Source organism: uncultured Granulicatella sp. (assembly GCF_963528315.1).
Lineage (GTDB): Bacteria > Bacillota > Bacilli > Lactobacillales > Aerococcaceae > Granulicatella.
Genome location: NZ_CAURVV010000005.1, coordinates 1 through 57,671 on the forward strand (window position 1 = coordinate 1; position 57,671 = coordinate 57,671).

The window sequence follows — 57,671 nt, forward strand, 5'->3', positions numbered from 1 at the left end:
AAAATACCGACCTCCAAATGTTAGATTTTCGGTCTAACTTTTTGGGGTCGGTACAGCGAAGCTGCTGCCGTCCTTGCTACATAAGAAAAGTCTTATAAAAAAAATTATACTATTTCAACGAATCTTTCACTAATCCGAAGATAAACTGAGTTGAGTCAAATGGTTGTAAATCGTCCATTTTTTCCCCTAATCCAATAAATTTAACAGGAATATTCATTTCATGACGAATCGATAAAATTACGCCACCTTTGGCAGTCCCATCTAGTTTGGTTAAAATTAAACCTGTTACATCAATCGTTTCTTTAAATTGTTTTGCCTGAACTAAAGCGTTTTGTCCAGTTGTCGCATCTAATACTAATAAAGTTTCATCTGCACCCGTTTCAATTTCTCTAGAAATAATACGGTTCATTTTTTCTAATTCTTTCATTAAGTTCACTTTATTTTGTAGACGACCCGCTGTATCAATTAATAAATAATCGATATTTTCTGCTTTTGCTTTTTTAATGGCATCATACACTACAGAAGAAGGATCTCCACCTTCTTTACCACTAACAACAGGCACACCTACACGTTCGCCCCAAATTTCTAATTGTTGGATAGCTCCAGCACGGAATGTATCGCCCGCTGCTAATAATACAGAATGGCCTTCTTGTTTTAATCTCCAAGCAATTTTACCAATTGTAGTTGTTTTACCAACACCATTAACCCCAACAAATAGTAATACAGTTGGTCTACCTTCAGCTTTTGCTAAAGTTGCTAAATTGTCTTCCCCTTTTTCATAAATGTCTACCATTTTTTCAATAATAACTTGTTTAACATCATGAGCATTTTTAGCATTTTTCAAACGAACTTCATCTCTTAAAGCATCCGTAATTGCTAACGTCATTTCAAAGCCTACATCTGAAGAAATAAATGTTTCTTCTAAATCATCGAAGAAATCTTCATCAATCGTTCTAAAATCTGCTAAAAATTCATTTAAATGATCCGAAAAACTTTTACGAGTTTTTTGCATTCCTTGGTCATATTTATCAATAATAATTGAAGTTTCTTGTTCTTGCTGTTTAATAACAGCATCTTCACCAGTAAAGGCACGTTTAATACGATCAAATAATCCCATTATTTCACTCCTTCTCTTTCACGTTTATTTTGTTCTAAAATGTGATAAATAGCATGAGCTACCCCAGATTCTTCATTTGTCTTCGTAATGAATTTTGCTACTTCTTTTACTTCTGGAGAACCATTACCCATTGCTACTGGGAATCCAACAGTTGTTAACATTGATAAATCATTTTCTTCGTCTCCACAAGCTGCAATTTCCTCTACTGTAATTCCTAAAATTTCAGCTAAATGCGTTAACCCTGTTCCTTTAGAAACTTCTTTTGGAACTACTTCTAATAAGAAAGTACGAGACTTCATACAATTAAATTTTTCAAAGAAAGCTTGTGGTAATTGACGAATTCCTTCATCTAATAGTGATTCTTCAATACATAGCACTGCTTTATAAAATACATGGCTTGCTTCAAATTCCAATGGATTTTTTTTAATAAACTCAATTGGATGTGGTAATCCTGGATAAATAGAAGGTCTTCCTTCAGGATAAGTTGTTTCATAAGCTCTTTCTAAATCAATCATAACAAGAGGTAAGCCAACTTTATACGCTTCTTCATAACAGTATTGCATATCATCTCTTGAATGACCTTGTTTAAATAAAATTTCTTGTGATTTTGTTTTTTGAATAATTCCACCATTGTAATTGATAGAAAAATCATCATCACCTAATAATTCTAATTCTTCTAATAAATGATAAATACTCATTAAAGGACGACCTGTACAAAGAACAATTTTGACTCCTTGTTCTTTAGCAAGTTGAATAGCTTTTTTATTTTCAGGTGTTACTTTTTTATCATCTGTTAGTAATGTTCCATCTAAGTCTAGTGCAATGACTTTTATCATACAATCTCTCCTTTTTTACTCTATGGAATCTGTATCCTAGAACCATCATTCAACACTTTACTATATATGTGTTGCTTTGATTTCATTCTTGTATTATACCAAATTTTTAGGTTTGTGACTATTCCTAAAGAAAAAGCCATATCACTAGGATATAGCTTCTTTGTTTTTTATTATTCGATAAGTCCTAAGGTGATCAATTAAATTTACAAACATGCTTTGTCGAATACCCTATATAATTTTCAATAATAAGCTTATCTTCTACTTCAATGCAAAAAATTCATCTCGTAGAATTCCATATTTTATAGAATCGTAGTAAGTTCCTTTATAATAACGAACTTTTCTAATTCTAGCTTCTTGAGTCATCCCTAATTTTTCTGACAGTCTCATCATGCCAGGATTACCACTCCAAGTTGTTAGTCCCACTCGTTCAATTTCTGGGAAATCTTTAAAACAAATTCCAATCCATTCTTGTAAGGCAGACGTTCCAATACCGTGAGACCATAATGAATCATCATAAATAACAATTCCTATTTCTAACCAACGAGTTCTAATGTCTTCCCAATAGCGCGTAACAACTCCAATAATTCTTTCTTCATGAACAATTGCGAGGACATTTTCACTCAGAAAAAAAAGATGATTCTCAGACTGTAAAAATGTTTCTAAATTTAATTGTTTATATTCGTCAAAATAAGGGGCATTATAAAGTGTCCATCGAGGTTTTTCAGATGAATATATTAGCGTATGAAGTATTGGTAAGTCTGTTTCATTTAATTTTTTAAGCAAATTAACTTTCTCCTTATATAAAAATAATATGTACTTAGTATATCAAAATATAGATAATAATATCTAGATATAAAAAATAGATTCATCTTTAATATTACTGTTGAGTTTTTGCTAATTGTCAACTCAAAGATACCGAAACGGTTAAGATTTTCTTCTATCGTTTCGTAGCCAATAAAAATTTCTAAGCCTTTTTTCAAACTTGTTGCAAATTCAATTCTTTGGTGTGGTTGTAACCCCTTAAGATGTGACGATGGACTTCATGTTCTTTTATGCATTTCCTTCTTGAAGTCCTATTTTTATAGTTTTTTGTTCCTTATCATTTAATGAGCAAATATTCCCGAATATCAAGTGAATAAAAAGGACAATCATCGATTATTTTTAAATTTTAACGCTATCTTTTTAAAATGTTTACACTCAATCGTTGCATTAATAACTTCTATCAATTCCTGCTTTCTTACTAGATTGGTAAATTTTCTTAAATAAAACATAACCAATTACCAAGAACAATACTGACTGACCGGCTAATAATATGTACTCCAACAAAGTAACTATTCCTCCTTGAATCAGAGATTGCGTCATTTCAATCCCTAGAGAAATAGGAAGAAATCGACCAATCGTAACGGCCCATTCTGGCATCATCTCATGAGGTAAAATAGCTCCAGTGAAAAATAATAGTGCATAAGAAATAATCGAATCAAATGATGCTGTCTTAGTATATTTTAAGGTTAGCGCCACTAATACTAATGTAAATCCAAACACACCAACTGTGGTTAATAAGAAGATGACAATATACCACCCACTGAATGAAATTTGAATCGAAAGAATCGCACTCAATACAATGGAAACAATAGCAACTTTTATTAGATTGACAATTAACCACACTAATGTCCTTACTATAATCAGCTGTTCGAAAGGAAATGGTTTAATAATTAGTTGATCTAAAATTCCCATTTGTTTCTCCGAAGACACAGAGACCGCTGCTTCACTAATAACCGAACTCAACAAATACCAATACACAAATCCTACATAACCTTGATTCATTTGTTGATGTTGAACTAATAAAAACATATAGAACACAATCGTTGTAACCACAACACTCACAATATGATCCGGATAATAGGTACGTACTTCATGTAAATATTTCCACAATTCTGCCTTAAATAACTTCATGATGTGCTCCTCCTCTTTGACTATAGAAATAGTCTAGTGTTTCTTCAACTGTTGGACTTAATTTCTCAATCTTGATTAAATGCGACATCAAGTTATGCTTTACTAGAAGTGCCGTTAACTCATCAATAGTATTCCGTTTCATGTATGATTTTCCTTTTTCAATGCGACATTGTAGCTCTTGATGAATCACTTCTCCCTCAATAACAGCTTCAAATTCTTGAGTATGCGGAACTTGTTGCAAGAAATCTTGATAATCTCCCTTATAGACAACCTCTCCTTCATCAATCACAATAACATAGTCTGCTAGTAATTCTATAATCTCTGCTTGGTGCGAGGTAAGAATAATCGTTTTGTTCTGTTCTGTGGATAATTGTTTAATTTTTTGACATAGTTGCTTTGAACTTTGAAAATCCAATCCTAAAGTTGGCTCATCTAAAAATAACACCTTTGCATTTGTCATTAATGCAATGATTAATGAAAGTTTCTGTAACATTCCTCGAGAGTACCCACCAACGGGTTCATCCATAGCATCTCTTAGGTCAAACTCATCAATTAGCGCTTGAATATTATCATCCATATAGTTTATAGATTGTTTTGATAATCCAAGAAAGTATTCAATATTTTGTTTTCCTGTTAAAAATGGATAAACATTATCGACTGACTCTAATACGGCACTTACATTTTGGTAGTAAGAATGTCCAATATCTGAGAGATTCTCTCCCTTAAACAAAATATCTCCCTTATCTGCACTGATCATTCCTAACATCAATTTAATTAATGTTGTTTTTCCAGCACCATTTTTACCAAGAATCACCGTAATGTTATTTTCTGGAATTTCAAAAGAAATATTATGCAAAATTGTCTTATTATTGTATCGTTTTTCGATACCCTTCACTTCAAACACCATCTTCTACCTCTCCTTAAAATAGTAATCAAAACTATCTCTATAACCTTTTATACAAATTCTTTTTGTAACCTATAAAATTCTATTATTTTCCTATAAAAATAAGTTTTTTGCTTTTTCTAGCATTATACCATTTTTTAAGAATTGTAACTATTTCTAAAAGAATAATTTCACATGAGTGTACAATTTTTTTTATAAACTCAAAAAAGCACGAAACTAGAATTTCTAGTTCCATGCTTTCTATTAGTCTTTCATTCCAACAATCTCTCGCTGTCTACGATTCGCTTCTTGAGCGATGTAACTCATTACGAACTTGAATTCTTTAGCGGTAGCTTTTTCAGAGAGTTCAGCAATACTTTTATTGTATTTTTCAACAATTTGCTTTACTTTTTCTTTATCAGTCATTTAACAAATCCTCCAATTGTTGTTTGGTGTATTTCTGGGGAAGTACTAGCTGAATATTATCAGCATCAAAATGTACTTCGGATATATTATTTTGATAATCTTTAATAATAATATGTAATGTTACTTCTGGATGTCGTTCTTTTACTTTTTCAATATTTTCTCTAGCTTGGAAGAACGCATTGATAAATGTATCTTTAGGAACAACACGGCCTTCTACTAATTCACGTTCTTTCGTAAAATTCCATGCTACTTGTGGTTCTTGATAAACATAAAATAATGTCACACGATACCCATTTTTTAATGTTCGAATGATATTCTTCTCTGCACTTAAAACTGCAAATGTTGCATCCAATATAAATGAATATCCCTTATCCACTACAAATTTAAAAGACTGATCGACTAACCATGCTGAAGCCTTTTGAAATTGACTAGAATTACTACCATCATAACCTGGAAATTGAATTCGAAATGCATCTGCATCAATAAGAATATGATTATCATAATTTTCCGATAATCCAAGAGCAACTTCTGTCTTACCTGCTCCTGGACTGCCAGCCATAAATACTGCATCTAGCTCTTCACTAGGAAAACTATCGTGAATCAATTCAGAAATAAACTCTTCTAGTCTATTTTGTGCATATTCTAAATTCGAATCCATAGTATTCCTCCTTCAATTCTTTGTCTAAGTATACCATTTTTCAGGCTGTTTATCAGCTATATTGTAACATCTTTATTCAGGTATTTTTTCTCCACAATTGATTCTGAACAAAATATCCTTATTCATAAACTTCACTAACAAAATCTGTAATCTGTTTAAAATGATTAAAGTCCATCATTGGATCTCCTAAAGTATCATCTCCAGTTAATCCGATAATTTCTATCTTACTCTTCGAATGATTTTTCTCAATTAATTCTTCTGCTAATTTTTTAATACTAAGTTCTTTTCCAATCGATAATGTATAAACGCCTGAATTAAGAACATGGTTATAAAAATCATCCCAACCACGAATAAATTCTTCTTTCCTAGTTGCAAGTTTTGTAATTCTCTCATCTGTTAAAGGAAGAGGTTTATTTTCTTTCGAGAGTTTATCAAACACATGATAGACTGAACCATTACTTTCAATCACAAATGGAAATCGTAACGATTGAATGAAACATTCTTGATGTTTCTCATTTAAGTAACTTAAATATTGTTCTACTTCTAATTTTTGTTTACCAAACTGATTATGAGGTTTATATGCTTCATCACTTGAGATAAATACCACTCTTTCCTTTACAAAAGGTAATACTGACTCTAGAAATACTTTTGTTTGCAAAACATTCTTTGAATAATAATACTCAGTAAAGTCTTCACAAAAATTTGTCATCTTCAATGATGCTCCATGAATTAAAATATCTGGTCTAATTACTTCAATATATTTCAAACAATCTTGCGAAGTAAAATCCATTGGTACTGGATAAAATACTGATGAATCTATCCTTTTACTCATAATTGCTAACTGTGTTTCTTGATAATCAACACCATAAACTATTGTATCATTTTCTATAAAATAGTTTACTAATGCTTCCCCAATGGTTCCACAAACACCCGTAATTAACACTTTTTTCTTCATAATTCACTCTCCATGTAATGATTTTATCCAATTTATCGTTGGCATATTAATGACTTTATTTAATGGATTCATTGGTATATTGATATCCTCATTTTCTAGTTTTTCATTTCGAATTCTTTTAATTAATTTGGATGGAATACCGTACCGTTCTTTTAAAATTGTTTCTTCTTCCAAATCAAATGTTTGTATAGAAATCTTCAATACGCCTTTTTCTAATAATTCAATATAATTTTCTGTCTCTCTAATAATTGCGTCTAAGAAAAACTGATCAGAAAAATTAATAGTATTTATATTTTGTAAATCGGATAAGCCGGTCAAAGTAATATCCCTCATAAATTCGACAATTTCTGAACGAGTAATTTCTTTATCCAAAAATAATATATATAACTCCAATACTAGTATTCTATGCAATTTTCTAACAATATACTCTTGATTTTTATTTCCAAACACTATTCCCTCATTCATAAGAACTAAAATGACTCTCATTAAATTAATACATTTTAATCCCACTGATAGGCTAGACTCAGGAATCTTATCTCTAATGTTATTAAAAGATGTTTTGAAATAGTTCAATTCATAAATACTATTCTTTTCAAAATACTCAACTTCGATAACTTCCTTCAAAAAAGAACTATCAATAACATAGTTTTCTCTATTAAAAATTATATTTAAACTACCAACAGGAACTAATCCATTTTTATTTCTACGATAGAATTTAATATACTCTCCCTTAAATCTATTCTCACCTAAAGTAGTTGATAATTTATCACTATTAATTATGCATATATCAAAACATTCTTTTGTTTTTTCATTTATCAAAGATAACATCTTTTGCGATAAAACCATTGTAGTTTTTCCATCTAAAAAATTTAATTTCCTAAAAAAATCACTAGTAATTTTTAATGCCCTTTCGAGATTTTCTTCCTTTAGTAAAAAGAAACTCAGCATATGATTGTAAGAAGATGCTACTCCTTCAAACCCTGTAATTTCAAGAATTTTATCCGTAACTCTAAAACATCTTTGATTTGTGTAGTAACAACGATTAATCTTAAAAAACTCTTCAAATCTATCTTCAATATTCAAAACAGAAGAAAATTTAAGCGTTTTATGATACTTAATTCCAGAATCAGGTATATACTCCATTCCTTCTTTTTCCATAATCTCCCTAAAATACAAACTAACCTCATCATTCATTTTCGAAGTCCCTCCAATATCTATTTTCACACCTAATTAGGGAAAGCTTATCACATCAGTTTGTTATTTTCAACAACATTTTATTCAAATAAGTATTTTTTAAATAAAATATTCTAATTTGAATAAATTTTTATTATTTCTTAAAATCGTACAAAAAAACATTATGCAAATCCATTTTGAGATTCCCATAATGTTTTACATATATTTAAAAGTAGAATTAAAAACGGCTACTTAAATATTCTTGTATTCTTAAATACATTTTTTCATTTCCTAATAATTTATACAAAAACTTAGCTTGTTCATAATACATAAGAATATCTTCGCCTGACAGAAAATTATCTCCAATGTTCGCTAATAAACAATATAAGTCGGCTAATAAATAGATACTACTATTTTCTTTACAGATATCAATTGTTTCTAAAATCTCTTCCAAAGCTTCTTTTGTAACTTTATTTCTTACTAAAATTCGAGCATAGTTATATCTGATTTTGATTACCTTATGTAAATTATCCTGCTTTGACATATCTACTTTATAAATCTCTTCCATTAGAACTTTATAAAGCTGTTTATATTTTTCAATTTCATCACATTCAAAATAAAATAGTGCTAAAGTATTCAAAAAATCTAAATAGTATTCATCATTCTTTTTTATTTTTTTACATAAGTGTTCCATCATTTCTATTGCTTTAACAATATCTTTATGTACATTAAACGCAACAATTGCCTTTATCCATTCTAGGTAAATAAGATCCTCTTCTAATGTAATTTTTTGCTTCTTATTCAGCTCTAATGATAAACAATATTCTAATTTACTAAAATCTCTTTGAGCTAAAGCATCATCAGCTATTTTTTTAAATGATTTTAATACAGAATCTGTTCCTTCTAACTTTGTATTAAAAAAATAGTCCATACTGACATTGAGGCGAACAGATAATTTCTTTAAAATTGAAGCACTAGGATCATAATTTTGATTTTCAATTCTACTAATTTGACTTTGTTTACAAATTCCTTCTGATAATTCCTTTTGTGTTAAATTTAATTCCAATCTTCTATGCTTAAGACGTTCTCCTAACAAGTGACTTCTCCTTTCCGTAATAGACTAATCTAATACATTTTCCATATATTGTGAGTCATTATTTTTTACCTGTTGCATTCCTGTATTCATCATTGTATGAAATTCTTCTTCTGTCATTGTTTCACGGATAGGAAGTTGCTTCTGAGGGACGGTTAAAGAAAATGGAATTCCATTATTCATAATAATTTGTCGATAGAATAAATCAATCGCTACTGCTCGAGAAAGACCAATCTGTGATAAAATTTTTTCTGCTTGTTCTTTAATATTTTCTTGAATTCTAACATTTACACTAGCTGTTTTCATACATATTTCTCCTCTTATATGATTACACTCATTATACCATATGTGTTGCGTTATGCAATACATCTAGAGCAATCTCAACTTCTTTATCAAAAACCAATTGAAGTAATATCTCCTTCTAACCACTCTTCCACAAAAAGAAAAAGCCCTTAGCGAGCTTTTCCTATTATAATGTATTAATATCAATCTACAGTGACTTCAAAAAGTGTTTTTACTCCAGACCATCAAAGTCTTCGAATTTTACTGAAGCTAGTTTTGAAACTCCAGATTCTTGCATTGTTACTCCATATAATACATCTGCTTCTTCCATTGTTCCTCTTCTATGTGTAATAACAATGAACTGTGTATTTTTAGTAAATTCTTTCAAGTAACGACCATATCTTGCAACATTTGCCTCATCTAGGGCTGCTTCTACTTCGTCTAGTAAGCAGAATGGCACTGGCTTCACTTCTAAAATCGCAAATAATAATGCAATTGCTGTAAAGGCACGTTCTCCCCCAGATAATAGACTTAAGGATTGTAGTTTCTTACCAGGTGGCTGAGCAATAATCTCAATTCCTGTTTCTAATAAATTAGTAGGATCTGTTAATTCTAAAGAAGCACGTCCTCCTCCAAACAATCGTGGGAATGTTTGTTGAAATTGACTTGAAATTGCATCGAAAGTTTGTTTAAATCGACTCGTCACTTCCGTATCCATTTCTGTAATCGTGTCTTCTAGATTTTTCTTCGCATCTAGTAAGTCTTGTTGTTGAATCGTTAAAAATTCAAATCTTTCTTGAACTTTATCATATTCTTCAATCGCCATTAAGTTTACTGCACCCATTTGTTCGATTTGTTGTTTTAACATACGAACTGTTTTAGAAGCATCTTCGATGGACATTGTTAATTCTGTTTTTTCAATTGCTGCTTCAAATGTTAATTCATATTCTTCACTTAAATATTGCAGTTTTTGATCAATTGCTAATTCAAATCGATTGGCTTTTGTTTCAACTTTTGATTGTTGTTTCAAATATTCTTGTAATTGATGTTGCGCTTGATTTCGACTAACTTCTGTTTGTTTATTCAATACTTCTAATTGAATTCTTTCCTCTTTTAGTCTATCTAAATCTATTTCTAAAGCTGTAACAGTTTCTTTAATCGCTTCGTAATCTTTTACAGTTTGGTTGTAATCTGCTTCATTTTTCTCTTTTAAGTCCTTCTGTTCATCTTTTTTCGATTCCAGTAAATGAACTTGTTCTTCTAAACGTTTTAATGACAGTTTTTCTTGTTTGAATTCTTTCTTTTGATGTTGGACTTGCTCTTGAATACGAGCTTTTTGTGTCCCCACTTCTTGTAATTCTTGTTGTTTTTCTTGAAGCTGTTGAGTACGGTCTTCTTGAGATAATTGTAAATAATCCAATTCTTTTTTAACCGCTTGATTCTCTTTTGTAATCCTTCTTAACGCTTCATGAGTTTCCACATATTGCTGTTCTAATTGTTCATACTGTTGAATTGATTCATCTAATTCATATTGTTGACTTAATGTTTGACGACTAATTTTATTAAATTCATCTTTTGAGAATTGTAATTCTAATCTTACTTCTTGTAATTGTTGTTTTAAAAGGGTTTCTTCTTCTTGAATCGCTGTTCCTTTTTGAACAATTTCGTTCCATTTCGTTTCTAACTGATTCCATTTTTCTGAAACTTGCTTCTCATACTCTTTCAACTGATTCAATTGTTGTTCTAACGTTTCTAATTGACTATTCCGTTTTACAAGAGATTGTTGTTGATGGTTTTTGGAAGCTCCACCGGTCATCGAACCACCAGCATTGACAACATCTCCCTCTAAAGAAACAATACGATAACGGTATTGCAATACTTTAGCAATTTTCATCGCATCATCCAGTGTTTTAGCAACGACAGTTGTTCCTAAAATATTTCGAACAATGGATTGATACGTTTTTTCCACATGTACTAAGTCACTAGCAATTCCAACATAGCCTTGTAAAGAGAATAATTGTTGTTGAATCGTATCTGGCATTCTTTTCTCTTTAATAATCGTTAGTGGTAAGAAAGTTGCTCGTCCTAAACGGTTCATTTTTAAATAGTCAATTGCTTTTGCAGCAGCTTGTTCATGCTCTACTACAACATGTTGACTACTTGCACCTAGAGCAATATCGATGGCTAATGTAACCTCATCATCTACTCGAATTAATTCAGCTACGGAACCAATGACACCTGCGATTTGTTTCTTTTGCTTTAAGATTTCACGAACCCCTTGATAGTAACCGGCATAATCTTCTGAAACTTGTTTCAAACTATGATAATTGGCTTGTGTTTGTTGTAATTGTCGCTCAATCTTTTGTTTTTGTTCTTGTATCGTTTGACGTTCTTGACGTAAACTGTCTGCTTGTTGACGATAACTATTTAAGTCTTCTTGTTTAGCATTAGTCTGTTGAGCTAGATTTTCTTCTTTTTCCACTAATTGAGCAATCTTTTGATCTAATTGCTTTGATTGTTCTTCAAATAATTCTTGTTTTTCTAGTAATTTATCATGTTGATTTTGATTTTGTTCCATCGAACGTTCCAAGTGTTTTTCTTGGTTCGTTAATTTTGAAATTTCTTGTAATTGCTCGATATAGTCACTTTGTAATTGCTTTTGTCTCTCTTCATTACCTTGACTTAATTGTTCTAATTCTTCTACTAATTTAGACCAAACTGATTCAATTTCGTTTAGTTCTACTTCTTTGATGGCAACAGCTCGCTCTAATTCAGCCACAGTTTGTTCTGTTGATTCTAACTGACGAATGACTTCTATTAAGGCTAATTGATTTTCTTCATTGGTACGATTCGCAAACTCTTGTCTTTGTTGATAAACTTTACGTTCACCATCTAATTGTTCCATTTTTTGAATCGCATCAACGTATAACACTTGTTTTTCATCTAACTCAGTATTTTTTACAGCAAGTAATTCTTGTTGATCGAATACTTTCTGCTCTAGTTCTACTAATTTTTGTTCTGTTTTCGTCACAGTTTCTTGTAGTTGAGCTACTTCTCTTTTAGCGACTGTCCACTGAGTATTTAACGTTTCAATTTCAACGGCTAATAAGGCTGTTTCAATGCCTTGTAATTCTTCTTTCTTCGATAAATAAACAATCGCTTTTTCCTTTTGTTCTAATAAAGGTGTTAATTGGCTTTTAATTTCATGTAAAATATCTTCAACACGATTTAAATGTTCTTGTGTTTGGTCTAATTTTCTTTGCGCTTGAGTTTTACGGTCTTTATATTTTAATACCCCTGCAGCTTCTTCAATAATCATACGACGATCTTCAGGTTTATCATTGAAAATTTGTTCAACTTTCCCTTGAGAAATTAACGCAAATGAATCCTTCCCTAGACCAGAATCCATCATCAAACTAGTAATATCTTTTAATCGACAAGCTTTCTTATTAATAAAGAAGTCACTATCCCCATTTCGGTTCAATCGACGAGTTAATACAACTTGAGAATGCTCAATTGCTAATTTTCCATCTTCATTGTTAATATGCAAATTTACTTCAGCAATATTCACGGGTTTACGAGTTTGAGAACCTGCAAAAATGACATCATCCATTTTTTTACCACGTAAACTCTTAGCAGATTGTTCTCCTAAAACCCATTTAATTGCTTCTGACAAATTAGATTTTCCACTACCGTTTGGACCTACCACTGCGGTTACGCCTTTATCAAATTCGATAACGGTTTTATCTGCAAATGACTTAAATCCAGACATTTCAATTTTCTCTAACTGCATCCTTGACTCCTTTTTTAAGAAATAACGTTTAATTTTTCTAATGTTCTTTTAGCAGATAATTGTTCTGCTGCTTTCTTCGTTTTACCTTCACCGATTTCATAGCCTTTATCATTTACATGAACTTGTACGGTATAAAAACGTGCATGAGAAGGGCCTTCTTCTTTTAGTAATTCATAACGAATATTCACATTCCCATTTCTTTGGAAGTATTCTTGTAATTCTGTTTTAAAATCGCCGACTAATGTGAATCGTCCATCTTTCATTTTCGAGATAATAACTTGTGTTAGAAATTTACTAGCTTCTTCAAACCCTTGGTCTAAATAAATAGCCCCTACAAATGCTTCAAAGACGTCACAGAGAACTGCTGGATTTTCATGTCCTTTGGAAGCACGTTCTCCCTTTCCTAATAAGAGATATTTATCTAACTCACACTCTTTAGCAAGTGTCGACAAGCTTTCTTCGCAAACGATTTGCGCTCTTAACTTTGTTAACTCGCCTTCTTTTTTTGTTGGCATTTGACGGTATAACCAGTTTGAGATAAATAATTCTAAAACGGCATCGCCTAAAAACTCAATACGCTCATTATAAATTCCTTTGCACTCTTTGTGTTCGTTTGCATAGGATGAATGAGTTAATGCTTCTTTTAGATAGTTTTCATTTGTAAATTTTATTTGATATTCTTTTTTTATTTTTTCTTTAAATTGTTCGATTGAATACATGCCCTTCGGCTCCTTATCATTTCTCTATCTTCCCTATTATAAAAGGTTTGTTAAAACATTACAAACGATTTTAAAAAAATGGACGTATTCTAAGACGTAAAGCAATAAAAAAGACTTTTACATATTGTAGCAAGGTCGACAGCAGCCTCGCTATGCGAGTCTCATGTCTAAACTTTGAGCCTTGGTCTCAAAGTTTCCCTGTAATATTATCCAAAAACGGATAATATTACTACTGCTACAATAACAAGTCTTTTCTATTGCTTTACTTTTTATCTTCCAAGAATAATGAAATCGTATCTAAGCAACCGTACAAATGTATTATCCTTCAATAATAAATATAATTTAAATCATTTAAAGATATCTATCGAATCATACTCAATATCTTCTAATTCTTGCTTACGATGTGTTATCATAATAACCATTGTATTTTCTAATTTCGATAAACTATTTAAAATCATTTTCGAGCTGGCAATATCGATATTTGAAAAACTTTCATCTAATAAAATGATAGGATTTGGATTAACTAATAACCTTGCAATCGCAACTTTTTGCTTTTCTCCACCTGACAAATCGTTTATATTTTTAGTTAAATCAATATTTAATTGCTCAATAATTTCCTTAAAATTATCTGACTCTTCTTTTCCTAATAAAATATTCTCCTCGATACTTGTATCAAACATATAACCTTGTTGTCTTAAATAACTAAATAAGTTATCTGTATTGTATTGTTTAATATTATCCCCATCAATCAAAATGGTACCTTTTTTGGGTTCTAATTGCTGTAATAATAACTTGAATAGTGTGGACTTTCCTTTACCAGAAGCCCCATTCAATACATACCATTTTCCATTATCTAATTTTAAATTAACATCGCTAAATAATACATGATCTGTTGTATAACCAAATTCTAAATCCGAAACAGTTATATTTTGCCACGATAATTTAATTGGTTTTTCAATGGTTTTATCATCACTTGCTGCAAACTTATCAATTTTTTCTAACAATTGAACTGAAGAATGAATAATAGTCATATATTGATTAATCGCAGAAATTGAATCAAATAATTTCATTGCTAAATCAGTTGTAGTAAGAATTGCACCAACTAAGATTAACTGATTTATTATCAACAGCCCTGTTACAAATATGACCGATAATTGACTAATTACATTTAATAAAAAAATAATAAATGTGACTTTACTTGTTTCTTTAGCAAGTATTACTCTACTATTCTTAATTTTAAATAACTCTTGACTAAAGGAATCCTGATAAAAATTTAATGCACCAAATTCTTTTAGAACATCAATTCCTGTTATCATATTATTAATTTTATTCAAGTAACTTTTATTTGCCTCAGCAACATGATTTCCTGCATTAGATACCATTTTTTTGGTCATTACAGGGATAAAATATAATACAATTGATAATGCCAGACTGACAATGAATAATAAATAATGAACGTAAAATAAAGCAATTAAGGATAAAATAGCACGCAACATAAACTTTATCATACCAAAAATACTTCTCAGCACTTTATTTTCAATCATATTTACATCATTTTGAAGAAATGACTCAATTTCCTTTTGTTCTTGACCGTTAATATAGTTAGCTTTAATATTCCAAGAAGCATCTGACATATCACTACGCATCTTATTACATATGTTTTGAATAACAATTTCTTGATAAATTGTCTGATAATATGAAATGATTAAACTAATAATCCATAATCCCAAAATAATGAATACTTCAATCATGAATACCTTTACATTTTGTTGGATGAGATATTCCGCTACCTTTGTCATTCGTAAGGCAGCATACACTTGTAAGCCAGATACAGTAAATAAACCTGCTATATTTAACAGAAATCCTAACATCTCTCTTCTTAAATATTTAATCATTTCTATCCTCCTTAAAAAACTAAAACAACTTAAAATGTTTAACTTTCATTTCTTACGTAACAAATTTAAAGTAAAAAAACTTTTCTCCGTAGCCGAAGTAAAATTAGCTTCTCAAGCTAATTTTACAGGAAATTTTGAGACCAAGGCTCAAAATTTAGGCATGAGACCGCAGGGCTGCTGCCGGCCTGGCTACTTTTAGAAAAGTTCGTTTTACTTTAAATGCCTTAAGAGCAGTTTAAATAATATTACATTCCTTTTTTACGATAGCCTTTTACATAGTATTGGTTTTTCTCTTCATTAAAATCCAAAATTTCTACTAATGTATTTTGTTGGAGTTGTGAAAGTTTTTGTGCTTCGTAAACCTCTACCCATTCTTCATAATGGTCCATTTCTGCTTTCATTTGAGAAGCAAGAAATTCTCTTAATCGTTCAATATCGGTTGAATTTTCAGCAGATATCACTAACGAAGGATAAGCATTCGGTTGAAATTCTCCAACAATTAAATCTGATTTGTTATAAATCGTCACCATAGGAATAGTTTCCATCTCTAATTCCTCAATTAATTCATGAACTGTTTTTTCATGCATTAAGAAATTCGGAGACGAAGCATTTACTACATGCACTAATAAATCAACATCCGCACTCTCTTCTAAAGTTGACTCAAATGCGTGAATTAATGTCGTAGGTAAATCTTGAATAAATCCAACGGTATCCGTTAATGTCACATCATATTGATCGGCTAAATCAACTTTTCTTGTTAAAGGATCTAATGTTGCGAATAATTGATCCATTTGATACGTTCCTGCATCTGTTAATTGGTTTAAAATGGTTGATTTTCCAGCATTCGTATATCCAATCAATCCCATTCTAAAACCATTCGAACGATTTCTCTTCATTCTTGAACGTTGACGATGTAATTTTGTTTGTTCTAATTGTTGCTCAATATCTGAAATTTGTTTACGAATATGTCGTTTATCCGTTTCTAATTGAGTTTCCCCTGGTCCTCTTGTCCCAATTCCCCCACCTTGTCTCGATAAGGCTGTTCCTTGTCCTGACAAACGTGGTAATAAATAGTTTAATTGAGCCAGTTGTACTTGAAGTTTTCCTTCTTTTGAACGAGCACGCATTGCAAAAATATCTAAAATTAATTGAACACGGTCAATAATTCGTGCCTTAATTGTTTCATTTAGATTTTTCGTTTGAGAACCCGTTAGAGATTGGTAGAAAACAATTAAATCAATTTCTAATTCATCGACTAAATGACTAATTTCTTCTACTTTCCCTTTACCAATCATTGTACGACCACTATACGTTTCTCTTTTTTGAGTCACTGTTACGACAACTTCTCCTTGAGCGGTATCCACTAATTGCTTCATTTCTTCTAAAGCATATTGAAATTGCTCATCCGATTGTGTTGTTTGAACTGCTACAATCATGACTCTTTCTTTTGTGTTTTCCATTTATTCACTTCCCAGTAAAAACTGCTGACAATCTAAAACAACTTGAGAAATTGTGTTAGGATTTTCTACTAAATCATACCAATGTACAGCTTCAAATCGGTTTCTAAACCAAGTTAATTGTCGTTTGGCATATCGTCTAGAGTTTTGTTGAATTTTTTGAATGGTAGCTTCTTTTGATAATTGACCTTCAAAATAATCCACCCATTCTTTATACCCAATTCCTCGAATGGATTGAACATCTAATCCTTTTACTGCATCATATAATTGTCTAGCTTCCTCTTCTAAACCATTTTGCATCATCATGTCTACTCTTGTATCGATTCTTTCATAAAGGACTGCTCTATCCGTTGATAATCCGATAATATAGGCATCAAAAATAGCTTCTTTTTGCTGTTGATCATTAGCTGAAAATGGCTTTCCACTTGCATGTGTCACTTCTAATGCTCGGATAACTCTTCTTGTGTTATTCGGATGAATATTTTCAGCACTGACAGGATCGACTTCTTTTAATTGTTCCCACATTGCAAGAGGTCCAATTTCTGCTAGTTCTTTTTCCTTTTCTAGTCGGTAAGCTGGATCATTGGAATCTTGTCCACTAAAATGAAAATCAAATAACAATCCTTCAATATATAATCCTGTTCCACCAACAATAATTGGAAGTTTTCCACGGCTTGAAATCTCTTGAATCGCTTCTCTTGCCATTTGTTTGAAATCACTAGCGGTATATTCTTCCTTGACGTCACAAATATCTAATAAGTAATGAGGAATCCCTCTCGCTTCTTCAGGAGTTACTTTAGCGGTTCCAATATTCAACGTTTTATAAACTTGCATTGAATCCCCATTAATGATTTCCCCATTTAATTGTTGTGCTAATTCGATACTAAGAGCTGTTTTTCCAACACCAGTTGGGCCAACAATTACAATGATTTTTTGTTTTTCTAACATACTACTCCTTTATTTCCGAACGAAGCTCAAGAGCTTTTTGTGGATAATCTGTAAAAATTGCTTCTACATGAAGTTCAAAACAATGTTTCATCTCTTCTTCTTGATTCACTGTCCATACACGTTTTGGATACTGTGAATGAATCTCAAAGGATTCTTTTAATAAACGATAGTCCGGATGAACGGCTTCAAATTTTACTTCTTCAAATACAAAATTTGCCATTTCTACAGTTTCATATAAAAAGGCAATTTCTTGATTTGGTCGTAATTGTTTCATTTGAATAATGCTTCTAGGATTAAAACTAGAATAAATAATCGCAAAGTTTGGTTGCAATCTTTCTTGTAAAGCCACACATTTTTCAACAATCCCAGCATATTCAATTTGATCCGTTTTTAATTCAATATTTAATTCATCTTTGAAATCCAATTCCTTTAACAATTGGAATACTTCTTCCAAAGTTGGAATTTTTTCTCCAGTAAATGATTTATCGAACCAACTACCTGCATCTAATGCTTGAATTTCTTCTAATGTTAAGTCTTGAATAGAACCACTACCATTCGTCGTACGATCCACTGTTTCATCATGAATCACGACTAATGCTCCATCTTTTGAAACATGAACATCTAATTCAATTCCATCACTTTGAACACGCACTGCTTCTTGAAAAGCAGCTAATGTATTTTCTGGATGAGTTCCTCTACTTCCTCTATGTGCAAAAATTTTAGTCATTTGCAATCACCTGTTTCTTTTGAACTTTATTTTGTTGACGAATTTTTTGAGACAATGTAATTAGTTCTGCTGCATGTTGTTTTGTTAATGCTGTCATTTCTTCTCCAGACAACATACGTCCGATTTCTTCAATCCGTTTTTCTTCTTCTAATGTTGTAAGAGTTGTACGTGTACGCTCATCTTTTTCCATTTTTTCAATGAAAATATGAACTCCCGCAATACTTGCTACTTGTGGTAAATGAGTAATACATAAAACTTGAGCAAATTCTGAAATATAATGCATTTTGTTTGCAATGGCTTGAGCCACTCGTCCACTAACCCCTGTATCTACCTCATCAAATACGATTGTTCCCACTCCATGCTTACGCACAAAAATCGTTTTCATAGCAAGGGTAATTCTAGATAATTCCCCACCAGATACAATCTTTTGTAATGGTTTAACAGGTTCCCCTTTATTCGTTGAAATATAGAAGTACACTTCATCCATACCCGTTTCAAGTAGTTGTTCAGTTGGTAAGACACGAATTTCAAAAATGGCTTGTTCCATATATAATTCATGCAATTGTGTTTCTATTTTTTCAGCTAATTCAAGGGCAATTGCCTGTCTTTGTTTCGTCAATTCAAGTGCTACTTCTTTTGCTTTTTGTTCGATTTGCGCTTTTTCTTGGATTAATGTTTCAATAATACTCTCTTTATTCTCAATTTGATTTAATTGAGCTTGTGCTTGTGCTTGGAACTCTAATATTTCTTCTGCATTATCTCCATATTTACGTTTTAACTGATAATAAACATCTAAACGTTCTTCAATATAGGCTAATCTTTCTTCATCATATTCTGCATGGTCTAATTCATGACTCATATTAGAAACCGCATCTTGTAATTGATAATAAGATTCTTGTAATTGCTGGTGCAATTGTTTATAGTTTTCACCAATTCCTTCTAAAAATCCTATTTCTTGAGAAGCTTGACTAATCGCATCTACTGCAGAATATTCTTCCGTTTGTAACACTGATAGAGCGGACATTAAGTGTTCTTGAATTTTTTGGAAATGAGTAAAATATTCCTTTTCTTGAACTAATTCTTCCTCTTCTCCAATATAAATATTTGATAATTCAATTTCTTCTACTTGGAATTTTAACAAATCAATTTTTTGAGCATCTTCTTTTTCAGCAGTTTGTAACTTTCTTAATTGCTCTTGAATACTACAGTAATGTTCATAATACTCACTATAAGAATCTTTTAATGATTGCAATTTTTGCCCAGCATATGCATCTAAAAGGCTTAAATGATGCTCTTCATTTAATAATAAAAAATGTTCATTTTGCCCATGAATATCAATTAAATACGGCCCAACTTGTTTTAATAACGAAACGGTAACCATTTGTCCATTAATGCGACAAGTAGATTTACCTGTTTGATATAATTCACGTTGAATCATGATTTCATCATTTTCAATTTCAATTCCTAATGCTTCGATGTTTCTTTTTGTCTCTTCAGAATCAATGGTAAAAACTGCTTGAATTGTCGCTTTTTCACTGCCATATCGAATCATTTCTAAACTAGCACGTTCTCCAGCGAGTAATCCTACTGCATCAATAATAATTGATTTACCTGCACCTGTTTCCCCGGTTAATACCGTCATGCCTTTTTCAAATTGACAGCGAACTTCTTCAATAATTGCAAAATTTTTAATAAACAATTCTTGAATCATCGTTCCACCTCTATTTTAGATTTTTTAATTGTTGATGAGCTTCTTTGACAACTGTTTGAATACCGTTTTTCCAATCATATGGAGAACTAACCGTTTCATGTAATTGCAGATGTGCTAAAAACTCAATATTTCCACTTCCTCCTGTAATTGGAGAGAAAGTTAGTTGATTTACTGAAAAACCAATTTGTTCGCAATACTCTAAAATTTCTTCTAGTACATCTTGATGAACTTTTGGATCACTAACAATTCCTTTTTTTCCAATACGTTCTCTTCCAGCTTCAAACTGTGGTTTAATCAGCACAAGAACGTCACCATCCATCTCTAAAATATCTTTTAATGGTGGTAAAATTAATTTTAACGAAATAAACGAAACATCAATCGAAGCTACTTGAGGTTTTCCTTTTGTAAAATCTTCAGGCTTACTAAAGCGGAAATTCACTCTTTCCATAACTTCTACTCGTTCATCTTGTCTTAATTTATAATCTAATTGATTATATCCTACATCTAATGCATAACTTAATACAGCCCCATGTTGCAGAGCTGCATCCGTAAAGCCACCTGTTGAAGCACCAATATCTAATAAAATCTTACCTTCTACACTTACATCAAATGTTGCGAGTGCTTTTTCTAATTTCAATCCACCTCTTGAAACATAGCGAAGGGTTTCTCCTTTAATATATAGTTCAGTTGTAATCGGAATTTTTTCTCCTGGCTTATCATAGCGAATATGTTTCACAGCATCGACAATTTGTCCTGCCATGACAAGTCTTTTCGCTTTTTCCCTAGAATCTGTCAATCCTTGTTGTACGACTAGAAGGTCTACTCGTTCTTTTTCCATTCTTTCTCCTTTAAATCTCTACATATGAGAGAATTTTCATAAATATTTCTTGTGCTTGTCTTTGCACTGTTGTTTCATTTGGAATCGATAAAATCGCTTGTTTTGCCTGGTTGATTTCTTGTTCTAAAGCAAGTTTAGCTCCATCAATTCCTAAAATGCTTGGATACGTATTTTTTTCTAATACTGCATCTTGTCCAGTGACTTTACCTGTTTTTGCAGAATCCCAGCAAACATCTTGTAAGTCATTTTGAATTTGAAAGGATAGTCCAAAATGAATTCCGAATTTTAAAAGAGCTTCTTCATAAGGGCTCGCATTCTCTAATACTAATAACCCTAAACGAATGGCAGCTAATAATAATTGTCCTGTTTTATCCGCATGAATTTGTTTAAGTTGCTCTAATGTAATTTCTTGATGTTCACTTGCAATATCTCTCATTTGACCGGTAATCATACCGCTAGCTCCAGAAGCTGAACCTAATACTTGAATAGCACGAACTTTTTTTGCATCTGATAATGAACATTGAGCTAATTCTTCAAATGCGAGTGTTAATAAAGCATCCCCTGCTAAAATGGCTGTTGCTTCATCAAATTGCTTATGAACTGTTAGCTTGCCACGACGATAATCATCATTATCCATTCCAGGTAAGTCATCATGAATTAATGAATACGTATGAATCATTTCTAGAGAAGCTGCAACTGGTAACACTTTTTGAAGTTCCACTTCTTCTAAATGACTGATTAAGAGAACGATTAATGGACGAATTCTCTTTCCTCCACTACTACACGCATACAGCATGGCTTCTTTCAATCTTGTTGAAATATTTGGAATCTTTTCAATTCGATTCAATAAATAGGTTTCTATTTCTTTTTGCCAATATGAAATCATTTCACTCATGAGTTACTCCATTAATCTTCTTTTACAACAATCATTTTGCTGACTGTTTCTTCTGCTTTTGTTAATGTTTCATTACAATATTGGCTTAGAGCCATTCCTTCTTGGAACTTCGCAATAGCTTCGTCTAAAGGAACATCTCCTCTTTCCAATTGCTGTACAATTTGTTCTAATTCACTCATTGCTTCTTCAAATTTTTTCTCTTTCTTTACCATAATTGATTTCCTTTCTCTACAGAAGTCACTTTAGAACGAACCGTTCCATCGACTAATTGAATCGTTAATTCTTGTTCCACTTCTAGTTGGTCAACACTTTTAATAATTGTTTCTTCTTGTTGTAAAATCCCATACCCACGATTCATAATTTTTAATGGACTTAATAAGTCTAATTGCTGAATCGCTCTTTGGAATTGTTGTTTTTTATCTTTCATCAATTGAATTTGCGCTTGTTCCAAACGTTTTGCTAAATATTGAAGTGCTTGTTTTTCCGTTTGCACTCTTCTACTTGGAGAACCTAATTCTAAACGATGTTGATTTTTTAATAATTGTTGACGTTTTTGCTGAACACTTTGTTGCATCATTTGCTGCAATCGCATTTCTAATTGATCTACTCGTTGTTGATAAATTTGATAAATCCGTTCTGGATTTTGGAAAATACTTGCATTCGCTAAAGCTTGCATTCTTTCACGTTTAATTTGTAATTGACGAGTTAATGCTTGTTCCAGACGTGTTTGCAAATTTCTCAATTGTTGATGAATTTCCATTAAAACAGGTGTTGCAATTTCTGCAGCAGCCGTTGGAGTGGCTGCTCTCATATCAGATACAAAGTCAATTAAAGTCGTATCTGTTTCATGCCCTACACTTGAAATAACTGGAATCGACAACTCAGCAACTCTTCTTACAACTGGCTCCTCATTGAACGCCCACAAGTCCTCAATTGATCCACCACCACGTCCAATTATGACGACATCATAATCTTCTTGTTCCACTAAGTCTAAATTTTTCAAAATACTATTGACTGCATGAACACCTTGCACTACTGTTGGATATAAGACTAATTGAACAATCGGAAATCTTCGAGCCACTGTTGTTTGAATATCTTGAATGACCGCCCCTGATTCACTTGTTAAAATCGCAATTTTTTTAGGGAATTGAGGAATTGGCTTTTTAGGAAGAGAAAATAATCCTTCAGCTTCTAATTTCTTTTTCAATTGTTCATAGGCTAAATAAAGAGCCCCTACTCCATCCGGTTCCATATGTTCAATATTAATTTGGTACTGTCCTGATTTTTCAAAAACGGAAACTTTACCAATCACTAATACTTTCATCCCTTCTTCAGGACGGAATTGAATTTTTTTAAAGGCAGATTGAAACATGGTTGCAGAAATAATGGCATTTTCATCTTTTAAACTAAAATATTGGTGAGTCGGACGTAAACGAAAATTTGAAATTTCCCCCGTTAAATAAACTCTTCCAAGATGAGGGTCTTTATCAAATTTATATTTAATATATTTCGTTAATGCCGAGACTGTTACATATTCTTCATTCATAAATGTTTTCCCTCTTACATGCATTAAGATACGTCTGCTCTAATAACATCGCAATCGTCATTGGACCAACTCCACCTGGTACTGGAGTAATGGCACTGACGTGATCTTTAACACCATCAAAATCCACATCACCGACGAGTTTTCCAGATTCTAATCGGTTGATACCTACATCAATAATAACCGCATCTTTTTTCACATATTCTTTCTTCACTAAATTGGGTTTTCCAACCGCACTAATAATAATATCTGCACGAGCGATTTGTTTCTCTAAGTCTTTTGTTCGACTGTGACAAACAGTTACCGTTGCCCCACGATTTAAGCCTAGTAAAGCCATTGGACGACCAACAATCGTACTTTGTCCAATGACGACCATTTCTTTTCCAACAAGGTCAATTTCATACTCTTCTAATAATCGAATAATCCCTTTTGGTGTACATGGGACAATACTTTCATCTTTTTGAAGTAATTTTCCTAAATTTACAGGATGGAAGCCGTCTACATCTTTTTCGGGAATAATGGCTTCTAATACTGTCTGGCTATCAATCTGTTTTGGTAATGGTAATTGAACTAAAATTCCATGAATCGCATCATCTTCATTTAGTGTTTTAATTTTTTCTAATAACTCTTCTTGAGAAATTGTTTCTGGTAATCTTTCTACAACAGAATGAAATCCAACTTCATTAGCGGTACGTTCCTTATTTCGAACATAAATTTGACTTGCAGGATCTTCTCCGACTAACAATACGACTAAACCAGGTTTTACTCCCTGTTCTTGTACTTTTTGTTTCAATTCTTGACGAACTTTTAAGGCTAAACTTTTTCCATCTAATACAATCGCCATTTACTCACTCCTTTAAATAAAAAATTGAGCAAAAAGTGTTCCTGGAAGCAAATCATTGCTTCGGAGCGCCTTCTTGCTCAACCTCCTATACTGACTTACCCTTCAACAAAGTTTGATAAGACACCATTAATAAATTTCGCTGATTTTTCATCACTATATAATTTTGCAATTTCAATTGCTTCATTTAATGCAACTGTTTGAGGAACTTCCAATTCAGGTGAACGCATTTCGCAAACTGCTACTCGCATAATCATTAAATCTAAGCGAACGATTCGATTTAATTCCCATCCTTTTAAATGTGAGGAAATCAAAGCATCAATCTCTTCTAACTGGTTTTGAACCCCTTGGATTAAATCTAATGAATAATGAATTTCTGGAAACTCATCTAATAATGCTTCATTAGAATATACTTCTTCATCAAATGATTGTTCATCATGCAATACATCTAACGCTAAGCGAACAGCATCAAATTCTGATAAATCTTTACAAATATCCATTTGATACAAAGCCTGAATAGCAATAATACGTAGTGCACGTCTTTTTAATGGGTTACGACTCACTCTTCATCCCCCAATTCGAAAAATTCTGAATCAACATTTTTTGCTGGAATAATTGTTTGAACATGAATATTTACTTGAGAAATTTCTAATTCACAACTAAATAATAATTGTTCTTTAATTTTATTTTGTAATAATAATGCCAATTTTGGAATAGATACTCCATAATCTACATTACCATACACATCAAGAATAAATTCTCCTTGTTCTTGTGTTAAATAAGCACCTTTAGCAAGTTCTTCACGTCCAAAAAGTGTATTCACACTTGTTTTAATAATTCCTGATAAAGGATGGAATCCTTCCACTTTAGAAGCAACAATTCCTGCAATGCTCTCAATCACTTCAGGGGCAATTTCAATAGCACCTAAAACGGCTGTTTGATTTGAATATTTTTCCATAATGAACCTCCTTTTACAAAGATTCTGAATCGCTATCTAACTCAATGAGCATCACGAATCATGATCTTCACTCTCTTCTACAGTTTACCATGATTTTTGTTCTATCACAACTCACAAGGTAGTATCTTATAAAATAATCAATTCACGTGGAACTTGTTGAATCACTTCTCCACCAGTTGGCGTAATAATAATATCATCTTCAATACGAACACCACCAACACCTGGAATATAAATTCCTGGTTCATTTGTAATTACATTTCCTGGAACAAATGCTTGAGTCGCTAAACGACTTACATTTGGAGCTTCATGAATTTCTAAACCAATTCCATGTCCAGTTGAATGAGTAAAGTATTCTCCATATCCTTTACTTGTAATATAGTCACGAGCAATTTTATCTAGTTCTACTCCAGTTTTACCTGGTCTTGCTGCAGCACTTACTAATAATTGAGCTTGTAATACAACATCATGAATTTCTTTTAATTGATCTGTTGGTTCTCCTACAGCAATTGTACGAGTCATATCAGAAACATAACCTTGATAGTAACATCCAAAGTCTAATGTTACTAAATCACCAGTTTCAATTAATTTTTCACTTGCAACACCGTGAGGCATTGAAGAACGAACACCACTCGCAATAATTGTATCAAATGAAACGCCAGATGCGCCATGTTTTCTCATGAAGAAATCTAATTCATTGGCTACTTCAATTTCACTCATACCAGCTTTTAGAACATTTAAAATATGCAAGAAAGCTGCATCAGAAATTGCACATGCTTTACGAATTGTTTGAATTTCAGCTTCATCTTTAATTTCACGAATTTTTTCTACTAATCCTTGAGTTGGAACTAAATCTGTATCAAATTCATCTTCAAAAACTTCTAACATTGAAACAGATAAGTGGTCTGCTTCAAACCCTACATGTTTTAATCCATGTTTTTCAATTAATTCACGGAATACACCTAACCAACCTGTTTTATGTTCAATCACTGTAAAACCTTGAGCTTGTTTTTGAGCTTGTTGAGTATAACGAGCATCTGTTACAAAATATGCTTCATTTAACGTAATTAATGAAAAACCTGTTGTACCTGTAAAATTCGCTAAATAACGTAAATTATATGGACTATAAACAATTAATCCATCAATTTCTAAATCTTTCATCGCATTTCTTACTTTTTCAACTCTGATCATATAATCACCTTCCAAAATCTTTTGTGTAACCTAGTATAACAAAAAAACTCAATAATATATATGATTTTTAAGAAAAAAATAACTTTTTTAGGTCTGCCTAACTTTTTTTCGATACAAAAAAACAACTACAACAAAATGTCATAGTTGTCCTTCGTCATTTAAAATTTTCTAAATTTTTCTAAGCGTTGGTTTACTAGTTCTTCTTTCGATTTTGTACGCCATTCTTTTAAAGATTGGTATAAAGAAGTTTGAAGTTCCGTTGCAATTTTTTTAAACGAACGATTTTTCTCTAAAATAATTTTATCAACAATTCCTTCTTCGAATAATTCCTTACTTGTAAACTTCATTAATTCGCTTGCTTGTTCAGCTTTTGTACTATCTTTCCACAAAATCGATGCAAAACCTTCTGGAGATAAGATTGAATAAATAGCATATTCCATCATCCAAACTTCATTAGCAACAGCTAAAGCAATCGCTCCACCACTTCCACCTTCACCCATTAAAATGGCAATGATCGGGACAGTTAAATGACTCATCTCTTGAAGATTTTTAGCAATAGCTTCCCCAATCCCTCTATCTTCAGCACTTTTACCACAAAATGCTCCAGCAGTATTAATCATCGTAATAATTGGACGATTAAATTTTTCAGCTTGTTTCATCAACCTTAAACTTTTTCGATAACCTTCTGGATGAACTTGTCCAAAGTTACGCTCAATATTTTCTTTTAATGTATGACCTTTTTGCATTCCAATAACTGTAACTGGAATTTCCTTTAAACGAGCAATACCACCAATAATAGCAGCATCGTCTGCAAAAAAACGATCTCCTTTTAATTCGATAAAGTCATCGAATATTTCGTCAATCCATTCTTTAGTAGTTGCACGGTTAATATCACGTGCTTTCTGGACAATTTTCATTGGTTTCATCTGAATTCCTCCTCTAAAGAATGTAGACTTAAAAGAGTTTTTAATGTTTCTTTTAACTGAGTACGATGAATGATAACATCAATAAATCCATTTGCCTGTACAGTTTCTGCTTGTTGGAAATCATCCGGTAACTTTTCTTTCATCGTTTGCTCAATCACACGTTTACCAGCAAAGCCAACAATCGCTTTTGGTTCACTTAAGATAATATCCCCTTGCATGGCAAAACTAGCTGTCACACCACCCGTTGTAGGATCTGTCAATACCGTGATGTATAATAGTCCTTCTATGTGATGCGCTTGAACCGCTGCACTTATTTTCGCCATTTGCATTAGTGAATAAATTCCTTCTTGCATTCTTGCTCCACCTGAAGCTGTACAAACAATAATTGGTAACTTTCTCTTTGTTGCTTCTTCAAAAGCTAAAGTAAGTTTCTCACCAACTACTTGCCCCATAGATCCCATCATAAAATAAGGATTCATAATCGCTAAAACAAACGGTAAGTGACTAATTTTTGCAAGCCCAACCGTTACAGCTTCTTCTTCCCCTGTTGTTTGTCTTGCTTTTTTCTGCTTCAAGTCATAACCCGGGAAATCAACTGCTACTTTCATTTGTTCATTAACAAACCACTCTTCAAACTCATCCGTCATAATAGAAATTCTTTGTTTTGGTGTTAATCTAAAATGATAATCGCAATTTGGACAAATTTGAAATTCCCCAATATCGTCCAAATAAACCGTTTTTTGACATTGAGGGCATTGAATCCATTTTCCATCTGGTATCATTGGAGCTTTTTCAAATTCTACTACTTCGATGGAATTTTGTTTTAATGAAATATAAGGACGTTTTTTAAATAAACCCATTTAATCACTCCTTTATGGACGAGACTCATTAAACCATTCTGGTAAGAATTTTTCTTCTACAACATTTGTCGTGTAATCTCCTCTTTCAAAGAAAGCTGATTGCAATAAATCTTGTAAAAATTCTTTATTCGTCTCAACGCCTTCAACTACTAATTCTTGAAGAACTCGTTCCATTTTTAAAATAGCTTGAGTTCTATTAGGTGCATGGACAATTAATTTTGATAACATAGAATCATAAAATGGTGGAATTTTATATCCAGCATATAAAGCTGATTCAATTCTTACTCCCAAACCTCCATTTGGTTGATGTAAGACTTCAATCGTTCCAGGCGCTGGTCTAAAGTTTTCTCTTGGGCATTCAGCATTTAAACGACATTCAATCGAGTGTCCTTTAATTTGAATCTCATCTTGAGTAAAGCTTAATTTTTCACCATAGGCTACTTTTAATTGCCATTCTACTAAATCAATTCCTGTAATCATTTCTGTAATAGGATGTTCTACTTGAATACGAGTATTCATTTCCATAAAGTAGAAATTTTTATCTTGATCCACTAAAAATTCAATCGTCCCCGCATTTTCATATCCTACTGATTTTGCAGCCAACACAGCTGCTTGACCCATGTTTTTACGTAATTCATCATCTAAATAGGGGCTTGGTGCTTCTTCAATAATTTTTTGATTTTTTCTTTGTAAAGAACAATCACGTTCTCCTAAATGAACAACATTTCCATGAGAATCTGCTAAAATTTGAAACTCAATATGTTTGGCAGGATAAATAATTCGCTCTATATACACTTCTTCATTCCCAAATGCTTGAAGTGCTTCTTGTTGAGCTGCTAAAAATTGTTTTTCAAACTCTTCTAGAGTTTGAACTTTACGAATTCCTTTACCGCCACCACCTGCGACAGCTTTAATCAAAAGAGGAAATCCAATTTTTTCTGCAATCTTTAGTCCTTCTTCAACAGTAGGAACAACCCCATCACTACCTGGTATAACGGGAACTCCTGCTTTTATCATTTGTTTACGAGCTTGTGCTTTATCCCCCATCATTTGAATAACATGTGCGCTAGGTCCAATGAATTTCACCTGACATTCTTCACACATTTTTGCAAATTTAGGATTTTCTGATAAAAAACCAAAACCTGGATGAATCGCTTGTGATCCAGTTAATACAGCTGCACTTAAAATATTTTCAACATTCAAATAAGATTCTTTACTAATATTTTTTCCAATGCAAACAGCATAATCTGCTAATTGTACATGTAGGGCTTCAGAATCAGCTTGAGAATAAACTGCTACTGTTTCAATTTGAAGTTCTCTACATGCACGAATCAATCGACAAGCAATCTCTCCACGATTCGCAATTAAAATTCTTTTAAACATAACTTACCTACCAATAATAAAGGTTAACTCCGCTTCACAAACAACTTTACCATCTACAAAGGCTTTTGCTTTACCAATTCCTGCATATTCTTTTAATTTAAGAATATCAACTTGAAGGGTTAAAACATCTCCTGGTGTGACTTTTTTTCTAAATTTCACGTGATTTAATCCGCCTAAATAAGCTGTTTTTCCTTTGAAACTTTCTAATGATAATAATGGAATTGATCCAGCTTGTGCTAGAGCTTCCACAATTAAAACTCCTGGTAAAACTGGTTCTCCAGGGAAATGTCCTTGGAAAACATGCTCATTATACGTTACATTTTTAGTAGCCACTACGTGCTCCCCTGGAATTAATTCTTCTACTCGGTCAATATATAAAATTGGAAAACGATTTGGAATTAATTTCATTACATCTGTTACTGTCATTACGCTCATGATAAGCCTCCTAATTTTTCTTAATAGCAAATAATTCTTGCCCGTAATCTACCATTTGTCCATTTTCAACAAGTATTTCTACTACTTCACCTGAAATTTCTGCAGTTATTTCATTCATAATTTTCATTGCTTCAATAATACATACTGGTTGTCCAACTTGAACTTTATCTTGTACTTGAACAAAAGTAGGATCATCTGGAGATGGAGCTAAATACACAATCCCCACAATTGGACTTTTAATATATTGTAAATCTTCTTTTGTAACTGTTTCTTGAACTTCAGGAGTCTTAGTAGCTACCGTTTCAGCAATAATTTCTTTTGTAGGTACAACTGCTACGGGCTTCTCTTCAATCGTTTCAACAACTTGTTTAGAACCACTTACTGGATAATTTTCTCGTTTAGAAAGTTGAAGATCGACTCCTTCTTGTTGTAAATGTAATTCCATTAAACTTGAATGATCGAATAACGAAACAATAGCTTTTAAATCCTCTATATTCATACATTATCCTTTCCATTTTTTGAAGCATAAAACTGCATTATGTCCACCAAATCCTAATGAATTACTAATGGCAACATTGACTTCTTTTGCAACACCTGTTTGTGCTGTTACATTTACAGAACATGCTTCATCTTGTTCTTTTACATTAATCGTTGGTGGAATAAAATCCTCTCCAACTGCTTTAATACATGCAATTGCTTCAATAGCGCCTGCAGCACCTAATAAATGTCCTGTCATCGATTTTGTACTTGAAACATGTACGTCATCTGCAGCTTCTTTTAAAGCATAGCGAATTGCTGTTACTTCAGAAGAATCATTTGCAGGAGTACTTGTTCCATGAGCATTAATATAATCTACATCACTTGGAGATAATTGCGCTTCATCTAAAGCGTGTAAAATTGCTTTCCCAGCACCACTACCATCTGGTGTAGGAGCCGTCATATGATAAGCATCAGCTGTTGCTCCATAACCAACGATTTCAGCATAAATCGTTGCTCCTCTTTTTTGAGCATGTTCTAAACTTTCTAAAACAACAACGCCTGCTCCTTCCCCCATTACAAAACCATTACGGTTTTTATCAAACGGAATGGAAGCTGCATTTGGATCTTGACTATTACTTAATGCTGTTAAAGCAGCAAATCCTGCAATTCCAATTTCACAAATCGTTGCTTCTGAACCACCAGCTAAAATGACATCAGAATAACCATGCTTAATATTTCTGAAAGCTTCACCAATCGCATGACTTCCACTAGCACAAGCTGTAACAATGGAAGTACAAATCCCTCTAGCTCCTGTTTTCATTGAAATATTTCCAGCAATCATATTCCCAATTGTCATCGGAACAAATAATGGAGCAACTCTTGTTGGACCTTTCTCATGCATTTTGATGATTTGTTGTTCCATTGTTGGTAAACCACCAATCCCAGAACTCACAATAACACCAAAACGGTCAAAATCCGTATTTTCCTGAGTAATTCCACTATGTTCAACTGCTTGTAAAGCTGCCGCAATTCCATATTGGCAAAATAAGTCCATCCTTTTCGCTTCTTTTCGGTCCATATATAAAGTAGGATCAAACCCTTTTACTTCTGCTGCTACATGAACATCTATATCTTTCGTATCGAATTTTGTAATGAAATCTATTCCATTTTTACCATTTTTCAATCCATCCCAAAAACTGGCAACATCATTTCCTAATGGTGTAATAGCACCCATTCCTGTAATGACTACTCGATTCATGTTTTTCCTCCTTTACATATATAAACCACCGTTAATTTGTAATACTTGACCTGTCATATATTTTTGTTCTGCTAAATATAAACAAGCTTCAGCAATATCTTCAACTGTTCCAAATTTACGCATTGGAATTTGTTTTTCCCATTCCTTGCGAATTTTTTCTGGAAGTGCTTGAGTCATTTCAGTATCAATATATCCAGGTGCAATTGCATTAACGGTAATTCCTCTTGAACCAATTTCTTTTGCTACTGATTTTGTTAAACCTATAATACCTGCTTTACTTGCGGCATAATTGACTTGACCAGCATTACCAGATACACCAACAATACTAGTCATATTAATAATACTTCCTGATTTTTGACGAACCATATATGGACTAGCAAAACGAATTAAGTTAAAACAACCTTTTAAATTAATATCAATGACATCATCAAAATCTTGTTCTTTCATTTTTAATACTAATCCATCACGAGTAATTCCAGCATTATTGACTAATACATCAATTTTTGAAAACTTCTCAATCGTTTGTTCTACTAAACTTTCTGCAACTTCAAATTTTGAAATATCTCCAACAACGGTTAGAACTTCTCCAGGATATGGAGAAAATAGCTCTAAAACTTCTTGGCTAATTTCTGAAGTTGCATTTAGAACAATATTAGCTCCTTCTTTTGCAAAAGCTAATGCAATGCCTAATCCAATTCCTCTTCTACTTCCCGTTACAACGACTGTCTTATCGATAAATTTCATATCTTTCCCTCTTTCACTCTTCGTAATTCTTGTACTGTTTGATCCAATAATTTCATTGATTCTGTCTGAAGTACAGTTACTTCGATTGAATGACTTTTGGCAATTTGTTTAATCATTTGAGATAAACTTTTTCCAGGTCCAATTTCTACGAACACTCGAACACCTTGTTCTAACATCCATTCAACATTTTGTTTCCATTTAACAGAATGAGTGATTTGTTGAGTCAGTATTTCTGCTTTAATCGGAATAGAATGTTGTACTCCAGTTACATTACTTAATACTGGAATATTTGGTGTTTGAAATGAAATAGTCTGCACAAAGTCATTAAATTTTTCCGCTGCCGGCGCCATTAATTCAGTATGAAAAGCTCCACTTACGGGAAGAACAATGGCACTTTTTGCTCCTTGTTCTTTTAATTTTTCTACTGCTATTTCAACAGCGTCCTTTTTTCCACCGATTACTAGTTGCCCTGGTGTATTATAATTTGCAGGAGATACTAATAATCCTTGATTTTGTAATTCTTTACATACCTTTTCAATGACTTCATCTTCTAATCCCAAAATAGCAGCCATTGAACCAGCATTTTGATTTGCTGCCTCTTGCATCCATTCTCCACGTTTTGAAACAAGCATTAACGCTTCCTCATAACTTAATGCACCACTTGCCATTAATGCACTATATTCCCCAAGAGATAGACCCGCAACAGTATCTGGATGAAATCCTTCTTCTTCAAGAAACTGTAGAATAAGTTTAGAAACAAATAATAATAAAGGCTGTGTGTACTTTGTTTCATGAAGTTTTGTAGAATTTTCATCTTCTAATAGTTCTAATACTGAAAAATCTAATACTTTTTGTGTTTGTTCTAATAAATGTTGACCCTTAGGATTTTCTAGAAATTCTAACCCCATTTGAGGTTTTTGACTTCCTTGACCAGGGAAAATAAAAGCCGTTTTCATAAGCACTCCTTATTGTTTGAAGTTCAAACTAAATATTGCGTAAAAAAATTTAGAATCCAAAACGTTTCATTTGATCTTGAATTGTTTTTCTTGAATCTCTCATTAATTCTTCAATAATTTCTTTACAAGTTTCTTCTTTTTGAATTAAACCAGCAATTTGTCCTGCCATCATTGATCCCATTTGAGTATCCCCTTCAACGACAATACGTCTTAGAGCACCTTTTCCAATCGCTTCTAATCGTTCGAAATCAGGATTTTCTTTACTTGTTTCTTCTTTTTCAGCTTGTAAATAAATTTTTGTTAATTTATTTCTTAATACACGAACTGGATGTCCAGTAATTTGACCAGTAATCACTGTATCAATATCTTTTGCTTTAATCACTGCTTGCTTAAAGTTATCATGAGCAGTTGATTCCTTTGCAACTAAAAATCTTGTCCCTAATTGAACAGCTTCAGCACCTAACATAAATGCAGCTGCCATTCCACGACCATCGCCAATACCACCAGCTGCAATAACAGGGATATTTACAGCATCGACGACTTGAGGTAATAAAGCAATGGTAGTTGTTTTACCAATATGTCCACCTGCTTCCATCCCTTCAATAACGACAGCATCAGCACCAGCTTTTTCCATACGTTTGGCTAAAGCCACAGAAGCTACTACTGGGATAACAGTAATACCAGCCGCTTTAAATTTATCCATATATTTTCCTGGATTTCCAGCACCTGTGCAGACTACTTTTACGCCTGCTTGGCAAACCACATCTACTACTTCATCAACGAATGGACTTAATAGCATGATATTAACCCCAAAAGGTTTATCCGTTAATTGCTTCATTTCATCAATAAATCCTTGTACAACTGGACCAGGAGCATGACCACAGGCAATAATTCCTAGCCCACCTGCATTGGATACTGCACTAGCTAAAGATGGATTTGCAACCCATGCCATTCCACCTTGAATAATAGGATACTGGATACCAAGTAATTGACTAATTTTTGATTCCATCTAACTCATCCCTTATTATTTTTCTGCTAATTGGTTATCAACGTATTTTACTAAATCTTCTACAGTTTCTAATCCATCTTCTGTATCGATTTTTACATCAAATTCATCTTCAATATCATTAATGATTTGGAATAAATCTAAGCTATCTGCTTCTAATTCATCTTTTAAGCTAGTTGTTAATTGTACTTCTTCTTTTTCTTTTCCTAATTGATCTGTAATAATTTCTTGAATTTTTTCGAATGTCATGTTTGTTTCCTCCAAATAGTTAAATTGTTATCATCATACTTCCCCAAGATAATCCGCCACCAAAGCCACTGAATAGTAGTTTTTGACCACTACCAATCGTAATCAATTGGTTTCGAACTAATTCATCTAGAAGAATTGGAATACTTGCTGCTGAAGTATTCCCCACACTCGCTAGATTTGTTGGGAATTTTTCAATTGGTTGTTTTAATTTTTTTGCAACTTGTTCGATTAATCGAACATTCGCTTGATGAAGTACATATAAATCTACCTCATCTGCACTCATGTGAGCTTTTTCTAGAGTTTCTGAAATATTTTTAGGAACTTCCCTCGAAACGAGTTCAAAAACTCCCCTACCATCCATTTTCATTGTGGAAAATGTATGTTGCTCCAATCTTTCTCCACAAACTAATGCGTCTCCTTTTTGACCATCAGAACGCAAAGTTTCTACAAATAAAGTTTCATCATCTGTTTTTTCTAATAGAACAGCACCTGCTCCATCGCCAAATAAAATAGCTGTAGAGCGATCCTTCCAATCTAAAACAGATAACATCGTTTCAGCACCAATCACTAAACCATATTTTCGATTTCCTGCTGAAAGCATCTTTACACCTGTAGATAAAGCAAATACAAATCCTGCACATGCAGCACTAATATCAAACGCAAATGCATTAGTTGCTCCAATCGCTCCTTGAACTTTTGCGGCACAAGAAGGGCTCATAGAATCAGGAGTCATTGTAGCTACGATAATAAATTCTATTTCTTCTGGCTTTATTTCAGACTCTCCTAAAAGCTTTTGAGCAGCTTTTATCGCTAAATCACTAGTTGTTAGTTCTTTAGCATAGCGTCTTGATTGAATTCCAGTTCGTTTTTGAATCCATTCATCAGAAGTATCTAAATGATGCTCCCAATCTGTATTTTTTATTTCATGAATTGGTAGGTAAGAACTTGTATGAATCACTTTTACAGTGGACATCAAATCTCTCCTTTTTGAACTTCAGCCTTGGTTTCGTGTAAAAAGTTATATAAATTATGAAGACCTTTTATTAAAACAGCCATTTCTTCCTCGTTCATTCCTTCAATCGTACGTTTCACTAACTTTTCATGAAACTTACGATGTAATCGATACAAGAGACGTCCTTTACTTGTTAACCCTAATCTAACAATTCGTCGATCTTTTGCATCTTTTAAGCGTTCGACATATCCTTTTTTCACTAATGCATTAACTGCTACTGTTAGCGTCCCAACTGTTACATTTAATGTATTGGCAACTTCTGTTGTTGTGAGTTCACGGTACATGCCGATTGCTTCAATTGCATGCATTTCTTTAATTGATAAATCTTTAAATTGACTTTGTGCCAATGAAGATTCTTCAATATCTAGCATTTGGTTAAAGACGTCTACCAAATACTCATTAATTTTCTCTAGAGTTTTTTCCATTTCTTTCTCCTAATTAGTTTGAATATCAAATCATTTGATATTCAAACTATACTAAATAATACTTTGAATGTCAAACATTTTTTGCAAAAAAATTTCTCTTTCATTTTTATGATTTTGAAAGAGAAATTTTCATTATTATTCAATTGGTGTAAGAATTAATCTTAATGCATGTAATAGCACTACTACAGTACTTCCTTCATGAAGAATGACTCCAAGAGTTAAATCACTCCAACCTAGGAAATTTAATAGCACTAATACAATTACAATCAATAAAGAAAATATTAAATTTTGCTTTGTAACAGTCATCATTAATTTTGAAACTTTATGCAATGTTTTTAAAGAATCTAATTGACTGTTCATTAATACAATATCACTAGATTCCATTGCAACATCGGTTCCTTTTCCCATTGCAATCCCAACTTCCGCATTCACTAATGCTGGTGCATCATTAATGCCGTCTCCTACCATCGCAATTGTTGGATATTTTGTTGACCATTCTTTTAACGTATTTGCTTTATCTTCTGGTAATACATTGGCTCTTACTTCATCCACTTCTAATTCGTTAGCAATTGCCTCAGCTGTTTGAATAGAGTCCCCTGTTAAAAGCATCGTTTGAATATTTTCTTGTTTAAAATAATCAATCACTTGTTTTGCTTCTTCTTTTGGAGTATCTAATAAGGCTACTGCTCCAACTACTAAATGATCCTCACTTAAAACTACAACTGTTTTCCCTTCATTCATCCACTGCTCAACAATTGCTGTATATTTTCCTAATGTAGCAAAACTAGAAGGTTTTCCAATACGATACGTATGATTTCTGTAAGTTGCTTCTAATCCAATTCCTACTTTTGGTGTAACAGATAATGAGTAAGTACGATATGCTAATCCAGATTCTACGATTGCAAAGGCTAAGGGATGATTTACTTTTCTCTCCATCGATACAAGAATAGAATATAATTCAAATTCGCGATCTTTATCCATCACTTTTGCTACAACTTTCGGTGTACCATTTGTTAGTGTGCCGGTTTTATCAAAAGCAATTGCGTTAACTTCAGACATTTTCTCTAATGCAGCTCCAGATTTTATAAAAATTCCTTTTCTAGATAAAGTTGAAATTGCAGCTACCGTTACTGGTGTAGCACTAGCGGCTAGTGCGCATGGAGAAACAGCAATTAAATAAACCATTCCACGATAAAAAGCTGTTAAGAAATCCCAGTTTAAAAATATAATTCCGATGGCTAACACGACTGGAAATAAGGCTAATACAATTGTGACATAGACTGGTTCCCATTTCTTTAAGAAACTACCTGTACGAGTTAATGATTGACCAGCTTCTTGTACTAGTGTAATAATCTTTCCAAGTACACTGTCTTGTTGTTTTTTAGTAACCTTAACGAGCAGTGTTTGGGTTAAATTTAAAGTTCCGGCAAATACTTCGCTTCCTACTTCTTTTTCAACTGGAATTGATTCACCAGTTACTGAAGCTTGATTCACAGAGGACATTCCTTCAATAATGATTCCATCTGCTGAAATTTGACTGCCATTTAATACTTGAATAATATCTCCAACTTCTAAAGAAGAAGCATCTACTTCTTCAAAATGTCCATTATTCATTTTTTTCAACGCTAATTTTGGTTGCAATTGTAATAATTGAGTCATATCTTTACGACTTTTCTTTTCAACATATTCTTCAAGTGAATGGGCAATTGTAAATATAACAATTAGCATTGCAGCTTCTTCAAATTTCCCAATAAAAATCGCACCAAGAGCAGCAAGTGTCATGAGTAAATGAACATTTGGACGAAATCTTTTAAAATGCTTTGTTTCCTCAATCGTATCCATAATTCCTTCAGTAATTACTTCTTTCCCAATACAAGCAATTGTTAAAAGGAATAAGGCATTTGCAATCCAAGCTACACTTTTTTCTAAAAATAATGCTAATACAAACATACCAATTGCTAGAGCCCAACGTTGCCAAGAAATTTCATGATGATGGTGACCGGAACAATGACCACAATGATCATGGTGGTGGTGTTCACCATGTTCGTGCGAATGATGATGATGTTCATCGTGATGGTGTTCATGCTCATGCGAACAATGGCAATGGTCATGGTCATCGTGATCGTAATAAGCATTGTGTTCATGGTGATGATGGTGATGATGATGTTCATCATGTTCATGTGAATGATGATGAGAATCATAATCGTGACTATGATGTTCACTGTGTTCATGAGAATGTTCTTCATGATGATGTATTTCTTCATTTCTTCTTTGATTCAATAATTTATTAAATGTTATTTTAACTACTTCTATAAATTCGTCTAAAACTTTAAATTGATGTTTCATACTCCACAACCTTTCTTACTGAATCTATTATACATGAAGATTCAAGTTTCAACAAAAAAAGAAATGACTTTTTCTAGTAGTAGTTTAGCCAAAAGTCATATTTCAATCGTTTATTCATATTCATGGTAATAAAAAATAACTTATCATAATAGCAATAACTCATATTTATACGTATATTTCTAACCCGCCGTACAAAAAAATGACTTTTTCTAGTAGTAGAAGCAATATAAGCCACTTTGGCTTATATTGCAGGAAACTTCGAGACCCAGGCTCGAAGTTTAGCCATGAGATTCGCATAGCGAAGCTGCTGGCGTCCTTTACTACTTAAAAAAGTCAATTTTGAGAAATTTTCATAAAATATTAATCTAACAAAGCACTCAAATCAATGGTATCTAATGTCATTTCCGTTGAAGTTTGAGCCATAATCGATTCATAATCAAAATAATCATTAATCGTTAATTGGTTCAACTGATAAATTTGTTCAAACAAATTATCAGGTTTACTCTTCTTCCATCGATACGTCACAAAATAACTTGCAATATCATAACTGGAAATTGATTCATATCCTTGTGTAATAAACTCAATCGTTTTATATCCTAACCAAGGACGAAATTGTTCTAAAAATTCTTCTTGTTTATCCATCATGACTAAGAGTTTTTACTATTCTCCATCAACAACAGGAACATTATTTTCTCCAGCTGTTGGAACAACATGATGAATCGCACGACGTTCAAATGTTAAATAAACACCATCGCAATCAATCTCAACTGTTTGATCTACTGTATCAATATAATGAACTACTCCATGTAATCCCCCAATAGTAACAACATGATCCCCAGCTTTCAAAGCATTCATTTGCTCTTGTAATTTTTTAGTACGCTCACGATTTTTACGACCAAAGAACCACCAAGCTCCTCCTAGTGCTACAATATAAAGTAACATTAATGCTAATTGACTCATTTAAAACACTCCTTCTTGTAATGTAATACTACTGTATCAAATTTTTTCTAAGAATACTAGAAATTACGAGCATTTTCTTTATTAAATCCATATTCTTCGAAAAATGCTTCTCTAAATTCTAATAAATTATCATCCATAATAGCTTGACGAACTTGTTTCATTAAGTTTAATAAGAAGTATAAATTATGATAACTTGTTAAACGCAAGCCAAATGTTTCATCTGCTTTAAATAAATGACGAATATACGCACGAGAATAATTACGACATGTGTAGCAATTACATTTTTCATCGATTGGACGAAAATCACGTTCATACTTCGCATTTTTTACAACAAGACGACCTGCACTCGTCATACAAGTACCATTTCTTGCGATACGTGTTGGAAGTACACAGTCAAACATATCCACCCCACGAATGACTCCATCAATTAATGAATCCGGAGAACCTACTCCCATTAAATAGCGAGGTTTGTGAGATGGAATTAGTGGTGTTACATAGTCTAATACTTCATTCATTTCTTGTTTAGTTTCCCCAACAGATAATCCACCAATCGAATACCCTGGGAAATCAAGTGAAATCATATCTTTAGCATGATCCATACGTAAATCTTTGTATCCTGCCCCTTGTAAAATTCCAAATAAAGCTTGCGTTTCTGGAGATTTATGAGCTTTCAATCCACGTTCTGCCCATCTAGTCGTACGAGCAATGGAATTTTTCACGTAATCATGAGTATGATGGAAATCTGGACATTCGTCAAAACTCATAATAATATCTGCTCCAAGTTTATTTTGAACATCAATCGAAATTTCTGGAGATAAAAATAATTTTGAACCATTTAAATGATTTCTAAAATGTACGCCTTCTTCTTCAATTCTTCTCATATCACTTAAAGAAAATACTTGGAAACCACCTGAATCCGTTAAAATCCCTTTTTTCCAATTCATAAAATTATGTAATTTTCCTGCTTCATCTACAATATCCGCTCCTGGTCGTAACCATAGGTGGTAAGTATTACTTAAAATAATATTGGCTCCCATTTCATCTAATTCTTCTGGAGACATTGATTTTACAGTTGCTAATGTACCTACAGGCATAAACATTGGAGTTGGAAAAGTTCCATGCGGTGTAATAATTTCTCCAAGACGTGCACCTGTATGTTTTTCTGTTTTAATTAAACGATATGTTACAGCTGGTTGTGTCATTTCTACATTCCTTTCTTATTACAGTCAACTATATAACTGTATCTTACTATGTTCTATTTGTCCAATATTTTATAAGATTTTAAAGGATTAAACTAAAAAAACTTCAAAAGTCAGATAATATTCTAACTTTTGAAGTTTCATTTTACTATTAAGATTATACAGTTTGAATGGCACGATAACTATAGGATGGTTCTTTTAATTTTTCATCAAAGACAACCTCTAAATCGTGTCCTTGGAAAAACCATTCATCACCTGTTTCAATAAAATAGGTAATGCCATTTTTTTCCACACTAACAAATGGATTATTTGGTGTATCAACTTCTACTGCTAAAGAAAAGCCTTCGTGAATCGGACTGCATCCATAAACTTTTCCTAAGAAGCGCACTCCACGTTCTTTAGAAACTCCCATTTCTTCTTCAAACCATGCTTGTGATTTTTCATCAATTGTTAATTTCATTTGCCCCATCCTTTGACTCATCTTTTCTTAATTCAAGTTTACCATAGTTTTAAAAATCATGCCTTTACTTTGCTTATAATAATGGATTAGCCATAAAAGAAGTACATCCAACTTTAGACAAAGCTGTAAATCCATTGGATTCATAAAATGCAAGTGTTTTTAATTCACTATCCGTTGTTAAAATCATTTGATAAACTTCTTTAAAATACTCCAGTGTTTGACGAATTAATTGTGTACCAATCCCCTGTCTTTGATACTCAGGAAGTACAATAATATCTTGGATATAAACAATAGAAAAACCATCTCCTACTGCTCTTAAAAATCCAATTAAATTTCCTTCTTCATCTCTTGCTGAAATTAGAAACAAACTATGTTCTAATGCATTTTTAAGCATTGTTGGATTAGACGTATAATTTGTCCATCCTACTGCTTCATATAACGGAAATATTTCTTCAAAAGAAATAGTATCATTTTTTTTATACCCAATCATCCTAATTACTCCTCCTCTAATACAATAGATTCAATCCATTCCCAAGCTTTTTCTACCCCTTCTCCTGTTTCAGAAGAGAACGTTAAAAATAATTCTTCTGGTGGTTTCCCAAAAGCTTTTCGAATTTGACTCACATGTTTATTCCATTTACCACGAGGAATTTTATCACACTTCGTCATAATAATTCGATAAGGAATTTCATAATACTCTAAAAATTTACGCATTTGTACATCTTCTGTACTTGGCTCATGTCGGAAATCAACAAGAATTAAAACGAGTTCAAGATTTTCACGAGTTGTAATGTACTCTTCAATCATTTTTCCCCATTTTTCACGTTCTTTTTTTGAGACTTTTGCATATCCATACCCAGGAACATCTACAAAGTAAAATAAATCATTAATATGATAAAAGTTTAATGTTTGAGTTTTACCTGGTTTACTAGATGTTCTAGCTAAACTCTTTCGTTGAATTAGACGATTAATAAAAGAAGATTTTCCCACATTTGATCGGCCAGATAAAGCAATTTCAACTTTTTGATCGGTTGGATATTGATTTGGACCAACCGCACTAATCGTAAACTCAGCATTTGTCACTTTCATGATTAAGCTCCTTCCTCTGTTGTTTGAGGATTAATTTTAACAAAGAATAGTAATCCTCCTCCAATTAAGAATAGAAGAATTAAAGAAAAGACCCCATGTAATGAATTACCGGTCATTTGAGCTGTAATCCCTAATAATGTTGTTCCTAAAATAGATGAGAATTTTCCAAAAATATTATAAAATCCAAAAAACTCATTTGCACGATTTGCTGGAATAATTTGACCGAAGATAGAACGACTAATCGATTGTACTCCACCTTGAGCTGTACCAATACAAATGGCTAATAATAAGAAATCTGTATAAGTTTTTAATCCTGTTGCTAAAATACAAATAATCACATAAGTAGCAATTCCTAAAAACACAGTATTTTTTGAGCCAATTTTCTTTGCAAGATATCCATATAAAATACTAAATGGAAAAGCTACAATTTGAACGATCAATAAAATAACAATCAAACTATTACCATCTAATCCAACATCGGTACCTACAGCAGTCGCCATTTTAATGATAGTCCCAATTCCATCAATATAGAAGAAATAGGCAATTAAAAATAAAAATACATGCTTATGTTCACGAATATGTTTAATCGTTTCAAATAATCGAGCAAAACTATCATATACAGGATGTTTGTCATGTTCCATAAAGTGTTTTTGTTTTACATGTCTCCAAAATGGAATCGTAAATACAAACCACCAAACAGCAGTGATGAAAAATCCAATTTTTACAATGACATCTCCAGATAATTGAGAAAATTGCATAATCAGCATAAATAACACAAAAGGAATAACACTTCCAATATAACCATATCCAAATCCTGCTGCTGAAATACGATCCATTCTATCGTACGTTGTTACATCCATAATCGAACTATCATAAAAAATGTTCGATGCAGAAAATCCAATAGCAGAAATCGTATATAAAATTAATAAAAACATCCACTGATCGCTACCAGCAAACATCATCCCTAACACAGAAAATACCCCTACCATTGTTGAAATGGTGAACATAGGATTTCGGTATCCTCGATAATCTGCTAGTGCTCCTAATACTGGTGCCATTACTGCAACAACAAATGTTGCAATTGAGTTTGCATAACTTAAGTAAGCTGTTGAATTAGCAGCAGTCACTCCTGCATTAGTTGTAACTGTCTTAAAGAAAATTGGAAAAATAGCGGTCGTAATCATTAACGAATACACTGAGTTTGCCCAATCTTGTAAAATCCACGAAAATTCTTCTTTTGTATATCGACTTGCAAAAAACTTACGAATTGCAGACATAAAATTCCCCCTAAAATTAAGCTTTCAATAATTTTCCTTTTTTATTGTACAATTCTGGTTGTCCTTCATTATCTACAACCGCCTTTGTTACAACCACTTTAGAGACTTCTTCTCTACTTGGAATTTCAAACATTAAATCCATCATAACCGATTCAATAATCGAACGTAGTCCACGAGCTCCTGTTTTACGTTCAATCGCTTTAGCTGCAATGGCATCTAACGCTTCTTGATCAAACTCTAATTCAACTTCATCCATTAAGAATAGTTTTTGATATTGTTTCACTAATGCATTTTTAGGTTCTGTTAAAATAGATACTAAATCTTTTTGTTCTAATTTTTCTAATGCTGCAATAATTGGTAATCGTCCAATAAATTCAGGAATTAATCCAAATTTTTGTAAATCTTCTGGAATAATCATTTGCATTAAACTTTCATGTTCGCTAAAGTTTTTATTTGAAGAACCAAATCCAATGACTTTAGCTCCAAGTCTCTCTTTAACGATTGTTTCAATTCCATCAAAAGCTCCACCAACAATGAATAAAATATCCGTTGTATCGATTTGAATTAATTCTTGTTGCGGATGCTTGCGTCCACCTTGAGGAGGAACAGATGCAACAGTTCCTTCTAAAATTTTTAATAGCGCTTGTTGTACACCTTCACCACTTACATCACGAGTAATGGATACATTTTCACTTTTACGAGCGATTTTATCAATTTCATCAATGTAAATGATTCCTTTTTGTGCACGTTCTACATCATAATCAGTTGCTTGAAGAAGTTTAAGTAAAATATTTTCCACATCTTCCCCAACATATCCTGCTTCTGTTAATGTTGTTGCATCTGCAATTGCAAACGGAACATTTAATAAGCGAGCTAATGATTGAGCTAAGTAAGTTTTACCTGAACCAGTTGGTCCAATTAAACAAATATTACTCTTTTGTAACTCCACTCCATCGTCTTCTACTAAATGATTAATTCGTTTATAGTGATTATAAACAGCAACTGCAAGTGCTTTTTTGGCATTTTCTTGTCCAATTACATAATCATTTAAAATTTCACGAATTTCTTGTGGTTTTGGAACTGTAATTTCTCCTTCAAAAAACTGTGTTAATAATTCTTCATCAATAATTTCCTTACATAAATCTACACATTCATTACAAATAAAAACATCTGGTCCAGCGATGATTTTTTTTACTTGATCTTGTGACTTCCCACAAAATGAACAACAGACATGTTTTGGTTCATCTTTATACAACTAAGAACCCTCCATTTCATTTTTGACACTATATATAGTAGATTAGCATATCTAACTTATTTGAACAAGGAAAGTCCATTATGTAATAGATATTTTCCAAAAAAAAGAACAATCCTGTTTCCAAGATTGTTCTTCAATAGTTTACAAATTAAGCTTCTACTGCAGAATCAGTAATTAAAGCTAATGCTTTCTTCATTGAAATATCGTTTTTCAACATTTCAACTGAAACAGCTGAACGAACAGCTCCTTCTTCCATACCATATTGAGCAGCTAATTCTTTCACTTCTGCATCAACATCAGCATCTGTTACTTCAATGTTTTCATCTTTAACGATTTGTTCTAATACTAAGTTAGTTTTAGTACGAACATCAGCATCTTTTTCCATCATATGGTGTAAATCAGCTTCAGTTGTACCTGTGATTTGGTAGTACATTTCTGGTGTAATACCGTTACGACGCATGTCGTTTAAGTAGTGTTGCATTTGACGGTGTACTTCTTCGTGAACCATTTCAGCTGGTAATTCAACGATTTCAGCATTTTCAACTGCTTGACGTAATGCTAAGTCAGCTACAGCTTCGTCAGCTGCTTCAGCTTTAGCTTCTTCTAATTCTTTACGGAATTTTTCTTTTAATTCTGCTAATGTTTCAACTGAATCATCAACGTCTTTAGCAAATTCATCTGTTAATTCTGGTAATTCTTTTGTTTTAACTTCGTGAACTGTTACTTTGAATACAGCATCTTGACCTTTTAAGTTTTCTGCATGATATTCTTCTGGGAATGTAACTTTAACTTCAACGTTGTCGCCTTCTTTAGCGCCTACTAATTGATCTTCGAATCCAGGAATGAATGAACCTGAACCTAATTCTAATGAGTAGTTTTCACCTTTTCCACCTTCAAAAGCTTCTTCACCTAAGAAACCTTCAAAGTCGATTACAACTGTATCTGCTAATTCAGCAGCACCTTCTTTAACAACTAACTCAGCTGATTTAGCTTGTTCTTGTAATAAACGATCTTCTACATCTTGTTCAGAAACTGTACGATCTTGTTTTTCAACAGTTAATCCTTTGTATTCACCTAATTTAACTTCAGGTTTAACAATTACAGTTGCTTTGATCACCCATGGTTGACCTTTTTCTAATGATTCGATATCAATTTTTGGTTGAGTTACTGGGAAAATACCTGTTTCTTCTACTGCATTGTCATATGCATCAGGTAATAAGAAGTTTAATGCATCTTGATATAATGCTTCTTCACCATACATTTTGTTGAAGACTTGACGACTTACTTTACCTTTACGGAAACCAGGAACGTTTAAGTTCTTTTTCACACGGTTAAAAGCAACTTCTAAACCTTGTTTAATTGATTCTTCTGAAATTTCAAATGTTAACACAACTTCATTTGTGTTGATTTTTTCAAATTTTGCTGTCATAGCTTTCCTCCAAAAAATTCTTACTTCATCAAATTTAATTGATGAGCGTTTTACATACTCATTTATTTTACAACACCTTTGTAAAATTGTAAAATATTTCTGATAATTTTTTTGAATTATTCTTTAAAATTTTCATTTAGAAATCAAATTGTAATCTAGTTGTTGTGATTCTTAACAATAATTTTAGCTTTTACACTAAAATCAATGGTATAATAGATAGAGATTAGGGGTGATATTATGATTCAATACCCAAAGGGACAGCAGAGAGTCTCCTCTCCTCAAACTTCTACTGTTTCATATGGTAGTCGTGGAATGTTCTTAGAAACTTTATTGAATCAAACAAACGATTATTATCGATTAAGAAAAATAGCTGTTATTCATAAAAAGCCCACTCCAGTACAAGTCGTTAAAGTGGATTATCCTAAGCGAAGTGCTGCTGTTATCAAAGAAGCTTATTATCGACATGCTTCTACAACTGACTATAATGGAGTTTACCGTGGATGCTATATTGATTTCGAAGCGAAAGAAACAAAAAATAAAACTTCGTTTCCATTTATAAACATACATGAGCATCAATTACAGCATATGGAAGATTGTATTTTTCAAGGTGGAATTGTATTTATTATCTTTTATTTTTCTTCCTTAAATGAATTTTATTTATTAGAAAGTCAATACTTAATTTCATTTATAAAGGAAAACAAAGACGGGAAAAAGTCTATACCATTATCTTATATACGAGAGAATGGTATGCAAATCCCTCTAACGGTACAGTCTATTTTAGATTATATTCCAGTAGTTGATAAACTTATTGATAAAATTTAGGAGGTTTTCTATGCCAGAAACACGCCAAACAAGACGTAGTCAAACAAATAAAAAGACTACAAAAGGAAAGAAGAAATCTATTTTAAAGAGAATCCTCATTACTTTATTTTCAATTTTTGTAATTGGATTCACTATTTTAACGGGATTATTCTTCTACTATGGTTTTACTGCACCTGAGATTACAGCTGCAGACTTACAAGGAGCAACTGAAACTCAAATTCTCGATATGAATCAAGAGTTGATTACAAAACTTGGTGGAGAAAATCGAGATTTAATTGAACCAGAAGAAGTTCCACAAGGATTAAAAGATGCCATTACTTCAATTGAAGATAAGCGTTACTATTCCCACTTAGGAATTGATCCAATTCGTATTGTTGGTTCTTTTATTCGTAACTTACGTGCAGGACATATTACTCAGGGTGGTAGTACAATTACTCAACAATTAATTAAACTATCTGTTTTCTCTACTAAAAAAGAAGACCAAACTTACAAACGTAAAATTCAAGAAATTTTATTAGCTTTACAAATTGAACGACAATTTTCAAAAGAACAAATTTTGACATACTATTTAAACAAAGTTTATATGGCTAATAATACTTATGGATTTGGTACTGCTGCCAATTACTACTTTGGAAAAGAATTGAAAGAATTAACAATTCCGCAATTAGCATTACTCGCTGGAATGCCACAAGCTCCAAGTTCATATGATCCATATGCTCATCCAGAACAAGCTCAAGAACGTCGTGATATTGTATTACAATCTATGAAAGATAATGGCAAATTAACAGACGCTCAATTACAAGAAGCAAAAGCAACTCCGATAACTGAAGGCCTAATTGCCGAACATGAGCAAGTATCAACAGATGATAATCGTTTAATCTTTGACTCATTTTTAACAATGGTAGCCGATGAAGTAAAAGAAAAAACTGGCTTAGATGTTTATTCAGATGGATTAACGATTGAAACAACTGTAAATTCTCATGCTCAAAATCGTTTATATGAAATTTTAAACACTAATAGATATGTTCAATATGTAGATGACAAAGTTCAAAATGCTGTTGTTATGTTAGATTCTACTACCGGTGCGGTAAGAGCTATCAATGGCGGACGCAAACAAACTAATTTATTAGCTTATAATCGTGCCATTCAAAATGATAGAAGTACGGGTTCATCGATTAAACCAATTATGGATTATGGCCCAGCTATTGAATACTTAAACTATTCTACTGGTCAAACCATGGTTGATAAACCTACAAAATATTCTAGCGGTTTTGAATTAAATAACTGGGATAATCAATATATGGGAACAATGACAATGCGCAGAGCTTTAGTATTGTCTCGTAATACTCCTGCCTATCAAACTTTTAAAGCAGTTGGAAATGATAATGTTCAAGCTTTCCTTAAAAAATTAGATTTATCTGTTATGAATGACGGAAAAGAATCATTAGTAGAAAGTAATGCGATTGGAGCAAACTTATCCCCATTAAAAATGGCAGCAGCTTACACTGCTTTTGCTAACTATGGTACTTATTCAAAACCATATACTGTTACAAAAATTACGACAAGAGATGGTCAAGTTTTACAATTTAAACCTGAACAACATCAAGCGATGAAAGACTCTACAGCATATATGATTACAAATATGCTAAAAGATACATTTACTTATGGATTTGCAAATGACTTACAAATGGGAAATCTTCCTCATGCTGCTAAAACTGGTTCATCGAACTATACACCGGAACAAAAACGTGCAATGGGAGCAAGTGAAGCAGATAATATTATTCCTGATTCATGGTTCATCGGCTACTCTCCTGCCTACACCATTTCAATATGGACTGGATATGATAACCCTTATACAGCAGGAAGTGGATTAACATTAACAGAACAAGCTTATTCTAAATGGATTTATGGTCACTTAATGAATTATGCTATGAAGCAAACTCCTGTTAAAGATTGGGAACAACCTTCTAGTGTTGTATCTTCACCAATTATTGTTGGTTCAAACCCATTAGCATTAGCTGGACCAAACACTCCTTCTGATCGAGTAAGTACAGAATTATTTGTAAAAGGAGCTTTACCAGCACATCAACAAGTTGTTGAAGAAAAAATTGCTCCACCATCAGGATTAAACGTAAGTTATGATGCTGCTAAGAAAGAAGTTACAGTAACTTGGAATGCAGTAAAATCTGATGGAGATAAACCAAGTTATACCATCAGTGTTGGTGGTCAAACACAAACAGTTGACAAGACAAGTGCAACCTTTAAAAATATTACAGGTGAATCTGTTCAAATTAGTTTATCTGTCTCTATTAAAGGTAAAACATCAGATCCAGTAACTCATGAGTTGAAATTAGGTACTAAAGCCGAGGAAAAACAAGAAACAAGTACTACAACTAATCAACAAAAACCTCAGCAACAACAGCCGCCACAGCAAAATGGGCAAACAACTCAAGTACCTGCAAGAAATGAAGTAACAACACAGGCAACTGAACAAAATAATTAATTATGAACCCTTCTCAGTCACGAGAAGGGTAAAAAAACACGCTAGAAAAATCTAGCGTGTTTTCATTATTTAGCATATTCTACAGCTCTTGTTTCACGAATAACTGTAACCTTAATATGTCCTGGATATTGTAGTTCTTCTTCAATTTGTTTACGAATTTCACGTGCTAATAAAATTGAACTTGCATCATCAATTTTCTCTGGATGAACCATAACACGGATTTCACGACCCGCTTGAATGGCAAAGCTACGTTCCACACCTTCGTGTTCATTAGCAATAGCTTCTAATCGTTCTAAACGACGAATGTAGTTTTCCAAGGATTCACTACGTGCTCCTGGTCTTGCAGCTGATAAAGCATCTGCTGCTGCTACTAATATCGCAATTGTCGAGGTTGCTTCCACATCTCCATGGTGAGATGCAATTGCATTAACCACAATTTTGTTTTCTTTATATTTTTGAGCAATTTCCGCACCAATTTCAACGTGGGAACCTTCAATTTCATGATCTAATGCTTTTCCTAAATCATGTAATAAACCAGCTCTTTTTGCTAGATTTACATCTTCACCAAGCTCACCTGCCATAATACCGGCAAGTTTGGCAACTTCAATACTATGATTTAAAACATTTTGTCCATAACTTGTACGGAAATATAAACGACCTAAAATTTTAATTAAGTCTGGATGTAATGAATGAATACCAACTTCAAATGTTGCTTGTTCCCCAATTGAACGAATTCTTTCATCCATTTCCTTACGAGATTTTTCGACCATTTCTTCAATTCTTGCAGGATGAATACGTCCATCTGCAATTAATTTTTCTAAGGTCATTTTAGCAATTTCTCTACGAATTGGATCAAATCCACTTAACACTACAGCTTCAGGTGTTTCATCAATAATTAAATCAATACCTGTTAATGATTCTAAAGTACGAATATTTCTTCCTTCACGTCCGATAATTCGACCTTTCATCTCGTCATTTGGTAATGTCATAACTGTCACAGTATTTTCAGCAACTAAGTCAGCTGCTGAGCGTTGAATTGCTTGTAAAATAATACTTTTAGCAGCTCTATCTGACTCGTCTTTAGCACGTTGTTCAGATTCTTTTACCATTACTGCACGTTCGTGACTTAATTCCTCACGTGTTTCTTGCATAATAATTTGTTGCGCTTCTTCTCTACTAATGGTTGAAATTCGTTCCAATTCAGCTTTTTGTTCAGATAATACAGAGTCAATTTGTTCTTCTTTTTCCGTCATGACTTGTGCTCTCTCTTGAAGTTTATTTTCTTTATCTTCAATAGATTGTTCACGTTTTTCAAGAACTTCATCTTTACGATCAAGATTTTGTTCTCTTTGAATTATCCTTTTTTCTTGAAGTAAAACTTCATTTCTTCTTTCTTTTAACTCATTTTCAACTTCAGTACGATATTTATGATTTTCTTCTTTAGCTTCTAATAATACTTCCTTTTTTAATCGGTCAGCATCTTTTTTTGCATCTTCTAAAATCATTTCAGCCGATTCACGAGCAGCTACAACTTTTTTCTCATAATTGGATTTGAAAACAAAATATCCAGCAACAATTCCGATTACTAAAGTTAAGATCGCGAGGCCTCCAGTTAATAGTTCTGAGTTCATTGAGTCACCTCCGTCTCATTTTTAATTTTTCAAAATTAATTGCATAAACAATCGTTGGATAGAATAATCCAACTCAATAACCATTGTATTATTCTATCCAACTAAAGTCAACTATAAGTCTTTATTTATTTAATGAAGTAAGAAATTTTTTAGAAGATTCATTTAGTTCTTCAGACATTTGATGAACTTCTTCTAAAGATTTCACAACAGCACCAGACGCTAGCGGATGTCCTCCACCTCCATGGTTAGCTGCAATTTCATTTACGATTGGTCCTTTTGAACGTAAATTACAACGATATGTACCATCTGGTTGCTCTACGAACAGACACCAGCAATGTACACCTTCAACTGTACTAGGTAATGAAATAACCCCATGTGTTTGATGTTCTTCTACTCCAAACTCTTTTAATTGTTCTTGGCTTAAAATGGTAATCGCTACTCCATTTTCAGAAATTTCCATATTTTGGTAAATATAACCTGCTAAACGACTGACTGAAACAGGATTCGTAATCATATGATAAGCAATTTCTGAAATTTTCACTGGAAATTCTAATAATTTAGACACCATTTCGAAAGTCACCGTTGTTGTTGCTGGATATAAGAAACGTCCTGTATCCCCTACAATTCCTGCATATAATGCATTTGCAACTTCTTCGTTTACTTTCCAAGGCGAGTTTTCATTAAATACAAACTGACATAAAATTTCACTTGTACTACTTGCAGTTGTATCTACATAAGAAATCTTTCCATAAACATCTCTATCAGGATGATGGTCGATTTTAATCACCTCTGATGGATTTACTTCATATGGTGAATCAATACGAGGCGTATTCGCTGTATCGTTCACAATAATTAATGAAGCATCGAAAACTTCTTGAGAAATTGTATCCATTGTACCAATATATGCTAAGTCATCATTCATTTCTCCTAAAGCATATACTGTTTTATTTGGGTAAGTTGCTTCGATAATTTTTTTCAATCCAATTTGAGAACCGATGGCATCTGGATCTGGCAACTCATGTCGTAAAATAACGATTGAGTCTGCTTTTTGAATTTCTTTATCAATAGCTAATAAGTATTCTTGTTTATTCATCTTTTATATTAATTCCTTTCCATTAACTGACTAGACATTACTGCTTTTGCTACGATTGTATTTTCTAAATACACTGAAATATCTAATTTTGTTATTTTTCTTCCATTATCTAATGACTGAATTTGTAAAATAATTTCACTATCAATTGGAATCATTTTTAAATAATGTAAATCTAATTGCTCAATAACTGCATTTCTTCTTTGACTACGAGAAATAAATTCTTTTGATGCTACACTGACTACTTCACAAAGAACTCCGAAAGATAACATTCCTAAATTATTTGTCATTTGTGGAGTGACCATAAATTGGAATTTGGATTGTTGCGTATCCATCTCTAACACATTTAAACTTTCAGCAACATCATCTTCAAATGTATTTCCTACTTGTGGTTGACGTTGAGCTAATTGCATAGCTTTCATCACATCTTGTCTGGAAATAATCCCTAACAATTCCATATTATCTTGTACAACTGGTAACATTTCTAAGCCATTCCATATCATAGAATGAGCAACACTGGCTACACTAGCATGTAATTTAGTGACACTTGGATTTTTTGTCATCACTCTTTCAATAACAAGATGATCACTTTTACCAATAACATCTTTTGCAGTTACAACTCCCACAAGGCGATTGGAATGATTAATTACAGGGAATCTAGAATTTTCAGTTTGTTGATTCATTTTTCGATAATCTTCTACTGTATCATCAATCATTAAATAATGAGTATGAGAAAAATCTGTATAAATATCTGATACAATCATGATTTTTTTCTTAATTAATTGATCAGTCATTGCACGGTTAATAAGTGATGCCACTGTAAAAGTATCGTAAGTTGTACCAATAACAGGGATTGCTAATTCATCAGCTCTTCGAATTAATTCTTCTGAAGCTGTAAATCCTCCTGTAATTAATACAGCTGCACCCTGTTCTAAAGCTAATAACTGAGCCTCTTTACGATTTCCAATAATGACTAATGATTCTGGATGAATATAACGACTCATCGCATCTTCTGTCATCGCTCCGATAACAAAGCGGTTTAAAATTTTATCTAAACCTTTAGAGCCTCCATAAACTTCCCCTTCAATAATTTTAACAATTTCACCGAATGAAAGTTTCTCAAAATTATCTTTTGATTTACGCTCAATTCGAATGGTTCCAACTCGTTCAATCGTTGAAACAACTCCAAGATTTTCAGCAGCCTTTATAGCTCGATATGCTGTCCCTTCACTTAATTGCATATTTTTAGCAATTGTACGAACAGAAATCTTTTCGCCAACTGGTAATGATTCAATGTATTCAATAATTCGTTGATGTTTGGTTGACATATTTTTCCCTCCAAATCAGCATTTATTTCATGCATTGTTTAAGATTCATGTATCGTAGGGATAATTTCTCCATGTGGACAATGAGTTGGATCATCCAGAAAATCCACTAATCGATCAATTAACTCCGGCGAAGAAGCATGTTCTAAAACCTCTGCCTGTGCATGAACTTCATCTGGTGAAAAACCTAATGACTGTACTAAAAATACTTCCCATATTTTATGAGTACGAATTAAGCGTTCAGCAAATAAAATCCCTTTTTCTGTCAGTCTAGCTCCTTTATAACGTACATAATCTACATAATCTTCTGCGACTAACTTATTCAACATTTCTGTTGTAGATGCTGCAGATATTTGAAGCATATTAGTGATTGACTTATTAGAAACTACTTCATAATTGCCACCTAATTTATAAATTGCTTTAATATAATCCTCTTTATTAGGGGTCATATTGTTTCCTCCTTTAAACCTCACTAACAACACATTAAAAGTTAAATCTAACAACCTTTAATTTTCTTCAATAGTATACCATAAATCTGTATTAAAATAAACTGAACATCTGTATTAGTTTTTACTCAAACAGTAAAATTTTATATATAAAAAAAGCGTAATAGTCAAAAGACTACTACGCTTTTTCAAATTCTATATGATTATTTTAAACGTCCTGGACGAGCTGCGTAACCATAGTATGCATCTGCAAGAATTTCTTCCATGTGAGCAACCATTGGTAAACGAGGGTTTGCTGGTGAACATTGATCTTCATATGCTAATAATGCGATTTCGTGGATTGTTTCTTTCCATTCTTTTTCATCTACACCTTGAGCTTTGAAGTTCATTTCAATTCCTACACGTTCTCCTAATTCATAAACAGCTTTTGCTAATGCATCTACTGCTTCTTCAGGAGTTGATGAAGGTAATCCTAACATTCTAGCAATGTCTTGGAATTTTTCATCAGCACGGTAGTAGTTGTATTTAGGCCATGTAGAAGTTTTAGCTGGGCGTGTACCATTGTAACGGATAACATATGGAAGTAAGATTGCATTTGTACGTCCGTGTACTGTATGGAAGAATCCACCAATTTTGTGAGCCATTGAGTGAGACATTCCAAGGAATGCATTGGCAAATGCCATACCAGCCATTGTAGAAGCATTATGCATTTTTTCTCTTGAAACGAAGTCTCCGTTTTTAACTGAACTTTCTAAGTTTTCAAATACTAATTTGATTGCTTGTAATGCTAAACCATCAGTATAGTCATTCGCTAATGTTGAAGTATATGCTTCAACTGCGTGAGTTAACACGTCCATACCTGTGTCTGCAGTAACAAATCCTGGAACAGTCATTACTAAAGCTGGGTCAACAATCGCAATTGTTGGAGTTAATGAGTAGTCTGCTAAAGGATATTTACGGTTATTTGCTTTATCAGAAATAACGGCAAATGGAGTTACTTCAGAACCTGTACCTGAAGTTGTTGGGATACCAACATATTTAGCTTTTTCACCTAATTCAGGGAATTTGAATGCACGTTTACGAATATCCATGAATTTTTGAACTAAATCACGGAAGTCAATTTGAGGTTGTTCGTAGAACATCCACATTACTTTAGCAGCATCCATTACTGAACCACCACCAAGAGCCACGATTGTATCTGGTTCGAATGATTTCATAATTTCTGCACCACGGTTAACGGTTGTAATATCTGGGTCTGGTTCAACATCTGAGAATACTTCGTAAATAACTTTGTTAGGACGTAATTCTAATTGTTCAATCACACGTTGTAAGAATCCTAAGTTAACCATTTGTTGGTCTGTTACGATCATTACACGTTCAACATTTTTCATTTTTTGTAAGTATTGAATTGAATCACGTTCGAAATAGATTTTCGAAGGAACTTTAAACCATTGCATATTATTTCTACGTCTCCCTACTTTTTTGATATTTAATAGATTTACAACACTTACGTTATCCCCAACTGAGTTACGTCCGTAAGAACCGCAACCTAATGTTAGAGATGGAATGAAGGCATTGTAAACATCCCCGATACCACCAAATGTAGATGGAGCGTTCCAGATTACACGAATTGCACGAACAACACGTCCGAATTCTTTCGCTAATTCTGCATCATCTGTATGAATAGCTGCAGAGTGTCCTAAACCGTTAAATTCAACCATTTGTCTTGCTTTTTCAACACCATCTTCACGAGATTCAGATTTTAAAATTGCAAGAACTGGAGATAGTTTTTCACGAGTTAAAGGTTCTTTTTCCCCTACTTCACTACATTCTGCTGCTAAAATATTTGTTCCTTCTGGAACTGAGAATCCTGCTTGTTCTGCAATCCATGCAGCAGGTTTACCTACGATATTTGCGTTTAATTTAGCACCAGCACAGTTTTTGCTGTTTGCTTTAACTCCAAAGCAGAACTCTTCAAGTAATGCTTTTTCTTTTTTAGATACAAAATAAGTATGATAGCTCTTTAATTCTGCTACAAATTCATCATAAATTTCTTTATCAATAATAGCTGCTTGTTCAGAAGCACAAACCATTCCGTTATCAAATGATTTACTCATTACGATATCATGAGCAGCTTGACGAATATTTGCTGATTTTTCAACATAAGCAGGTACGTTACCAGCACCTACCCCTAGAGCAGGTTTTCCGCAAGAATAAGCGGCTTTAACCATTGCGTTACCACCAGTAGCTAGGATAGTTGCAATTCCATCATGATTCATTAAAGCATTTGTAGCTTCGATAGATGGATGTTCAATCCATTGGATACAGTTTTCAGGCGCACCAGCTGCAATCGCTGCATCACGAACGATTTGTGCTGCATGAGCTGAACTCTTTTGAGCTGATGGGTGGAATGCGAATACGATTGGATTACGTGTTTTTAAAGCAATTAATGATTTGAAAATTGCTGTTGAAGTTGGGTTAGTTGTTGGTGTAATACCACATACAACCCCAACTGGTTCTGCGATTAATGTTAAACCTGTTACTTCGTCATCTTCAATAACTCCAACGGTTTTCGTATGACGCATATTATGAACTACGTGTTCACATGCAAATAAATTTTTAGTCGCTTTATCTTCAAATACTCCACGACCAGTTTCTTCGATAGCGTGTAATGCTAACACACCATGTTGATCAAGAGCTGCTACTGATGCTTTAGCTACAATATAGTCAACTTGTTCTTGATTGAGCAATCTGAATTGTTCTAAAGCTACAAGCCCTTTCTCCACTAATTCATTCACTTCTTTTTGAGAGTCTACTACTTTTTTCTCTTCAGTCACTGTGATTTCCTCCGTTGCTTGTTATTTTTATCACATAGTTATCATAACCTATTTCATCTATTTTGTAAATATATGAAAACGAATTTATTTAAAGAAAATATTTTCTTTTTGTTTGAAAATTTATTTTCATAAAAGCTCCTATATTCATTAAATTGAATAGAAAGAGGAGAAGCTTCTCCTCTCTATTCAAAATTTTATAATTGTACTTTTACATTATTTTCTTCAATTGTAAATTCTTTTGTAGCTAAATTTGCTACTAAACGAGCTTTTGTTTGTTTATCAGCACTTGATCGTACGATTTCAATCGTTGATTCGTCTGGAGTTGAAATTTCAATTTCACCTTCTAAATCAAATGCTTTTGAAGTATTTCTAAAACGTA

The 57,671-nt window shown here is 32.8% G+C and carries 56 protein-coding genes (1 of these 56 running past the window's edge); 2 read left to right on the forward strand and 54 right to left on the reverse strand.

What is annotated here, in order from left to right; all coding sequences use genetic code 11:
• Positions 1–109 precede the first annotated feature (109 nt).
• The 48 genes from ftsY to tig form a co-directional block, all read right to left on the reverse strand.
• The gene (gene ftsY, locus RYK07_RS02110) at positions 110–1,117 is read right to left on the reverse strand and encodes a signal recognition particle-docking protein FtsY (protein ID WP_006702571.1); all 1,008 of its coding nucleotides are present in this window, start codon (positions 1,115–1,117) and stop codon (positions 110–112) included.
• On the reverse strand, positions 1,117–1,953 hold the full coding sequence (locus tag RYK07_RS02115; RefSeq protein WP_314852164.1) for a Cof-type HAD-IIB family hydrolase: 837 nt from the start codon (positions 1,951–1,953) through the stop codon (positions 1,117–1,119). The genes ftsY and RYK07_RS02115 overlap by 1 nt, the downstream gene beginning before the upstream one ends.
• 258 nt (positions 1,954–2,211) lie before the next feature.
• The gene (locus RYK07_RS02120; RefSeq protein ID WP_314852165.1) at positions 2,212–2,736 is read right to left on the reverse strand and encodes a GNAT family protein; all 525 of its coding nucleotides are present in this window, start codon (positions 2,734–2,736) and stop codon (positions 2,212–2,214) included.
• A gap of 426 nt (positions 2,737–3,162) precedes the next feature.
• Positions 3,163–3,906, reverse strand: coding sequence for an ABC transporter permease (locus RYK07_RS02125; RefSeq protein WP_314852166.1), 744 nt, complete (start codon positions 3,904–3,906; stop codon positions 3,163–3,165).
• The gene (locus RYK07_RS02130; RefSeq protein ID WP_314852168.1) at positions 3,893–4,813 is read right to left on the reverse strand and encodes an ABC transporter ATP-binding protein; all 921 of its coding nucleotides are present in this window, start codon (positions 4,811–4,813) and stop codon (positions 3,893–3,895) included. Before RYK07_RS02130 ends, RYK07_RS02125 begins: the two co-directional genes overlap by 14 nt.
• Positions 4,814–5,053: 240 nt before the next feature.
• The gene (locus tag RYK07_RS02135; RefSeq protein WP_314852169.1) at positions 5,054–5,215 is read right to left on the reverse strand and encodes a hypothetical protein; all 162 of its coding nucleotides are present in this window, start codon (positions 5,213–5,215) and stop codon (positions 5,054–5,056) included.
• Positions 5,208–5,873, reverse strand: coding sequence for a zeta toxin family protein (locus RYK07_RS02140; protein ID WP_314852170.1), 666 nt, complete (start codon positions 5,871–5,873; stop codon positions 5,208–5,210). Before RYK07_RS02140 ends, RYK07_RS02135 begins: the two co-directional genes overlap by 8 nt.
• Positions 5,874–5,991: 118 nt before the next feature.
• Positions 5,992–6,828 carry an SDR family NAD(P)-dependent oxidoreductase gene (locus RYK07_RS02145; protein WP_314852171.1) on the reverse strand — a complete coding sequence of 279 codons (837 nt, stop codon included), beginning with the start codon at positions 6,826–6,828 and terminating at the stop codon, positions 5,992–5,994.
• Between the two features lie 3 nt (positions 6,829–6,831).
• Positions 6,832–8,022 carry a hypothetical protein gene (locus tag RYK07_RS02150; RefSeq protein WP_314852172.1) on the reverse strand — a complete coding sequence of 397 codons (1,191 nt, stop codon included), beginning with the start codon at positions 8,020–8,022 and terminating at the stop codon, positions 6,832–6,834.
• Positions 8,023–8,239: 217 nt separating this feature from the next.
• The gene (locus tag RYK07_RS02155; RefSeq protein ID WP_314852173.1) at positions 8,240–9,097 is read right to left on the reverse strand and encodes a helix-turn-helix domain-containing protein; all 858 of its coding nucleotides are present in this window, start codon (positions 9,095–9,097) and stop codon (positions 8,240–8,242) included.
• A gap of 24 nt (positions 9,098–9,121) precedes the next feature.
• Positions 9,122–9,400, reverse strand: a complete 279-nt coding sequence (locus RYK07_RS02160; RefSeq protein ID WP_314852174.1) for a type II toxin-antitoxin system RelB/DinJ family antitoxin — start codon at positions 9,398–9,400, stop codon at positions 9,122–9,124.
• A gap of 208 nt (positions 9,401–9,608) precedes the next feature.
• Entirely contained in the window at positions 9,609–13,169 is a 3,561-nt protein-coding gene (gene smc / locus RYK07_RS02165; RefSeq protein ID WP_314852175.1) for a chromosome segregation protein SMC, read from the reverse strand.
• A 14-nt stretch (positions 13,170–13,183) separates the two neighbouring features.
• Positions 13,184–13,888 carry a ribonuclease III gene (gene rnc / locus RYK07_RS02170; RefSeq protein ID WP_314852177.1) on the reverse strand — a complete coding sequence of 235 codons (705 nt, stop codon included), beginning with the start codon at positions 13,886–13,888 and terminating at the stop codon, positions 13,184–13,186.
• Positions 13,889–14,235: 347 nt separating this feature from the next.
• Positions 14,236–15,783 carry an ABC transporter ATP-binding protein gene (locus RYK07_RS02175; RefSeq protein ID WP_314852178.1) on the reverse strand — a complete coding sequence of 516 codons (1,548 nt, stop codon included), beginning with the start codon at positions 15,781–15,783 and terminating at the stop codon, positions 14,236–14,238.
• Positions 15,784–16,028: 245 nt separating this feature from the next.
• A complete protein-coding gene (gene hflX / locus RYK07_RS02180; RefSeq protein ID WP_314852179.1) occupies positions 16,029–17,243 on the reverse strand; it encodes a GTPase HflX in 1,215 nt (404 codons plus the stop codon).
• On the reverse strand, positions 17,244–18,188 hold the full coding sequence (gene miaA, locus RYK07_RS02185) for a tRNA (adenosine(37)-N6)-dimethylallyltransferase MiaA (RefSeq protein ID WP_314852180.1): 945 nt from the start codon (positions 18,186–18,188) through the stop codon (positions 17,244–17,246).
• 1 nt (position 18,189) lies between these two features.
• The gene (locus RYK07_RS02190) at positions 18,190–18,915 is read right to left on the reverse strand and encodes a glycerophosphodiester phosphodiesterase (RefSeq protein WP_314852181.1); all 726 of its coding nucleotides are present in this window, start codon (positions 18,913–18,915) and stop codon (positions 18,190–18,192) included.
• Positions 18,908–20,626 (reverse strand): DNA repair protein RecN, encoded by a 1,719-nt coding sequence (gene recN, locus RYK07_RS02195; protein ID WP_314852182.1) that lies wholly within the window; start codon positions 20,624–20,626, stop codon positions 18,908–18,910. The genes RYK07_RS02190 and recN overlap by 8 nt, the downstream gene beginning before the upstream one ends.
• 10 nt (positions 20,627–20,636) lie before the next feature.
• Entirely contained in the window at positions 20,637–21,464 is an 828-nt protein-coding gene (locus RYK07_RS02200) for a TlyA family RNA methyltransferase (protein ID WP_314679376.1), read from the reverse strand.
• A 10-nt stretch (positions 21,465–21,474) separates the two neighbouring features.
• Positions 21,475–22,359: a farnesyl diphosphate synthase gene (locus RYK07_RS02205; protein ID WP_314852184.1), complete on the reverse strand. Its 885-nt coding sequence runs from the start codon at positions 22,357–22,359 to the stop codon at positions 21,475–21,477.
• An 11-nt stretch (positions 22,360–22,370) separates the two neighbouring features.
• Positions 22,371–22,571, reverse strand: coding sequence for an exodeoxyribonuclease VII small subunit (locus RYK07_RS02210; RefSeq protein WP_006702549.1), 201 nt, complete (start codon positions 22,569–22,571; stop codon positions 22,371–22,373).
• Positions 22,565–23,905, reverse strand: coding sequence for an exodeoxyribonuclease VII large subunit (gene xseA / locus RYK07_RS02215; RefSeq protein ID WP_314852185.1), 1,341 nt, complete (start codon positions 23,903–23,905; stop codon positions 22,565–22,567). The genes RYK07_RS02210 and xseA overlap by 7 nt, the downstream gene beginning before the upstream one ends.
• Positions 23,898–24,746: a bifunctional methylenetetrahydrofolate dehydrogenase/methenyltetrahydrofolate cyclohydrolase FolD gene (gene folD, locus RYK07_RS02220; protein ID WP_314852186.1), complete on the reverse strand. Its 849-nt coding sequence runs from the start codon at positions 24,744–24,746 to the stop codon at positions 23,898–23,900. The genes xseA and folD overlap by 8 nt, the downstream gene beginning before the upstream one ends.
• A 95-nt stretch (positions 24,747–24,841) precedes the next feature.
• Positions 24,842–25,306 carry a transcription antitermination factor NusB gene (nusB, locus tag RYK07_RS02225; protein WP_006702546.1) on the reverse strand — a complete coding sequence of 155 codons (465 nt, stop codon included), beginning with the start codon at positions 25,304–25,306 and terminating at the stop codon, positions 24,842–24,844.
• Entirely contained in the window at positions 25,303–25,701 is a 399-nt protein-coding gene (locus RYK07_RS02230) for an Asp23/Gls24 family envelope stress response protein (protein ID WP_314078075.1), read from the reverse strand. The genes nusB and RYK07_RS02230 overlap by 4 nt, the downstream gene beginning before the upstream one ends.
• Before the next feature lie 126 nt (positions 25,702–25,827).
• Positions 25,828–26,889: a Xaa-Pro peptidase family protein gene (locus tag RYK07_RS02235; protein ID WP_314852187.1), complete on the reverse strand. Its 1,062-nt coding sequence runs from the start codon at positions 26,887–26,889 to the stop codon at positions 25,828–25,830.
• Between the two features lie 158 nt (positions 26,890–27,047).
• A complete protein-coding gene (gene accA, locus RYK07_RS02240) occupies positions 27,048–27,815 on the reverse strand; it encodes an acetyl-CoA carboxylase carboxyl transferase subunit alpha (RefSeq protein WP_314852188.1) in 768 nt (255 codons plus the stop codon).
• Positions 27,812–28,675 (reverse strand): acetyl-CoA carboxylase, carboxyltransferase subunit beta, encoded by an 864-nt coding sequence (accD, locus tag RYK07_RS02245; RefSeq protein WP_314852189.1) that lies wholly within the window; start codon positions 28,673–28,675, stop codon positions 27,812–27,814. Before accD ends, accA begins: the two co-directional genes overlap by 4 nt.
• Positions 28,676–28,687: 12 nt before the next feature.
• Positions 28,688–30,058: an acetyl-CoA carboxylase biotin carboxylase subunit gene (gene accC, locus RYK07_RS02250; protein ID WP_314852190.1), complete on the reverse strand. Its 1,371-nt coding sequence runs from the start codon at positions 30,056–30,058 to the stop codon at positions 28,688–28,690.
• A gap of 3 nt (positions 30,059–30,061) precedes the next feature.
• Positions 30,062–30,493, reverse strand: coding sequence for a 3-hydroxyacyl-ACP dehydratase FabZ (gene fabZ, locus RYK07_RS02255; protein WP_006702538.1), 432 nt, complete (start codon positions 30,491–30,493; stop codon positions 30,062–30,064).
• A gap of 10 nt (positions 30,494–30,503) precedes the next feature.
• Positions 30,504–30,992 carry an acetyl-CoA carboxylase biotin carboxyl carrier protein gene (gene accB / locus RYK07_RS02260; protein WP_314852191.1) on the reverse strand — a complete coding sequence of 163 codons (489 nt, stop codon included), beginning with the start codon at positions 30,990–30,992 and terminating at the stop codon, positions 30,504–30,506.
• 3 nt (positions 30,993–30,995) lie between these two features.
• The gene (fabF, locus tag RYK07_RS02265; RefSeq protein ID WP_314852192.1) at positions 30,996–32,231 is read right to left on the reverse strand and encodes a beta-ketoacyl-ACP synthase II; all 1,236 of its coding nucleotides are present in this window, start codon (positions 32,229–32,231) and stop codon (positions 30,996–30,998) included.
• A gap of 12 nt (positions 32,232–32,243) precedes the next feature.
• On the reverse strand, positions 32,244–32,975 hold the full coding sequence (gene fabG / locus RYK07_RS02270; protein WP_314852193.1) for a 3-oxoacyl-[acyl-carrier-protein] reductase: 732 nt from the start codon (positions 32,973–32,975) through the stop codon (positions 32,244–32,246).
• Positions 32,972–33,931 (reverse strand): ACP S-malonyltransferase, encoded by a 960-nt coding sequence (fabD, locus tag RYK07_RS02275; protein ID WP_314852194.1) that lies wholly within the window; start codon positions 33,929–33,931, stop codon positions 32,972–32,974. The genes fabG and fabD overlap by 4 nt, the downstream gene beginning before the upstream one ends.
• Positions 33,932–33,980: 49 nt before the next feature.
• Positions 33,981–34,940 carry an enoyl-[acyl-carrier-protein] reductase FabK gene (fabK, locus tag RYK07_RS02280; RefSeq protein ID WP_314852195.1) on the reverse strand — a complete coding sequence of 320 codons (960 nt, stop codon included), beginning with the start codon at positions 34,938–34,940 and terminating at the stop codon, positions 33,981–33,983.
• Positions 34,941–34,955: 15 nt separating this feature from the next.
• On the reverse strand, positions 34,956–35,186 hold the full coding sequence (locus tag RYK07_RS02285; protein ID WP_314679401.1) for an acyl carrier protein: 231 nt from the start codon (positions 35,184–35,186) through the stop codon (positions 34,956–34,958).
• A 19-nt stretch (positions 35,187–35,205) separates the two neighbouring features.
• The gene (locus RYK07_RS02290) at positions 35,206–36,159 is read right to left on the reverse strand and encodes a beta-ketoacyl-ACP synthase III (RefSeq protein ID WP_314852196.1); all 954 of its coding nucleotides are present in this window, start codon (positions 36,157–36,159) and stop codon (positions 35,206–35,208) included.
• A complete protein-coding gene (locus RYK07_RS02295; protein ID WP_314852197.1) occupies positions 36,159–36,623 on the reverse strand; it encodes a MarR family transcriptional regulator in 465 nt (154 codons plus the stop codon). Before RYK07_RS02295 ends, RYK07_RS02290 begins: the two co-directional genes overlap by 1 nt.
• A gap of 135 nt (positions 36,624–36,758) precedes the next feature.
• Positions 36,759–38,969, reverse strand: coding sequence for a heavy metal translocating P-type ATPase (locus RYK07_RS02300; protein WP_314852199.1), 2,211 nt, complete (start codon positions 38,967–38,969; stop codon positions 36,759–36,761).
• Between the two features lie 360 nt (positions 38,970–39,329).
• Positions 39,330–39,614 carry a post-transcriptional regulator gene (locus tag RYK07_RS02305; protein WP_314450691.1) on the reverse strand — a complete coding sequence of 95 codons (285 nt, stop codon included), beginning with the start codon at positions 39,612–39,614 and terminating at the stop codon, positions 39,330–39,332.
• A gap of 15 nt (positions 39,615–39,629) precedes the next feature.
• Positions 39,630–39,929 (reverse strand): preprotein translocase subunit YajC, encoded by a 300-nt coding sequence (gene yajC / locus RYK07_RS02310; RefSeq protein ID WP_006702525.1) that lies wholly within the window; start codon positions 39,927–39,929, stop codon positions 39,630–39,632.
• A 56-nt stretch (positions 39,930–39,985) separates the two neighbouring features.
• The gene (tgt, locus tag RYK07_RS02315) at positions 39,986–41,131 is read right to left on the reverse strand and encodes a tRNA guanosine(34) transglycosylase Tgt (protein WP_227931275.1); all 1,146 of its coding nucleotides are present in this window, start codon (positions 41,129–41,131) and stop codon (positions 39,986–39,988) included.
• Between the two features lie 154 nt (positions 41,132–41,285).
• On the reverse strand, positions 41,286–41,588 hold the full coding sequence (locus RYK07_RS02320; RefSeq protein ID WP_314852200.1) for an iron-sulfur cluster biosynthesis protein: 303 nt from the start codon (positions 41,586–41,588) through the stop codon (positions 41,286–41,288).
• Between the two features lie 73 nt (positions 41,589–41,661).
• Entirely contained in the window at positions 41,662–42,078 is a 417-nt protein-coding gene (locus tag RYK07_RS02325; protein ID WP_314852202.1) for a GNAT family N-acetyltransferase, read from the reverse strand.
• A 5-nt stretch (positions 42,079–42,083) separates the two neighbouring features.
• Positions 42,084–42,677, reverse strand: a complete 594-nt coding sequence (gene yihA / locus RYK07_RS02330; protein ID WP_314852203.1) for a ribosome biogenesis GTP-binding protein YihA/YsxC — start codon at positions 42,675–42,677, stop codon at positions 42,084–42,086.
• A 2-nt stretch (positions 42,678–42,679) separates the two neighbouring features.
• Positions 42,680–43,954, reverse strand: coding sequence for an MFS transporter (locus RYK07_RS02335; protein WP_314852204.1), 1,275 nt, complete (start codon positions 43,952–43,954; stop codon positions 42,680–42,682).
• A gap of 16 nt (positions 43,955–43,970) precedes the next feature.
• The gene (clpX, locus tag RYK07_RS02340; RefSeq protein ID WP_314852206.1) at positions 43,971–45,209 is read right to left on the reverse strand and encodes an ATP-dependent Clp protease ATP-binding subunit ClpX; all 1,239 of its coding nucleotides are present in this window, start codon (positions 45,207–45,209) and stop codon (positions 43,971–43,973) included.
• A 148-nt stretch (positions 45,210–45,357) separates the two neighbouring features.
• Entirely contained in the window at positions 45,358–46,638 is a 1,281-nt protein-coding gene (gene tig, locus RYK07_RS02345; protein WP_314852207.1) for a trigger factor, read from the reverse strand.
• Between the two features lie 234 nt (positions 46,639–46,872).
• Here tig and recU point away from each other — a divergent pair, with 234 nt between their 5' ends.
• Positions 46,873–47,460 (forward strand): Holliday junction resolvase RecU, encoded by a 588-nt coding sequence (gene recU / locus RYK07_RS02350; RefSeq protein ID WP_399546267.1) that lies wholly within the window; start codon positions 46,873–46,875, stop codon positions 47,458–47,460.
• 10 nt (positions 47,461–47,470) lie between these two features.
• Entirely contained in the window at positions 47,471–49,963 is a 2,493-nt protein-coding gene (locus RYK07_RS02355; RefSeq protein WP_314852209.1) for a PBP1A family penicillin-binding protein, read from the forward strand.
• Between the two features lie 65 nt (positions 49,964–50,028).
• Here RYK07_RS02355 and rny read toward each other — a convergent pair whose 3' ends face one another.
• From rny to gtfA, 6 genes are all read right to left on the reverse strand, one after another.
• The gene (gene rny / locus RYK07_RS02360) at positions 50,029–51,594 is read right to left on the reverse strand and encodes a ribonuclease Y (RefSeq protein ID WP_314257083.1); all 1,566 of its coding nucleotides are present in this window, start codon (positions 51,592–51,594) and stop codon (positions 50,029–50,031) included.
• A 121-nt stretch (positions 51,595–51,715) separates the two neighbouring features.
• Positions 51,716–52,687 carry a bifunctional oligoribonuclease/PAP phosphatase NrnA gene (locus RYK07_RS02365; RefSeq protein WP_314257081.1) on the reverse strand — a complete coding sequence of 324 codons (972 nt, stop codon included), beginning with the start codon at positions 52,685–52,687 and terminating at the stop codon, positions 51,716–51,718.
• An 8-nt stretch (positions 52,688–52,695) separates the two neighbouring features.
• Positions 52,696–54,012 carry a DRTGG domain-containing protein gene (locus tag RYK07_RS02370; RefSeq protein ID WP_314257079.1) on the reverse strand — a complete coding sequence of 439 codons (1,317 nt, stop codon included), beginning with the start codon at positions 54,010–54,012 and terminating at the stop codon, positions 52,696–52,698.
• A gap of 38 nt (positions 54,013–54,050) precedes the next feature.
• A complete protein-coding gene (locus RYK07_RS02375) occupies positions 54,051–54,458 on the reverse strand; it encodes a metal-dependent transcriptional regulator (RefSeq protein WP_314257077.1) in 408 nt (135 codons plus the stop codon).
• 200 nt (positions 54,459–54,658) lie between these two features.
• Positions 54,659–57,298 (reverse strand): bifunctional acetaldehyde-CoA/alcohol dehydrogenase, encoded by a 2,640-nt coding sequence (gene adhE / locus RYK07_RS02380; RefSeq protein WP_399546269.1) that lies wholly within the window; start codon positions 57,296–57,298, stop codon positions 54,659–54,661.
• A gap of 188 nt (positions 57,299–57,486) precedes the next feature.
• On the reverse strand, positions 57,487–57,671 hold the final stretch of the coding sequence (gene gtfA / locus RYK07_RS02385; protein WP_314852211.1) for a sucrose phosphorylase. The gene runs 1,258 nt beyond the window's last position; 185 of the gene's 1,443 nt are visible here — the last part of the coding sequence; its start codon lies beyond the right edge, outside the window — the gene reads right to left on this strand; it ends in the stop codon at positions 57,487–57,489.

Coding starts and splice junctions, on each gene's coding strand:
- RYK07_RS02290 (WP_314852196.1), bottom strand. CDS start 36,159: ATGTCCACTGTAAAAGTGATTCATACAAGTTCTTACCTACCAATTCAT.
- tgt (WP_227931275.1), bottom strand. CDS start 41,131: ATGACACAACCAGCTGTAACATATCGTTTAATTAAAACAGAAAAACAT.
- RYK07_RS02295 (WP_314852197.1), bottom strand. CDS start 36,623: ATGGAAAAAACTCTAGAGAAAATTAATGAGTATTTGGTAGACGTCTTT.
- RYK07_RS02210 (WP_006702549.1), bottom strand. CDS start 22,571: ATGGTAAAGAAAGAGAAAAAATTTGAAGAAGCAATGAGTGAATTAGAA.
- rnc (WP_314852177.1), bottom strand. CDS start 13,888: ATGTATTCAATCGAACAATTTAAAGAAAAAATAAAAAAAGAATATCAA.
- RYK07_RS02325 (WP_314852202.1), bottom strand. CDS start 42,078: ATGATTGGGTATAAAAAAAATGATACTATTTCTTTTGAAGAAATATTT.
- yajC (WP_006702525.1), bottom strand. CDS start 39,929: ATGAGTCAATTAGCATTAATGTTACTTTATATTGTAGCACTAGGAGGA.
- RYK07_RS02135 (WP_314852169.1), bottom strand. CDS start 5,215: ATGACTGATAAAGAAAAAGTAAAGCAAATTGTTGAAAAATACAATAAA.
- RYK07_RS02115 (WP_314852164.1), bottom strand. CDS start 1,953: ATGATAAAAGTCATTGCACTAGACTTAGATGGAACATTACTAACAGAT.
- RYK07_RS02160 (WP_314852174.1), bottom strand. CDS start 9,400: ATGAAAACAGCTAGTGTAAATGTTAGAATTCAAGAAAATATTAAAGAA.
- RYK07_RS02230 (WP_314078075.1), bottom strand. CDS start 25,701: ATGGAAAAATATTCAAATCAAACAGCCGTTTTAGGTGCTATTGAAATT.
- RYK07_RS02130 (WP_314852168.1), bottom strand. CDS start 4,813: ATGGTGTTTGAAGTGAAGGGTATCGAAAAACGATACAATAATAAGACA.
- recN (WP_314852182.1), bottom strand. CDS start 20,626: ATGATTCAAGAATTGTTTATTAAAAATTTTGCAATTATTGAAGAAGTT.
- tig (WP_314852207.1), bottom strand. CDS start 46,638: ATGACAGCAAAATTTGAAAAAATCAACACAAATGAAGTTGTGTTAACA.
- fabK (WP_314852195.1), bottom strand. CDS start 34,940: ATGGAATCAAAAATTAGTCAATTACTTGGTATCCAGTATCCTATTATT.
- rny (WP_314257083.1), bottom strand. CDS start 51,594: ATGAACTCAGAACTATTAACTGGAGGCCTCGCGATCTTAACTTTAGTA.
- RYK07_RS02285 (WP_314679401.1), bottom strand. CDS start 35,186: ATGACATTCGAAAAAATTCAAGAAATTATTACAGATCAATTAGGAAAA.
- accB (WP_314852191.1), bottom strand. CDS start 30,992: ATGAATATAGAGGATTTAAAAGCTATTGTTTCGTTATTCGATCATTCA.
- ftsY (WP_006702571.1), bottom strand. CDS start 1,117: ATGGGATTATTTGATCGTATTAAACGTGCCTTTACTGGTGAAGATGCT.
- miaA (WP_314852180.1), bottom strand. CDS start 18,188: ATGTTAGAAAAACAAAAAATCATTGTAATTGTTGGCCCAACTGGTGTT.
- RYK07_RS02235 (WP_314852187.1), bottom strand. CDS start 26,889: ATGATCAGAGTTGAAAAAGTAAGAAATGCGATGAAAGATTTAGAAATT.
- accA (WP_314852188.1), bottom strand. CDS start 27,815: ATGAAACCAATGAAAATTGTCCAGAAAGCACGTGATATTAACCGTGCA.
- RYK07_RS02305 (WP_314450691.1), bottom strand. CDS start 39,614: ATGATGGATAAACAAGAAGAATTTTTAGAACAATTTCGTCCTTGGTTA.
- xseA (WP_314852185.1), bottom strand. CDS start 23,905: ATGAATGAAGAATATGTAACAGTCTCGGCATTAACGAAATATATTAAA.
- RYK07_RS02175 (WP_314852178.1), bottom strand. CDS start 15,783: ATGATTAAATATTTAAGAAGAGAGATGTTAGGATTTCTGTTAAATATA.
- RYK07_RS02375 (WP_314257077.1), bottom strand. CDS start 54,458: ATGACCCCTAATAAAGAGGATTATATTAAAGCAATTTATAAATTAGGT.
- fabZ (WP_006702538.1), bottom strand. CDS start 30,493: ATGAGCGTAATGACAGTAACAGATGTAATGAAATTAATTCCAAATCGT.
- RYK07_RS02320 (WP_314852200.1), bottom strand. CDS start 41,588: ATGAAATTAACAATTGATGAAAAATCACAAGCATGGTTTGAAGAAGAA.
- fabG (WP_314852193.1), bottom strand. CDS start 32,975: ATGAAATTTATCGATAAGACAGTCGTTGTAACGGGAAGTAGAAGAGGA.
- RYK07_RS02140 (WP_314852170.1), bottom strand. CDS start 5,873: ATGGATTCGAATTTAGAATATGCACAAAATAGACTAGAAGAGTTTATT.
- RYK07_RS02355 (WP_314852209.1), top strand. CDS start 47,471: ATGCCAGAAACACGCCAAACAAGACGTAGTCAAACAAATAAAAAGACT.
- RYK07_RS02125 (WP_314852166.1), bottom strand. CDS start 3,906: ATGAAGTTATTTAAGGCAGAATTGTGGAAATATTTACATGAAGTACGT.
- RYK07_RS02145 (WP_314852171.1), bottom strand. CDS start 6,828: ATGAAGAAAAAAGTGTTAATTACGGGTGTTTGTGGAACCATTGGGGAA.
- RYK07_RS02205 (WP_314852184.1), bottom strand. CDS start 22,359: ATGAGTGAAATGATTTCATATTGGCAAAAAGAAATAGAAACCTATTTA.
- RYK07_RS02370 (WP_314257079.1), bottom strand. CDS start 54,012: ATGTCAACCAAACATCAACGAATTATTGAATACATTGAATCATTACCA.
- RYK07_RS02190 (WP_314852181.1), bottom strand. CDS start 18,915: ATGACTAAAATTTTTGCACATAGAGGAAGTAGAGGAACTCATCCAGAA.
- smc (WP_314852175.1), bottom strand. CDS start 13,169: ATGCAGTTAGAGAAAATTGAAATGTCTGGATTTAAGTCATTTGCAGAT.
- RYK07_RS02200 (WP_314679376.1), bottom strand. CDS start 21,464: ATGGAAAAAGAACGAGTAGACCTTCTAGTCGTACAACAAGGATTGACA.
- accC (WP_314852190.1), bottom strand. CDS start 30,058: ATGTTTAAAAGAATTTTAATTGCGAATCGTGGAGAGATTGCTTGTCGA.
- RYK07_RS02365 (WP_314257081.1), bottom strand. CDS start 52,687: ATGAATAAACAAGAATACTTATTAGCTATTGATAAAGAAATTCAAAAA.
- hflX (WP_314852179.1), bottom strand. CDS start 17,243: ATGGAAAACACAAAAGAAAGAGTCATGATTGTAGCAGTTCAAACAACA.
- RYK07_RS02300 (WP_314852199.1), bottom strand. CDS start 38,969: ATGAAACATCAATTTAAAGTTTTAGACGAATTTATAGAAGTAGTTAAA.
- fabD (WP_314852194.1), bottom strand. CDS start 33,931: ATGAAAACGGCTTTTATTTTCCCTGGTCAAGGAAGTCAAAAACCTCAA.
- accD (WP_314852189.1), bottom strand. CDS start 28,675: ATGGGTTTATTTAAAAAACGTCCTTATATTTCATTAAAACAAAATTCC.
- RYK07_RS02335 (WP_314852204.1), bottom strand. CDS start 43,954: ATGTCTGCAATTCGTAAGTTTTTTGCAAGTCGATATACAAAAGAAGAA.
- yihA (WP_314852203.1), bottom strand. CDS start 42,677: ATGAAAGTGACAAATGCTGAGTTTACGATTAGTGCGGTTGGTCCAAAT.
- RYK07_RS02150 (WP_314852172.1), bottom strand. CDS start 8,022: ATGAATGATGAGGTTAGTTTGTATTTTAGGGAGATTATGGAAAAAGAA.
- folD (WP_314852186.1), bottom strand. CDS start 24,746: ATGGCGATTGTATTAGATGGAAAAAGTTTAGCCTTAAAAGTTCGTCAA.
- fabF (WP_314852192.1), bottom strand. CDS start 32,231: ATGAATCGAGTAGTCATTACAGGAATGGGTGCTATTACACCATTAGGA.